This is a genomic window from Mycobacterium colombiense CECT 3035, assembly GCF_002105755.1.
Classification (GTDB): domain Bacteria; phylum Actinomycetota; class Actinomycetes; order Mycobacteriales; family Mycobacteriaceae; genus Mycobacterium; species Mycobacterium colombiense.
The window spans coordinates 2,636,347-2,694,017 of the sequence record NZ_CP020821.1; the positions used below are offsets into that span (position 1 = coordinate 2,636,347).

General features: G+C 66.4%; 50 protein-coding genes, 1 tRNA gene, 3 rRNA genes and 2 pseudogenes (2 of these 56 only partly in view). 15 read left to right on the forward strand and 41 right to left on the reverse strand.

Features of this window, described 5'->3' with window-relative positions; genetic code table 11:
• Together aosR and clpS are read right to left on the reverse strand one after the other, a co-directional pair.
• Positions 1 to 227 carry the 5' portion of an oxidative stress transcriptional regulator AosR gene (aosR, locus tag B9D87_RS12055; protein ID WP_007773923.1) on the reverse strand. It extends 361 nt beyond the left edge of the window, so the window shows 227 of its 588 coding nt (coding positions 1-227); the start codon lies at positions 225 to 227; its stop codon lies off the left edge, out of view.
• 24 nt (positions 228 to 251) lie between these two features.
• Entirely contained in the window at positions 252 to 557 is a 306-nt protein-coding gene (clpS, locus tag B9D87_RS12060) for an ATP-dependent Clp protease adapter ClpS (RefSeq protein ID WP_007773922.1), read from the reverse strand.
• Between the two features lie 66 nt (positions 558 to 623).
• Between clpS and B9D87_RS12065 the strand changes: the two genes are divergently transcribed.
• A complete protein-coding gene (locus B9D87_RS12065; protein WP_007773920.1) occupies positions 624 to 1,940 on the forward strand; it encodes a nicotinate phosphoribosyltransferase in 1,317 nt (438 codons plus the stop codon).
• Between the two features lie 72 nt (positions 1,941 to 2,012).
• Entirely contained in the window at positions 2,013 to 4,010 is a 1,998-nt protein-coding gene (locus tag B9D87_RS12070; RefSeq protein ID WP_007773919.1) for an ATP-dependent DNA helicase, read from the forward strand.
• A gap of 8 nt (positions 4,011 to 4,018) precedes the next feature.
• On the opposite strand, the gene glgP is transcribed toward B9D87_RS12070, so the two are convergent.
• Complete coding sequence (gene glgP, locus B9D87_RS12075; protein WP_007773917.1) at positions 4,019 to 6,664, reverse strand: alpha-glucan family phosphorylase; 2,646 nt, start codon at positions 6,662 to 6,664, stop codon at positions 4,019 to 4,021.
• 227 nt (positions 6,665 to 6,891) lie between these two features.
• Here glgP and B9D87_RS12080 point away from each other — a divergent pair, with 227 nt between their 5' ends.
• Positions 6,892 to 8,985, forward strand: coding sequence for an alpha-1,4-glucan--maltose-1-phosphate maltosyltransferase (locus tag B9D87_RS12080; protein ID WP_202950010.1), 2,094 nt, complete (start codon positions 6,892 to 6,894; stop codon positions 8,983 to 8,985).
• A 35-nt stretch (positions 8,986 to 9,020) separates the two neighbouring features.
• Positions 9,021 to 11,216: a 1,4-alpha-glucan branching protein GlgB gene (glgB, locus tag B9D87_RS12085; RefSeq protein WP_007773913.1), complete on the forward strand. Its 2,196-nt coding sequence runs from the start codon at positions 9,021 to 9,023 to the stop codon at positions 11,214 to 11,216.
• 7 nt (positions 11,217 to 11,223) lie between these two features.
• Here glgB and B9D87_RS12090 read toward each other — a convergent pair whose 3' ends face one another.
• Both B9D87_RS12090 and B9D87_RS12095 read right to left on the reverse strand, forming a co-directional pair.
• A complete protein-coding gene (locus tag B9D87_RS12090; RefSeq protein ID WP_007773911.1) occupies positions 11,224 to 12,138 on the reverse strand; it encodes a tetratricopeptide repeat protein in 915 nt (304 codons plus the stop codon).
• 180 nt (positions 12,139 to 12,318) lie between these two features.
• A complete protein-coding gene (locus tag B9D87_RS12095) occupies positions 12,319 to 13,500 on the reverse strand; it encodes an acetyl-CoA C-acetyltransferase (RefSeq protein WP_007773909.1) in 1,182 nt (393 codons plus the stop codon).
• Between the two features lie 78 nt (positions 13,501 to 13,578).
• Between B9D87_RS12095 and mce the strand changes: the two genes are divergently transcribed.
• The gene (gene mce / locus B9D87_RS12100; protein ID WP_007773907.1) at positions 13,579 to 14,046 is read left to right on the forward strand and encodes a methylmalonyl-CoA epimerase; all 468 of its coding nucleotides are present in this window, start codon (positions 13,579 to 13,581) and stop codon (positions 14,044 to 14,046) included.
• A 10-nt stretch (positions 14,047 to 14,056) separates the two neighbouring features.
• On the opposite strand, the gene B9D87_RS12105 is transcribed toward mce, so the two are convergent.
• Entirely contained in the window at positions 14,057 to 14,362 is a 306-nt protein-coding gene (locus tag B9D87_RS12105) for an Rv1322 family protein (protein ID WP_077092664.1), read from the reverse strand.
• Between the two features lie 23 nt (positions 14,363 to 14,385).
• Positions 14,386 to 15,057, reverse strand: a complete 672-nt coding sequence (gene nucS / locus B9D87_RS12110; RefSeq protein WP_007773905.1) for an endonuclease NucS — start codon at positions 15,055 to 15,057, stop codon at positions 14,386 to 14,388.
• 45 nt (positions 15,058 to 15,102) lie between these two features.
• Between nucS and B9D87_RS12115 the strand changes: the two genes are divergently transcribed.
• Positions 15,103 to 16,722, forward strand: a complete 1,620-nt coding sequence (locus B9D87_RS12115) for an adenylate/guanylate cyclase domain-containing protein (RefSeq protein ID WP_007773904.1) — start codon at positions 15,103 to 15,105, stop codon at positions 16,720 to 16,722.
• 16 nt (positions 16,723 to 16,738) lie between these two features.
• Positions 16,739 to 17,164 (forward strand): hypothetical protein, encoded by a 426-nt coding sequence (locus B9D87_RS26850; RefSeq protein ID WP_148664699.1) that lies wholly within the window; start codon positions 16,739 to 16,741, stop codon positions 17,162 to 17,164.
• A gap of 23 nt (positions 17,165 to 17,187) precedes the next feature.
• On the opposite strand, the gene B9D87_RS12125 is transcribed toward B9D87_RS26850, so the two are convergent.
• On the reverse strand, positions 17,188 to 18,423 hold the full coding sequence (locus B9D87_RS12125) for an MFS transporter (protein ID WP_007773903.1): 1,236 nt from the start codon (positions 18,421 to 18,423) through the stop codon (positions 17,188 to 17,190).
• Positions 18,424 to 18,511: 88 nt separating this feature from the next.
• On the opposite strand from B9D87_RS12125, the gene B9D87_RS12130 reads away from it, so the two are divergent.
• Entirely contained in the window at positions 18,512 to 19,381 is an 870-nt protein-coding gene (locus B9D87_RS12130; protein WP_007773902.1) for a LysR family transcriptional regulator, read from the forward strand.
• A 49-nt stretch (positions 19,382 to 19,430) separates the two neighbouring features.
• Here the strand turns inward: B9D87_RS12130 and B9D87_RS12135 are convergent, their stop codons facing one another.
• Complete coding sequence (locus B9D87_RS12135; RefSeq protein WP_007773901.1) at positions 19,431 to 20,504, reverse strand: GGDEF domain-containing protein; 1,074 nt, start codon at positions 20,502 to 20,504, stop codon at positions 19,431 to 19,433.
• A 223-nt stretch (positions 20,505 to 20,727) separates the two neighbouring features.
• Here B9D87_RS12135 and B9D87_RS12145 point away from each other — a divergent pair, with 223 nt between their 5' ends.
• Both B9D87_RS12145 and B9D87_RS12150 read left to right on the forward strand, forming a co-directional pair.
• Positions 20,728 to 22,215, forward strand: coding sequence for a DNA-3-methyladenine glycosylase 2 family protein (locus B9D87_RS12145; RefSeq protein WP_007773900.1), 1,488 nt, complete (start codon positions 20,728 to 20,730; stop codon positions 22,213 to 22,215).
• A 46-nt stretch (positions 22,216 to 22,261) separates the two neighbouring features.
• Positions 22,262 to 22,753, forward strand: a complete 492-nt coding sequence (locus tag B9D87_RS12150; protein WP_007773899.1) for a methylated-DNA--[protein]-cysteine S-methyltransferase — start codon at positions 22,262 to 22,264, stop codon at positions 22,751 to 22,753.
• Between the two features lie 46 nt (positions 22,754 to 22,799).
• Here B9D87_RS12150 and rrf read toward each other — a convergent pair.
• The 4 genes from rrf to murA form a co-directional block, all read right to left on the reverse strand.
• A 5S ribosomal RNA gene (rrf, locus tag B9D87_RS12155) occupies positions 22,800 to 22,912 on the reverse strand.
• An 80-nt stretch (positions 22,913 to 22,992) separates the two neighbouring features.
• Positions 22,993 to 26,102: ribosomal RNA gene (locus B9D87_RS12160) — 23S ribosomal RNA — on the reverse strand.
• Positions 26,103 to 26,384: 282 nt separating this feature from the next.
• Positions 26,385 to 27,915, reverse strand: a 16S ribosomal RNA gene (locus tag B9D87_RS12165).
• Together the 16S, 23S and 5S rRNA genes form the textbook arrangement of a ribosomal RNA operon.
• Before the next feature lie 369 nt (positions 27,916 to 28,284).
• Entirely contained in the window at positions 28,285 to 29,538 is a 1,254-nt protein-coding gene (gene murA / locus B9D87_RS12170; RefSeq protein WP_007773898.1) for a UDP-N-acetylglucosamine 1-carboxyvinyltransferase, read from the reverse strand.
• Positions 29,539 to 29,606: 68 nt separating this feature from the next.
• Between murA and B9D87_RS12175 the strand changes: the two genes are divergently transcribed.
• A complete protein-coding gene (locus B9D87_RS12175) occupies positions 29,607 to 30,188 on the forward strand; it encodes a cob(I)yrinic acid a,c-diamide adenosyltransferase (protein WP_007773897.1) in 582 nt (193 codons plus the stop codon).
• A 19-nt stretch (positions 30,189 to 30,207) separates the two neighbouring features.
• Here B9D87_RS12175 and B9D87_RS12180 read toward each other — a convergent pair whose 3' ends face one another.
• The 21 genes and pseudogenes from B9D87_RS12180 to argS all read right to left on the reverse strand — a co-directional run bounded on the left by B9D87_RS12180 (position 30,208) and on the right by argS (position 51,814).
• The gene (locus B9D87_RS12180) at positions 30,208 to 30,651 is read right to left on the reverse strand and encodes a DUF2550 domain-containing protein (RefSeq protein ID WP_040631187.1); all 444 of its coding nucleotides are present in this window, start codon (positions 30,649 to 30,651) and stop codon (positions 30,208 to 30,210) included.
• Positions 30,652 to 30,657: 6 nt separating this feature from the next.
• Positions 30,658 to 31,023, reverse strand: a complete 366-nt coding sequence (locus B9D87_RS12185; protein WP_007773895.1) for a F0F1 ATP synthase subunit epsilon — start codon at positions 31,021 to 31,023, stop codon at positions 30,658 to 30,660.
• 34 nt (positions 31,024 to 31,057) lie between these two features.
• Entirely contained in the window at positions 31,058 to 32,506 is a 1,449-nt protein-coding gene (atpD, locus tag B9D87_RS12190) for a F0F1 ATP synthase subunit beta (protein WP_007773894.1), read from the reverse strand.
• A gap of 18 nt (positions 32,507 to 32,524) precedes the next feature.
• On the reverse strand, positions 32,525 to 33,433 hold the full coding sequence (locus B9D87_RS12195) for a F0F1 ATP synthase subunit gamma (RefSeq protein WP_007773893.1): 909 nt from the start codon (positions 33,431 to 33,433) through the stop codon (positions 32,525 to 32,527).
• A gap of 6 nt (positions 33,434 to 33,439) precedes the next feature.
• Positions 33,440 to 35,119, reverse strand: coding sequence for a F0F1 ATP synthase subunit alpha (gene atpA / locus B9D87_RS12200; protein WP_007773892.1), 1,680 nt, complete (start codon positions 35,117 to 35,119; stop codon positions 33,440 to 33,442).
• 52 nt (positions 35,120 to 35,171) lie between these two features.
• Positions 35,172 to 36,512 (reverse strand): F0F1 ATP synthase subunit B/delta, encoded by a 1,341-nt coding sequence (locus B9D87_RS12205; RefSeq protein ID WP_007773891.1) that lies wholly within the window; start codon positions 36,510 to 36,512, stop codon positions 35,172 to 35,174.
• A gap of 6 nt (positions 36,513 to 36,518) precedes the next feature.
• Positions 36,519 to 37,049 (reverse strand): F0F1 ATP synthase subunit B, encoded by a 531-nt coding sequence (locus B9D87_RS12210; protein WP_007773890.1) that lies wholly within the window; start codon positions 37,047 to 37,049, stop codon positions 36,519 to 36,521.
• Between the two features lie 9 nt (positions 37,050 to 37,058).
• Positions 37,059 to 37,307, reverse strand: coding sequence for a F0F1 ATP synthase subunit C (locus B9D87_RS12215; RefSeq protein ID WP_024636915.1), 249 nt, complete (start codon positions 37,305 to 37,307; stop codon positions 37,059 to 37,061).
• Between the two features lie 84 nt (positions 37,308 to 37,391).
• A complete protein-coding gene (atpB, locus tag B9D87_RS12220) occupies positions 37,392 to 38,150 on the reverse strand; it encodes a F0F1 ATP synthase subunit A (RefSeq protein ID WP_007773884.1) in 759 nt (252 codons plus the stop codon).
• Entirely contained in the window at positions 38,143 to 38,637 is a 495-nt protein-coding gene (locus B9D87_RS12225; protein WP_007773881.1) for an ATP synthase subunit I, read from the reverse strand. Before B9D87_RS12225 ends, atpB begins: the two co-directional genes overlap by 8 nt.
• A 214-nt stretch (positions 38,638 to 38,851) precedes the next feature.
• Positions 38,852 to 40,061, reverse strand: a pseudogene (locus tag B9D87_RS12230) (glycosyltransferase family 4 protein); the annotation flags it as partial.
• A gap of 28 nt (positions 40,062 to 40,089) precedes the next feature.
• Positions 40,090 to 40,748, reverse strand: a pseudogene (locus tag B9D87_RS12235) (L-threonylcarbamoyladenylate synthase).
• On the reverse strand, positions 40,741 to 41,619 hold the full coding sequence (gene prmC / locus B9D87_RS12240; RefSeq protein WP_007773877.1) for a peptide chain release factor N(5)-glutamine methyltransferase: 879 nt from the start codon (positions 41,617 to 41,619) through the stop codon (positions 40,741 to 40,743). The pseudogene B9D87_RS12235 and the gene prmC overlap by 8 nt, the downstream one beginning before the upstream one ends.
• Positions 41,616 to 42,689: a peptide chain release factor 1 gene (prfA, locus tag B9D87_RS12245; protein ID WP_007773876.1), complete on the reverse strand. Its 1,074-nt coding sequence runs from the start codon at positions 42,687 to 42,689 to the stop codon at positions 41,616 to 41,618. Before prfA ends, prmC begins: the two co-directional genes overlap by 4 nt.
• A 99-nt stretch (positions 42,690 to 42,788) precedes the next feature.
• Positions 42,789 to 43,019, reverse strand: a complete 231-nt coding sequence (rpmE, locus tag B9D87_RS12250) for a 50S ribosomal protein L31 (RefSeq protein ID WP_007773875.1) — start codon at positions 43,017 to 43,019, stop codon at positions 42,789 to 42,791.
• A gap of 156 nt (positions 43,020 to 43,175) precedes the next feature.
• Positions 43,176 to 45,029, reverse strand: a complete 1,854-nt coding sequence (rho, locus tag B9D87_RS12255) for a transcription termination factor Rho (RefSeq protein WP_007773874.1) — start codon at positions 45,027 to 45,029, stop codon at positions 43,176 to 43,178.
• Positions 45,030 to 45,296: 267 nt separating this feature from the next.
• Positions 45,297 to 46,241 (reverse strand): homoserine kinase, encoded by a 945-nt coding sequence (gene thrB / locus B9D87_RS12265; RefSeq protein WP_415623594.1) that lies wholly within the window; start codon positions 46,239 to 46,241, stop codon positions 45,297 to 45,299.
• 100 nt (positions 46,242 to 46,341) lie between these two features.
• Positions 46,342 to 47,424: a threonine synthase gene (gene thrC / locus B9D87_RS12270; RefSeq protein WP_007773872.1), complete on the reverse strand. Its 1,083-nt coding sequence runs from the start codon at positions 47,422 to 47,424 to the stop codon at positions 46,342 to 46,344.
• Positions 47,421 to 48,743: a homoserine dehydrogenase gene (locus B9D87_RS12275; RefSeq protein ID WP_007773871.1), complete on the reverse strand. Its 1,323-nt coding sequence runs from the start codon at positions 48,741 to 48,743 to the stop codon at positions 47,421 to 47,423. Before B9D87_RS12275 ends, thrC begins: the two co-directional genes overlap by 4 nt.
• Before the next feature lie 3 nt (positions 48,744 to 48,746).
• Positions 48,747 to 50,105: a diaminopimelate decarboxylase gene (gene lysA, locus B9D87_RS12280; protein WP_174320955.1), complete on the reverse strand. Its 1,359-nt coding sequence runs from the start codon at positions 50,103 to 50,105 to the stop codon at positions 48,747 to 48,749.
• A 56-nt stretch (positions 50,106 to 50,161) separates the two neighbouring features.
• Positions 50,162 to 51,814, reverse strand: coding sequence for an arginine--tRNA ligase (argS, locus tag B9D87_RS12285; protein WP_007773869.1), 1,653 nt, complete (start codon positions 51,812 to 51,814; stop codon positions 50,162 to 50,164).
• 127 nt (positions 51,815 to 51,941) lie between these two features.
• Between argS and B9D87_RS12290 the strand changes: the two genes are divergently transcribed.
• Positions 51,942 to 52,017, forward strand: a tRNA-Arg gene (locus B9D87_RS12290).
• Positions 52,018 to 52,158: 141 nt separating this feature from the next.
• On the opposite strand, the gene B9D87_RS12295 is transcribed toward B9D87_RS12290, so the two are convergent.
• Together B9D87_RS12295 and B9D87_RS12300 are read right to left on the reverse strand one after the other, a co-directional pair.
• Positions 52,159 to 52,359: a YegP family protein gene (locus B9D87_RS12295; RefSeq protein WP_007773867.1), complete on the reverse strand. Its 201-nt coding sequence runs from the start codon at positions 52,357 to 52,359 to the stop codon at positions 52,159 to 52,161.
• A 78-nt stretch (positions 52,360 to 52,437) separates the two neighbouring features.
• The gene (locus B9D87_RS12300; protein ID WP_007773862.1) at positions 52,438 to 52,938 is read right to left on the reverse strand and encodes a nitroreductase family deazaflavin-dependent oxidoreductase; all 501 of its coding nucleotides are present in this window, start codon (positions 52,936 to 52,938) and stop codon (positions 52,438 to 52,440) included.
• Between the two features lie 86 nt (positions 52,939 to 53,024).
• Here B9D87_RS12300 and B9D87_RS12305 point away from each other — a divergent pair, with 86 nt between their 5' ends.
• Both B9D87_RS12305 and B9D87_RS12310 read left to right on the forward strand, forming a co-directional pair.
• Positions 53,025 to 53,717 carry a VldE C-terminal domain-containing protein gene (locus tag B9D87_RS12305; RefSeq protein ID WP_007773859.1) on the forward strand — a complete coding sequence of 231 codons (693 nt, stop codon included), beginning with the start codon at positions 53,025 to 53,027 and terminating at the stop codon, positions 53,715 to 53,717.
• Positions 53,718 to 53,997: 280 nt separating this feature from the next.
• Positions 53,998 to 54,285 (forward strand): DUF732 domain-containing protein, encoded by a 288-nt coding sequence (locus B9D87_RS12310; protein ID WP_040631183.1) that lies wholly within the window; start codon positions 53,998 to 54,000, stop codon positions 54,283 to 54,285.
• A 34-nt stretch (positions 54,286 to 54,319) separates the two neighbouring features.
• Here the strand turns inward: B9D87_RS12310 and B9D87_RS12315 are convergent, their stop codons facing one another.
• Both B9D87_RS12315 and B9D87_RS12320 read right to left on the reverse strand, forming a co-directional pair.
• Positions 54,320 to 54,829 carry an Rv2253 family sensor-like surface protein gene (locus B9D87_RS12315; protein WP_040631181.1) on the reverse strand — a complete coding sequence of 170 codons (510 nt, stop codon included), beginning with the start codon at positions 54,827 to 54,829 and terminating at the stop codon, positions 54,320 to 54,322.
• 72 nt (positions 54,830 to 54,901) lie between these two features.
• On the reverse strand, positions 54,902 to 55,387 hold the full coding sequence (locus tag B9D87_RS12320; protein ID WP_238553476.1) for an NUDIX domain-containing protein: 486 nt from the start codon (positions 55,385 to 55,387) through the stop codon (positions 54,902 to 54,904).
• Between the two features lie 118 nt (positions 55,388 to 55,505).
• Here B9D87_RS12320 and B9D87_RS12325 point away from each other — a divergent pair, with 118 nt between their 5' ends.
• Entirely contained in the window at positions 55,506 to 55,877 is a 372-nt protein-coding gene (locus tag B9D87_RS12325) for a nuclear transport factor 2 family protein (protein WP_007773853.1), read from the forward strand.
• Between the two features lie 26 nt (positions 55,878 to 55,903).
• Here B9D87_RS12325 and B9D87_RS12330 read toward each other — a convergent pair whose 3' ends face one another.
• From B9D87_RS12330 to B9D87_RS27030, 3 genes are all read right to left on the reverse strand, one after another.
• Positions 55,904 to 56,800: a sensor domain-containing protein gene (locus B9D87_RS12330; protein ID WP_007773851.1), complete on the reverse strand. Its 897-nt coding sequence runs from the start codon at positions 56,798 to 56,800 to the stop codon at positions 55,904 to 55,906.
• A gap of 95 nt (positions 56,801 to 56,895) precedes the next feature.
• Complete coding sequence (locus B9D87_RS12335; RefSeq protein WP_085382811.1) at positions 56,896 to 57,573, reverse strand: hypothetical protein; 678 nt, start codon at positions 57,571 to 57,573, stop codon at positions 56,896 to 56,898.
• A gap of 70 nt (positions 57,574 to 57,643) precedes the next feature.
• Positions 57,644 to 57,671: the final stretch of a hypothetical protein gene (locus B9D87_RS27030; RefSeq protein ID WP_157373231.1), read on the reverse strand. The gene runs 2,234 nt beyond the window's last position; 28 of the gene's 2,262 nt are visible here — the last part of the coding sequence; its start codon lies beyond the right edge, outside the window; the stop codon is at positions 57,644 to 57,646.

Here is a 57,671-nt window from a genome sequence, read left to right on the forward strand (position 1 = left end):
AAGTCGGGCAGCAGCCGACGCAATGTGGGATCTTTCGGCGGTTCGGCATTGCCGGTCTTGATCCCGGTGATCTCCTCGAGTTCGTCTGCGGGCGAGGAAGATTCACGCTCGTCGAGCAGGCCGATCATCGCGGTGGCCAGGTTCTTGAGCAGGGCCGCCTCATGCGAAGCCAGGGACGACCGAAAACGGGGACCACTCGCGGTCTCGACCCGCTTCCATTTGCGCACAGGGAATCGCCAGCGCCTCGAGCTTCAGCGGTCCTGCTGCATGGTCGCCCACAAACCGGCGGCGTGCAGCTTGGACACATCGACTTCCATCGACTCACGGCTGCCGGCGGACACCACGGCCTTTCCCTCGTTGTGCACCTGCAGCATCAGCTTGGTGGCGTGCGGCTCGCTGTAGCCGAACAACTTCTGGAACACATACGTCACGTAGGTCATCAGATTCACCGGGTCGTCCCAGACGATCGTGACCCACGGACTCGCCGTGGTCTCTGCCGGAGCGGACTCTCGTTGTCCTGTAGTGCCCGGCTTAGTGGGCGCTGACATAACAACCATGGCGTACACGATACCGAGGGTGGGACGACGTTTCCGAGCCCCGATCGCAGCCGATACCGTTATGGAATGAACGACCCGGTCGTTACTGGGCTGCTGACCGACAAGTACGAGTTGACGATGTTGGCGGCGGCGCTGCGGGACGGCAGCGCCGGCCGGCGGACAACATTCGAGCTCTTCGCCCGCCGCCTTCCCGAAGGCCGCCGCTACGGCGTGGTCGCCGGGACCGGCCGGCTGCTCGAAGCGCTCCCGCAATTCACGTTCGACGACCAGGCGTGCCAATCGCTGGGGCAATTCCTCGACCCGGACACCGTGCGCTACTTGCGCGAATTCCGGTTCGGCGGTGACATCGACGGCTACGCCGAAGGCGAGCTGTACTTCCCCGGATCGCCGGTGCTGTCGGTGAGCGGGACGTTCGCCGAATGCGTGGTGCTCGAGACGCTGGCGCTGTCCATTTTCAATCACGACACCGCGGTCGCGTCCGCCGCGGCGCGCATGGTCAGCGCGGCCCGCGGACGCCCGTTGATCGAGATGGGGTCGCGGCGCACGCACGAGCAGGCGGCCGTCGCCGCGGCCCGCGCCGCCTACCTCGCCGGCTTCGCCGCGTCGTCCAACCTGGAGGCGCAGCGCTGCTACGGCATACCCGCCGAGGGCACCTCCGCGCACGCGTTCACCATGCTGTTCGCCCGCGCCGACTCCTCCACCGAATCGACCGAACTGGCGGCTTTCCGGGCGCAGGTCGACGCGCTCGGCGCGGACACCACGCTGCTGGTGGACACCTATGACGTGACGACCGGTGTCGCCAATGCGGTGGCCGCCGCGGGCACCGGGCTCGGTGCGGTGCGCATCGACTCCGGCGAGCTGGGCGTGCTGGCGCGCCAGGTGCGCGAACAGCTCGACGGGCTGGGAGCCACCGAGACCCGCATCGTGGTCTCCGGCGACCTCGACGAGTTCTCCATCGCGGCGCTGGCCGCCGAGCCGGTGGACAGTTACGGCGTGGGCACCTCGCTGGTGACGGGCTCGGGCGCCCCGACTGCGAACATGGTGTACAAACTCGTCGAGGTGGACGGCCTGCCGGTGCAGAAGCGCAGCAGCCACAAGGAATCTCACGGCGGGCGCAAAGAGGCGCTACGGCTGTCGCGCGGCTCGGGCATCATCACCGAGGAGGTGGTGTATCCCGCAGGCCAACAGCCGGCCGTCTCCGATCCGGCCCGGGTGTTGACCGTCCCGCTGGTCCGCGCTGGAGAACTGGTGTCCAAACCGAACCTCGCCGCGGCGCGCGAGCTGGTAACTTCCGGGCTGCGCAGTCTGCCGTGGGAGGGACTGAACTTGTCGCACGGCGATCCCGCGGTCACGACGACGCAGATTCCCGCCGGCCGGCGCTAGCACCGCGCGCGAAATCACGCGGCCCGAGCGCCGCCCCGAACAGCGAAGAGGGTAGCCACGTCCGAGGTTTCCGTGTCCGAGCTGCTGGCCACCGCGGTGGCTGCGCTCGGCGGCAGCGAACGCGTCGGCCAGCAGGAGATGGCCGCCGCGGTGGCGCGGGCCTTCGCCACCGAGGAGCACCTGGTGGTGCAGGCGGGCACCGGCACCGGCAAGTCGCTCGCGTACCTGGTGCCCGCGATCGTGCACGCCCTCGACGACGACTCCCCCGTCGTCGTGTCCACGGCCACGATCGCCCTGCAGCGTCAGCTCGTCGATCGGGATCTGCCCCGGCTGGTCGATGCGCTGGTCGACGCGCTGCCGCGCCGCCCGCAGTTCGCGTTGCTCAAGGGCCGGCGAAACTATCTGTGCTTGAACAAGATTCACAACGGCGGCGCGGCCGACGGCGACGACGGCGACGACCGGCCGCAGGAGGAACTCTTCAACCCGATGGCGGTCAGCGCGTTGGGCCGCGACGTGCAGCGGCTCACCGAATGGGCGTCGAGCACCGAATCCGGCGATCGCGACGACCTGAAGCCCGGCGTTCCGGACCGATCCTGGTCGCAGGTCAGCGTTTCCGCGAGGGAATGCCTCGGGGTGGCGCGCTGCCCGTTCGGCACCGAGTGCTTCTCCGAACGGGCCAGGGCGCAGGCCGGCCGCGCCGACGTCGTGGTCACCAACCATGCGCTGCTGGCCATCGACGCGGTCGCCGAATCGGCGGTGTTGCCCGAGCATGCGCTGCTGGTCGTCGACGAGGCACACGAGCTGGTGGACCGGGTGACGTCGGTGGCCACCGCGGAGCTGACGTCGGCCTCCCTCGGGGTGGCCGCCCGGCGGATCGCCCGACTGGTCGACCCGGAATTGGTCCAGCGCCTGGAGGCGACGACGGCGAACTTCGCCTCGGTCATCCACGACGGCGCGCCGGGCCGCATCGACCGCCTGGACGACGAGCTGGCGACCTACCTGGCGGCGCTGCGCGACGTGGCGACCGCGGCGCGTTCGGCGATCGACACCACCAACGACCCCAAGGCGGCGTCGGCGCGCGCCGAAGCCGTTGCGGCACTGAGCGAGATCTCGGACACGGCGTCGCGCGTGCTGGAATCGTTCGGCCCGGCCATCCCCGACCGCACCGACGTGGTGTGGCTGGAACACGAGGAGATCAGAGGCTCGTCGCGTCCGGTGTTGCGGGTGGCGCCGCTGTCGGTCGCGGGGCTGCTGCGGTCCCGGGTGTTCTCGCGTTCGACGGTGGTGCTGACGTCGGCGACGCTGACCATCGGCGGTTCGTTCGACGCCATGGCCACGGCGTGGGGACTGACCGCCGAGGATGACGACGACGCGCGCTGGCGCGGCCTGGACGTCGGTTCGCCGTTCCAGCACGCCAAAGCCGGAATCCTGTACGTGGCCGCGCATTTACCCCCACCCGGACGCGACGGCACCGGTTCGGCCGAGCAGCTGAGCGAGATCGCCGGACTCATCGCCGCCGCCGACGGGCGCACCCTGGGCCTGTTCTCGTCGATGCGGGCGGCACGGGCGGCCGCCGAGGCGATGCGCGAACGCCTCTCGACGCCGGTGTTGTGCCAGGGCGACGACAGCACGTCGGCGCTCGTCGAGCAGTTCAGCGCCGACCCGCAGACGTCCCTGTTCGGCACGCTGTCGCTGTGGCAGGGCGTCGACGTGCCCGGGCCGTCGCTGTCGTTGGTGCTGATCGACCGCATCCCGTTCCCCCGCCCCGACGACCCCCTGCTGGGTGCGCGTCAGCGCGCGGTCGCCGCGCGCGGCGGCAACGGCTTCATGGCCGTCGCGGCCAACCACGCGGCGCTGCTGCTTGCGCAGGGATCGGGGCGGCTGTTGCGCCGCGTCACCGATCGCGGAGTGGTCGCGGTGCTCGACTCGCGCATGGTCACCGCCGGCTACGGCGGCTACCTGCGGGCCTCGTTGCCGCCGTTCTGGCAGACCACCAACGGCGAGCAGGTGCGCCAGGCGCTGCAGCGGTTGCGCACCGCCCCGGCCGCCGAAGAGGGCCTGTCGGCCTGACGGTCCGGTTATCGCGCCAGCGTGACCAGGCCGAGCTCGTTGCTGGCCGCCAGCATCGGGTTGTGCGGCAGCACGCGCACGGTGTAGCCGACCGATCCCGCCAGCGGCAGCGGCGTCGTCGTCGAGAAGACCTGGTTGCCGCCCTCGGCGGTGCCGGTGTAGGACATCTCGACGGTGATCGGCTCCAGCAGTGCGTCGCTGGCGTCCACGCGACCCACCACCGCCTGCACGGTCACCTCGTCGGGCGCCAGGCCGGCCAGCTGCACGGTGGCGGTCAGGGTCAGCTTGGAGCCGAGCACGGGGCTGTCCGGCAGGCCGGTGCTGTCCACGTCGGTGATGACGATCTTGGGCCAGGCCTCCTGGGCGCGCCGGCGGTAGGCGGCCAGTTCACGGGCGGCGCCGAACTCGCCGCCGCCCGCCGCGTCGTCGGCCGGGGCGATCGTCTTGCGCAGCGACTGCGCGGCGGGGGTGTAGTACTGCTCGACGTAGTCGCGCACCATGCGCGACGCCAACACTTTTGGACCGAGCGTCTGCACCGTGTGGCGCACCATCTCGATCCAGCGCGGCGGCACGCCGTGTTCGTCGCGTTCGTAGAACTTCGGCGCCACGGCGTCTTCCAGCAGGGTGTAGAGCCCGCCGGACTCCAGGTCGTCGCGCCGGTCCTCGTCGGTCACGCCGTCGGCAGACGGTATCTCCCAACCGTTTTCGCCGTCGTACCACTCGTCCCACCAGCCGTCGCGGATGGACAGGTTCAGCCCGCCGTTGAGTGCGCTCTTCATTCCCGAAGTGCCGCAAGCCTCCAACGGCCGCAGCGGATTGTTCAGCCACACGTCGCAGCCCCAATACAGCAGCCGCGCCATGGACATGTCGTAGTCGGGCAGAAACGCGATGCGGTGGCGCACCTCGGGCCGGTCGGCGAAGCGCACCACCTGCTGGATCAGCGCCTTGCCGCCGTCGTCGGCCGGGTGCGATTTCCCGGCGACGATCAGCTGAATGGGCCGTTCCGAGTCGAGCAGCAGCTGCTCCAGCCGATGCGGATCGCGCAGCATCAGCGTCAGCCGCTTGTAGGTCGGCACCCGCCGGGCGAAGCCGACGGTCAGCACCTCGGGGTCGAAGGCCGTTGCGATCCAACCTAATTCGGCTTCCGAGGCGCCCCGTTCCAGCCAGGAGCGGCGCAGCCGCCGCCGGACGTCGTCGACCAACAGGGACCGCAGCTGCGAGCGGATCCACCACAGGTGGCCCGCGTCAACTTGCTTGAGGCGCAGCCAAACCCCCGGATCGCTGAACGAATCCGACCCGGCCAGCTCACGGCCCAGCTGCAGCCACTGCGGGGCCGCCCACGTGCGCGCGTGCACACCGTTGGTGATCGAGCCGATCGGCACCTCGCTCGCGTCGAAGCCGGGCCACAACTCGTTGAACATCGACCGGCTCACCCGGCCGTGCAGCGACGACACACCGTTGGCGCGCTGGGCGAGCCGAAGACCCATGTGCGCCATGTTGAACTTGGTGGGGTCGTCCTCGGCGCCCAGCGCCAGGATGCGGGCCGTCGGCACCCCCGGCAGCAACACGGGAGTCGCGTCGGACGTCGCGGCCTTCTCGGCGACTTCCGCCTCATCGCCGGCGTGGTCGTCGAAGTACAGCTTCACCATCTCGATGGGGAACCGGTCGATGCCGGCGGGCACCGGGGTGTGGGTGGTGAACACCGTGCTGGAGCGCACGACGGTCAGCGCGGTGTCGAAGTCCAGTCCCGGACCGGTCATCAGCTCGCGGATACGTTCGGCTCCGAGGAAACCCGCGTGGCCCTCGTTCATGTGGAACACCTCGGGTGCGGGCAGACCATGGATATCGGTGAAGGCACGGATCGCCCGCACTCCGCCGATGCCGGCCAGGATCTCCTGCCTCATCCGGTGTTCCTGGTCGCCCCCGTAGAGGCGGTCGGTGACGCTACGCAGATCGTGCTCGTTCTCCGGCACGTCGGAATCCAACAGCAGCAGCGGAACCCGGCCCACCTGCGCGACCCAGATGCGGGCGTGCAGTTGCGCGGAGTCGGGCAGCATCAGCTCGACCAGGGCGGGCTCACCGGTCGCATCGGTCAGCAGCCGCAACGGCAGACCCTGCGGGTCCAGCGAGGGATAGGTCTCGTTCTGCCAGCCGTCGGCGGTCAGCGACTGACGGAAGTAGCCGGACCGGTAGTAGAGCCCCACCGCGATCAGCGGCACGCCCAGATCGGACGCGGACTTCAGGTGGTCGCCGGCAAGGATTCCCAAGCCGCCGGAGTAGTTGGGCAGCACTTCGGCGATGCCGAACTCCATCGAGAAGTAGGCGACCGCGGCCGGCATTTCGGCGCCTTGCTCCTGCCGCTGCTGGTACCACAACGGGCGGCTCAGGTAATCGTTCAGATCGGCGGCCAGGGCGTCGAGCCGGCCCAGGAACGCCTCTTCCATCGCCAGCTCGTCGAGACGCGCCGGGTTCACCGCGCCCAGCAACGCCACCGGATCGCAGGCGCACCGGTCCCAGAGTTCGGGGTCGATGGTCGCGAAAAGCTCCTGGGTGGGCTTGTCCCACGACCAGCGCAGGTTCGTCGACAGGTGGTCCAGCGCGGTCAGGCGCTCCGGAAGGTGAGCACGGACGGTAAACCGGCGGAGGGCTTTCACGCGTTAATACCTTACTGAGGTTCCCCGTCCGCGCACTGCGGCGGGAAGGGCCGCTTTTCCCCGGCGGTGTGTGACCGGAGACTAGGGTGGGTATCGGGTAGTTATCGGGGTCGCAACGATGCCTCCCCGCACAGAAAGTTTCCCCACGACAGGAAGTTTCCCGACGAGCGGCATTCCGCGCGGAGCACACCGCGGGATCGGCCGCCCACAATCGGAACGGAGTGGTGGTGCCCGGTCGTGTCGAGATCGATAACGTCCAGCCGGTCGTTTCCTGTGGCGCGTATCCCGCGAAAGCCGTGGTCGGCGAAGTTGTGCCGGTCAGCGCGGCCGTATGGCGGGAAGGCCACGAAGCGGTCGCGGCGACCTTGGTCGTGCGCTACCTCGGGCCCGGCTACCCGCAGGTAACCGAGACGCGCCGCGTCAAGGCGGTTCAGGCCCCGGAGAAGCCGGTCACCGAACGTGACGGCAGGCCCGACCAGCAACGGATCAAACCGCTGCTGCTGCCGATGACGATGGGCCTGGAGCCCTACGTTTTCCACGGTCAGTTCACCCCCGATCAGGTCGGGCTGTGGACGTTCCGGGTCGACGGGTGGGGCGACCCCATTCATTCGTGGCGGCACGGGGTGATCGCCAAGCTGGACGCCGGTCAGGGCGAGACCGAACTGTCCAACGATCTGCTGGTCGGTGCGGGCCTGTTCGAGCGCGCGGCGACGGGCGTGCCACGCGCACTGCGCGAACCGCTGCTGGCCGCGGCCGCCGCGCTGCGCAAGCCCGGCGACCCGGTGACCCGGACCGCGCGGGCGCTGGGGCCCGAGATCGAGGAAATCCTGGCCGACTACCCGTTGCGCGACCTGGTCACCCGCGGCGAGCAGTACGGCGTCTGGGTGGACCGGCCGCTGGCCCGGTTCGGATCCTGGTACGAGATGTTTCCCCGGTCGACCGGCGGGTGGGACGCCGAAGGCAACCCCGTGCACGGCACCTTCGCCACGGCGGCCGCCCAGCTTCCGCGCATCGCGGCAATGGGATTCGACGTCGTCTACCTGCCGCCGATCCACCCGATCGGCAAGGTACATCGCAAGGGCCGCAACAACTCTCCCACCGCTGCGCCCGGAGATGTGGGATCGCCCTGGGCGATCGGCAGCGACGAGGGCGGCCACGACGCCGTGCACCCGGACCTGGGCACCATCGACGACTTCGACGACTTCGTCGCCGCGACGCGCGAGCTGGGCATGGAGGTGGCGCTTGACCTGGCGCTGCAGTGCGCGCCGGATCACCCCTGGGCGCGCGATCACCGCAACTGGTTCACCGAATTGCCCGACGGCACCATCGCTTACGCGGAAAACCCGCCGAAGAAGTACCAGGACATCTATCCGATCAATTTCGACAACGACCCGGCCGGCCTCTACGACGAGGTGTTGCGGGTGGTCCGGCACTGGATGGACCACGGCGTCAAGTTCTTTCGCGTCGACAACCCGCACACGAAGCCGCCGGATTTCTGGGCCTGGCTGATCGCCACGGTCAAGGCCATCGATCCCGACGTGCTGTTCCTGTCCGAGGCGTTCACACCGCCGGCCCGGCAGTACGGCCTGGCGAAGCTGGGCTTCACCCAGTCCTACAGCTACTTCACCTGGCGCACCGCCAAGTGGGAGCTGACCGAATTCGGCAACGACATCGCCAACCTCGCCGACTTCCGCCGGCCCAACCTGTTCGTCAACACCCCCGACATCCTGCACGCGATCCTGCAGCACAACGGGCCCGGCATGTTCGCCATCCGCGCGGTGCTGGCGGCGACCATGGGGCCGGCGTGGGGCGTGTACTCGGGCTACGAACTGTTCGAGCACCGCGCGGTGCGGGAGGGCAGCGAGGAGTACCTGGACTCGGAGAAATACGAATTGCGGCCCCGCGACTTCGCGGGTGCCCTCGCCGAAGGCCGGTCGCTCGAGCCATTCATCACGCAGCTCAACGCAATTCGCCGGCTACATCCCGCGCTGGAGCAGCTGCGCACGATCCATTTTCACAGCGTGGACAACGATGCGTTGCTCGCCTATTCCAAGTTCGATCCGACCACCGGCGACTGCGTGTTGGTGGTCGTGACGCTCAACGCGTACGGCACCGAGGAGGCGACGCTGTTTTTAGACATGGCCGCTTTGGGTATGGAGCCATACGAGCGCTTTTGGGTGCGCGACGAAATCACCGGCCAGGAATTCCAGTGGGGGCAGGCTAATTACGTCCGGCTCGACCCCGGGGAGGCGGTCGCGCACATCATCAACATGCCACTCATACCGCACGACGCACGAATGACACTGCTACGCAGGCATTGAGACAGGACAAGAAACGGACCGGAGGTGAAAGGGACATGAGCCAAGCCGACCAACTCGCTCGGACACACTTGGCGCCCGATCCGGCCGACCTGTCGCGCCTGATCGCTGGCACCCACCACAACCCGCACAGCATTCTGGGCGCACACGAATACGGCGATCACACCGTCATACGGGCGTACCGCCCGCACGCGGTCGAGGTCGTCGCGCTGGTCGGCGACGACCGGTTCCCGATGCAGCACATCGAATCCGGCCTGTTCGCCGTGGTGTTGCCGTTCGTCAACTTGATCGACTATCGGCTGCAGATCACCTACGAGGGTGCCGAGCCGTACGTCGTCGCCGACGCATACCGCTTCCTGCCGACGCTGGGCGAGGTCGACCTGCACCTGTTCGGGGAGGGACGCCACGAGCGGCTCTGGGAAGTCCTTGGCGCACATCCGCGCTCGTTCACCACGGCCGACGGCGTCGTCACCGGGGTGTCGTTCGCGGTGTGGGCGCCCAACGCCAAGGGCATCAACCTGATCGGTGAGTTCAACGGCTGGACCGGAGGGGAAGCCCCGATGCGGGTGCTGGGCTCATCGGGCGTGTGGGAGCTGTTCTGGCCCGGGTTCCCCCTCGACGGGCTGTACAAGTTCCGCGTGCACGGCGCCGACGGTGTGGTGACCGAGCGGGCCGACCCGATGGCGTTCGCCACCGAGGTGCCGCCGCACACCGCCTCTCGGGTCACGCGCAGCGAGTACACCTGGGAAGACGCCGACTGGATGACCGAACGCGCGCAGCGCAATCCGGTATTCGAGCCGATGAGCACCTACGAGGTTCACCTGGGTTCCTGGCGTCCCGGGCTCAACTACCGCCAGTTGGCGCGCGAACTGACGGATTACGTGGTGGAACACGGCTTCACCCACGTCGAGTTGCTGCCGGTCGCCGAGCACCCGTTCGCCGGGTCGTGGGGCTACCAGGTGACGTCGTACTACGCGCCGACGTCCCGGTTCGGCACACCGGACGAGTTCCGCGCCCTGGTCGACGCCTTGCACCAGGCCGGCATCGGCGTGCTGGTGGACTGGGTGCCCGCGCACTTCCCCAAGGACGCCTGGGCGCTGGGCCGATTCGACGGCACACCGCTCTACGAGCACTCCGACCCGAAGCGCGGCGAGCAACTCGATTGGGGCACTTACGTATTCGACTTCGGTCGCCGAGAGGTCCGTAACTTCCTGGTGGCCAACGCGCTGTTCTGGCTCGAGGAGTTCCACATCGACGGCCTGCGAGTGGACGCGGTCGCCTCGATGCTCTACCTGGATTACTCGCGCCCAGAGGGCGGCTGGACCCCCAACATCTACGGCGGCCGCGAGAACCTGGAGGCCGTGCAATTCCTGCAGGAGATGAACGCGACGGTGCACAAGACCGCCCCGGGCATCGTCACCATCGCCGAGGAGTCCACCTCGTGGCCCGGGGTCACGCGGCCGACCACCCTTGGCGGCCTGGGCTTTTCGATGAAGTGGAACATGGGCTGGATGCACGACACGCTCGACTACATCAGCCGCGATCCGATCTACCGCAGCTTCCACCACCACGAGATGACCTTCTCGATGCTCTACGCGTTCAGCGAGAACTATGTCCTGCCGATCAGCCACGACGAGGTGGTGCACGGCAAGGGCACGCTGTGGGGCCGGATGCCGGGCAACAACCACGTCAAGGCGGCCGGGCTGCGCAGCCTGCTGGCCTACCAGTGGGCGCACCCGGGCAAGCAATTGCTGTTCATGGGACAGGAATTCGGCCAGCGCGCCGAGTGGTCCGAGGAGCGCGGCCTGGACTGGTGGCAGCTCGACGAACAGGGGTTCTCCAACGGGGTGCTGCGCCTGGTCCGCGACATCAACGACATCTATCGCAGCCACCCGGCGTTGTGGAGCCAGGACACCGTGCCCGACGGCTACTCCTGGATCGACGCCAACGACTCGGGCAACAACGTGTTGAGCTTCCTGCGCTACGGCAAGGACGGCTCGGTGATGGCGTGCGTGTTCAACTTCGCCGGCGCCGAGCACGGCGGATACCGGCTGGGCCTGCCGTCGGCCGGCCGCTGGCGCGAGGTGCTCAACACCGACGCGGCCGCCTACAATGGTTCGGGGATCGGCAACATGGGCGGCGTGGACGCCACCGAGGATCCGTGGCACGGCCGGCCCGCCTCGGCGCTGCTGGTGCTGCCGCCCACGTCGGCGTTGTGGCTCGAGCCCGAGTAACGCCGGGTCAGTACAGCGCGTTGGCGAGGTTGCGCCGTCCGGCGGCAACCTCGGGATCGGTCGGGTCGAAGAGCTCGAACAGCTCGACCAGCCGGGTGCGCACCAGGGTGCGGTCGTCCCCGGATGTGCTGCGCACCAAGGCGATCAGGCGATCGAAGGCGGGACCGACATCCTGATTGAGGATCTGTACGTCGGCCGCCGCCAGGGCGGCCTGGATGTCACCGGGCGCGGCGTCGGCGACGGCGACGGCATCCGGGCGTTGCGCGGTTGCGCGCGTGAGGAAGTCGATTTGGCGAATCGCACCCTTGGCTTCGGCGCTGGCCGGGTTGGCGTCCAGGATCGACTGGTACGACGCCTTGGCCGCCTCGAAGTCGCCGTCCTCCAGCTGTTGGCGCGCCGCGGCCAGCTCGGGGTCGACCTCCTCGGCCTCGCCGGATCCCGTTGCGCCCTTGAGCTTTCCGGCGGTCGCCGAGAGGATCTGATCCAACCAGCCACGCAACTGCTCGGCCGGCTGCATTCCCTGGAAACTCGATATCGGCTGACCCGCGGCCAGCGCCACCACGGTCGGGACCGCGTCGACACCGAAGATCTGCGCGACCCTGGGCGCGACGTCGACGTTGACCGTCGTCAACGACCACTTGCCGTTGTCCTGGGCGGCCAGGCCGGCGAAGGTGTCGAGCAGCTGCACGCACGCGTCGCTGCGCGGTGACCACAGCAGCACGACGACGGGCACTTCCTCGGACCGCAGCAGCACCTCGGCCTCGAAGTTGGCCTCGGTGACGGCAATGATTCCGGCGTCACCCCCGGCCGCCGACGGCGCGGACGCTCCGGGAGGGCCCGCGGGCTGGGGCCGCTGCTTGAGAGCCGAGAGGTCGACCGCACCAGCCAGGGCGGGGCCAATAGAAGGTCGCGGACGTGTCACGCCGTCAAGTTTGTCATGCGGATGGGCTACCCATCCACCCGGTCGAGACGGCGCTCAGGCGGCGCCGCCACGGGGTGGAAAAGCCCGCCGAAAGGGGCCGTGAACGGCAAATATGACGAAGATCACAATTCGACATCGGCGCGTCGCGCCAGCAACGTCGGACGGAAGCCCGAACTCCCGCTAACCCGCGCGCAGGATCAGGGCGTCGCCCTGGCCGCCGGCCCCGCACAGCGCCGCCACCGCGTATCCGGAGCCGCGTCGCGACAACTCCAGGGCGGCGTGCAGCGTGATCCGCGCCCCCGACATCCCGATGGGGTGGCCGACGGCGATCGCGCCGCCGTTGACGTTGACCAGGTCTGGGTTCACGCCCAGCTCCCGGGTCGAGGCCAGCGCCACCGCGGAAAACGCCTCGTTGATCTCGATGACGTCGAGCTGGTCGACGGAGATGCCCTCCCGGCCGAGCGCCTTCTTGATCGCGTTCGCCGGCTGCGACTGCAGGGTGGAGTCCGGTCCGGCCACCACGCCGTGGGCGCCGATCTCGGCCAGCCAGGTCAGCCCCATTTCCTGGGCCTTGGCCTTGCTCATCACCACGACGGCGGCCGCGCCGTCGGAGATCTGGGAGGCCGAACCGGCGGTGATGGTGCCGTCGCGGCGGAACGCCGGCTTGAGGCCGGCCAGCGACTCGGCGGTGGTGTTGGCCCGGATGCCCTCGTCCTCGGTGAACTGCAGCGGATCACCCTTGCGCTGCGGGATGTTGACGGGCACGACCTCGTCGGTGAAGACGCCGTCCTTCCAGGCCGCGGCAGCCTTCTGGTGGGACCGCGCAGCGAACTCGTCCTGCTCGGCCCGGGTGAATTTGTCGACGTCGTTGCGCTGCTCGGTGAGCGCGCCCATCGGCTGGTCGGTGAACACGTCGTGCAGGCCGTCGTAGGCCATGTGGTCCAGCACCGTCACGTCGCCGTACTTGTAGCCCGAGCGGCTGTCCATCAGCAGGTGCGGCGCCTTGGTCATGGACTCCTGGCCGCCGGCCACCACCACATCGAATTCGCCCGCGCGAATGAGCTGGTCAGCCAGCGCGATGGAGTCGATGCCGGACAGGCACATCTTGTTGATCGTCAGCGCCGGAACGTCCCATCCGATGCCGGCCGCGACGGCCGCCTGGCGCGCCGGCATCTGGCCGGCCCCGGCGGTCAGGACCTGGCCCATGATCACGTAGTCGACCGCGGCCGCCGGGACTTCGGCCTTTTCCAGGGCGGCCTTGATCGCGATGGCCCCCAGATCGCTGGCGGAAAAATCCTTCAGCGAACCCATCAGCTTGCCGATGGGGGTCCGTGCTCCAGCAACGATCACCGACGTCGTCATGACTATCTCCTAACCCTGCGCCGACGGCCGGTTCGGCCTCCCGGGGAAGCGCAATCTTTGCCGCCAGGTTACCGTTATGTGATGACGACCGATCAAGTTGACGCCCGTCAGATCCTGGCCACCTCACTGGTGACGGCGATCGATCACGTCGGCATCGCAGTCGCCGACCTGGACGCCGCCATCGCCTGGTACCACGACACCCTCGGCATGATCCTGGTGCACGAGGAAGTCAACGAGGAGCAGGGAATCCGCGAAGCCATGCTGGCCGTGCGCGGCGCCCCGGCGGGCACGGCGCAGATCCAGTTGATGGCCCCGATCGACGAGTCCTCGACGATCGCGAAGTTCCTCGACAAGCGCGGTCCGGGCATCCAGCAGATGGCCGTTCGGGTGAGTGACCTCGACGCGTTGGTCGAGCAACTCCGCGAGCAGGGCGTGCGCCTGATCTACGACGCACCCCGTCGCGGCACGGCAAACTCGCGGATCAACTTCATCCACCCCAAAGACGGCGGCGGAGTTCTGATCGAACTCGTCGAACCGGCCGCCTGAGCCTCGGTATTCACGACCACCTCCTGGTGGGACCGCGGGTAGCGCGGTGCGCCCAGCACGGCGTGTGCCAATGCCGGCGATCCTCGACCTGACCGGGGCCTCCCCCGGGCGTCGAATCGATCGGCCACACCACCAGATGTGCTGAGCCGGAGCGTATTTCGTGATCGCAACCGGGGCACCGATACGTCTTGACCGCGCGGGCCGCCGGGACGGCACGGACTTCATACTCGTGACCGTCGGGCCCGAGCTCCACCCGGCGTAGTGGCGGCGGCGCCAACGGCCGCTGCCGGCGTGGCGGGGTACGGCGCCGAGCCATGCGATCAGTGTAGTGGCGGACCGTCAGAACAGCCGGTATTCGTCGCTGTCCATACCCCGCATCTTGTCATAATCCAATGTCAGACAACGGATCCCGCGATCGATCGCCAGTGTGCGGGCCTGCGGTTTGATCTGCTGAGCGGCGAACACGCCTTTTACCGGCGCGAGCACGGTGTCGCGGTTGAGCAGCTCCAGGTACCGGGTGAGCTGCTCGACGCCGTCGATCTCACCGCGCCGCTTGATCTCCACCGCCACCGACCCACCTCGTTCGTCGCGGCAGAGCAGATCGACGGGCCCGATGGCGGTCATGTACTCGCGGCGAACCAGCGTGTATCCCTCACCCAGCAGTTGCACGTGCTCGGCGAGCAGCGCCTGCAGGTGCGCCTCGACGCCGTCCTTGACCAGCCCGGGATCGACACCGAGCTCGTGGCTGGAGTCGTGTTCGATCTCCTCGACGGTGATGCGCAGCTGTTCGCCGGCTTTGTTCTCGACCACCCACACCGGGGACCCGTCGCCGGGCTCCTCGGTCAACCAGCAGGGCGGGCTCATCCAGTTCAGCGGCTTGTAGGCGCGGTCGTCGGCGTGCACACTGACCGATCCATCCGCCTTGAACAGCAGCAACCTGCGGGCGGACGGCAGATGCGCGGTGAGCCTGCCGACGTAGTCAACGGTGCATTGAGCGATCACTAGACGCACCCGACTCACCTTAGAGCGTGGCCGACAACATAGGCTGACGCCACCATGTCGCCCAACCAGTCCGTGGCGCAGCGAATAGGCCGGGTGCTCGAGCGGGTGACCCGCCAGAGTGGCCGTCTACCAGAGACGCCCGCGTACGGGTCGCTGCTGCTGGGACGGGTCTCCGAAAGCCAGGGCCGGCGCCGGATTCGGATCCAGATCATCATGACGGTTCTGGTGCTGGGAGCGAACCTGCTCGGAATCGGCGCGGGTCTGATCCTGGTCATCGTCGCCATCCCGGTACCGAGCATCTTCGACGACGCGCCGGCGTGGCTCACCTTCGGGGTCGCACCGGCCTACATCGTCCTGGCGCTCACGGTGGGCACCGTCTGGATCACCCGCCGGACCGTCCTGGCGTTGCGCTGGGCGATCGAGGAGCGCACGCCGACGCCCGAGGATGAACGCAATACGTTCATCGCCCCGTGGCGGATCGCGCTGGTCGACCTCGTCTTGTGGGGCACCGGCGCGTTGCTGTATACGGTGCTCTACGGCCTGGTCAATACGATGTTCATCCCCCGCTTCCTGGTCGGGGTGAGCTTCTGCGGCGTGCTGGTGGCCACCGGCAGTTACCTGCTCGCCGAGTTGTCTTTGCGTCCGGTGGCGGCTCAGGCGCTCGAGGCCGGGCCGCCGCCGCGGCGGCTGGCGGCGGGAATCATGGGCCGGACCATGATGGTGTGGTTCCTCGGTTCGGGGGTGCCCATCATCGGCATCGCACTCCTGACGCTGTTCGAGATCTGGCTGCGCAATCTGACCCAGACCCAGTTCGCGGTCGGCGTGCTGATCGTGTCGTCGGCCGCGCTGATTTTCGGCTGCATGCTGATGTGGATCCTGGCCTGGCTGACCGCGACGCCGGTGCGGGTGGTGCGGGCGGCGCTGCAGCGGGTCGAGGAGGGCGACCTGCGCGGCGACCTGGTGGTGTTCGACGGCACCGAACTCGGCGAGCTGCAACGGGGTTTCAACGCGATGGTCGACGGCCTGCGCGAGCGCGAACGGGTGCGCGACCTTTTCGGTCGCCACGTCGGCCGCGAGGTGGCGCTGGCCGCCGAACGCGAGATGCCGAAGCTGGGCGGCGAGGAACGCCATGTGGCGGTCGTCTTTATCGACATCGTCGGCTCCACGCAATTGGTGACCAACAGACCCCCGGCCGAAGTCGTCAGTGTGCTCAACCAGTTCTTCGCCATCGTCGTCGAGGAAGTGGATCGACATCACGGACTGGTCAACAAGTTCGAAGGCGACGCGTCCCTGGCGATCTTCGGCGCGCCGAACCGACTTGATTCTCCCGAGGACGAGGCGCTGGCCGCCGCCCGCTGCATCACCGGCCGACTGGCCAACGAGATGTCCGAACTCTCGGCCGGCATCGGCGTGGCGGCGGGTCAAGCCGTCGCCGGAAACGTCGGTGCCAGGGAACGTTTCGAGTACACCGTGATCGGCGAACCGGTCAACGAGGCGGCCCGGCTGTGCGAGCTGGCCAAGTCGCATTCCAGCCGGCTGCTCGCGACGGCCGACGCCGTCGAGCGTGCGAGCGAAAACGAGCGGGAGCGTTGGTCTTTGGGCGACACCGTGACCCTGCGCGGCCATGAGCGTCCCACTCGCCTGGCGTCGCCGGTCGACCAGCTGACGCGATGATTGATAACGATTCGAAATGGGTACAGCGACAAAGAAGTTGACCCCTGAAGAGATTGGCTTTGACATGACCGGTAGTGGAACTGCCCGCCGTGTTTCGATCGCCGCGGGAATCGCCGCGGCGATTGCCTTGAGTTCGTTGTCCGCGGGATGCTCGAGCAACAACAACAACAAGAGCCCCAGCACCTCGACCGTCACCACCACCGTCACGACGCCGGCGAGCGTCACGACCACAGCGCCGACGGCACCGGGTACCGGTGGCCCGGGCGGCGGTGGACCCGGCGTCGGGCCGGGTGGCGCCACCACCGCCGGGCCTGGCGGTTCGGGTGCAGGCGCCGGACCGGGTGGGGCCAGCGCGGGCGTGCCGGGCGCCGGGGCTTCCGCGGGACCGGGCGGCGCGGGTGCGTGCGCCGGCGGCGTGTGTGTCGGCACGCCTCCCGGCTGATTCGGGGCCGCGCAGCCGGCGGGTTACCGAGCGGTGGCCATCGACCTCGCGAGGCCGTCGGCGCGGGATCCGTTCTCCCGCACCAATAGCGCGACCAGAAGCGTGCCGGCTATGAGCAGGCCGCCGACAAACCACGCCGTGGCCGGCCAGCCGCCGACCGCGTAGACGAGGCCGCCCAGCGCGCCGGCCACCGACCCGCCCAGGTAGTAACTGAACAGGTACAGCGCGGAGGCCTCGGCGCGGTCTCGGTGCGCGACCGCGCCGACCCAGCCGCTGGCAACGGTGTGCGCGGCGAAGAACCCACCGGTGAACACGCCCACACCGATGACGATTACGACCAGTGCATGCGGGACGGTGAGCAGCAGGCCGGTCACGGTGATCGGCAACGCGGCGCCCAGCACGAACCGGCGCCCCCTGCGGTCCGCGAGCCGCCCCGCCACGACCGATGTCCAGGTGCCGACGAGGTACAGGACGAATAGCAGTCCGGCCACCGAGGATGCCAATCCGAAGGGCTGCGCGGTCAGTCGGTAGCCGAGGTAGTTGTAGACCGTGACGAATCCGCCCATCAGCACCGAGCCCAGCGCAAAGAGCTTCAGTAACACGGGGTTTCGTGCATGGGCGGTAAGGTTGCCGATCGCGGCCCGCGCACTCGCCGCCTTCGGGGTGAAGAATTGTGACCTCGGTACCAGCAGGGCGAACACCGCCGTGCCGGCCAGTGTCGTCGCGGAGGACGCCAACAGCGCCACCCGCCAATTGCTGACGTCGACGACCAGCGACGGCACGATCCGCCCGACCAGCCCTCCCACCGTGGTGCCGGCGACGTAGCGGCCCATTGCCGAGCCGAGCGACGAGGCGTGCACCTCCTCGGCGAGGAAGGCCATCGCGACCGCGGGTATCCCGGCGAGCGCGACCCCATGCAGCGCGCGTCCCGCGAGCAGCACGCCGAGCGTGGGGCTCCACGGCAGCAGCATCCCGATGACGCTGGACGCTATCCCCGAGGCGAGCATCACGGTGGTGCGCCCGTACCGCTCGGAAAGGACGCTCGCGGGAATGATCGACAGCGCCAACATCCCTGTCGTCAGCGAGACCGTCAACGCCGCGGTGGCCGGCGTGATGCGATAGCTCGCCGACAACGCCGGCAACAGGGCCTGCGTGCAGTACATCGCGGCGAAACTGGCCAGGCCGGCGCCGTACAGCGCGGCGGTGATCCGCCGGTATCCCTTGGTTCCGGCTTGATGCGCGACGACGGCCTGAGGCATAGCAATGATGCTTCGTGCCGCGGCGCCGAAAAGGAAATGAATTATTTCTCGATTTATGATGCACTTAACACATAAGCAGAGGTGACGGATGGCGGACGGCGACTACGAGTGGTTCATCACACTCGCTGAGCTGCAGCACGTCACATCGGCGGCCGAGCAGCTTCACGTCGCACAGCCGACGTTGACCCGGATGCTGGCGCGCCTCGAACAGCGGGTGGGAGTGTCGCTGTTCGATCGGCACGGCAGGAGGCTTGCCCTCAACACCTACGGCCGGATCTTCTACGAGCACGCCCGGCGGGCCCAGCTGGAGCTCGACGCGGCCAGGCGTGCGATCGATGACCTGACGAATCCGGCCGTCAGCGAGATCCGATTGGCATTCCTGAGTTCGTTCGGGTCGACCGTGGTGCCGCGCTTGATCGCGACGTTCGGAAAGTCGTCGCCGCGAGTGACCTTCACGCTCGAGGAGGGGGCCGCCGAATCGATCGGCGATCGCGTGCAGTCCGGCGCCGTCGACATCGGGGTGGTGTCTCCGCGGCCGCGCAAGCGAACTCTGGCCTGGCGCAGCCTGTTTCGTCAGCGCCTCGGCGTAGCCGTCCCAGCAGACCACCGGCTTTCGGGCGCTGCGGCGATCTCCATGACCGATCTCGCCGACGAACCGTTCGTGAGCATGCACCCGGGATTCGGCATGCGCCGACTGCTCGACGAGCTCTGCGCCGCCGCGCAATTCCGGCCCCGGATCGGTTTGGAAGCACCGAATCTCACGACGGTCGCGGGCCTGGTGGCCGCCGGGCTGGGCGTCAGCCTGGTGCCCATCGACGGCAGCGAGTACGCGCCGGGCGTGCGTGTGCTGCGGCTGGCCGACGCCGACGCCTACCGCGATGTCGGGCTGATCTGGGATTCCGGTCGACCGCTGTCCCGCTCGGCGCGGGACTTCGTCGCGGCCGCCGCGGCCGTGTAGCACCACGAGGTGCGGCCCGCGACGCGAGGTCGTGACCGCGGCTATCGGCTCAGACGGCGATCTGGTGATGGCGGGTCTGGTTGCCCCCACACCGCTTCGCTTCGTACATCGCGGTGTCGGCGTGGGCGACTAGCTGGTGAAACGCGTGCTCGGCATATTCCGAGACCACGTTGCCCAGCGCCAGGGTGGCGATTCCGACGCTGGCGGTCACCGCCGCGTTGACCGCGGCCACGGCGTCGCAGAGCTGCCGGCCCCAGGACGGCAGCTGTTCGGTCGTCACGATGTCGGCGACCAGGAACTCTTCCCCGCCCACCCGGCCGACGATGGAGGTCTCGCCGCACGCGGCGGTCAGGGTGCCGGCCACCGCGATGAGCGCCTCGTCGCCGGCGGCGTGCCCCCGGGTGTCGTTGAGCTCTTTGAAGCGGTCCAGGTCAAGCATGGCGACCGCCAGGTGCATGTGATGGGCGCCGGCGAGCATCCGGCCGACGATCGCGCGATCGCACGCCCTGCGGTTAAGCAGCCCGGTCAGCGGGTCGCGGTTGGCGCGCAGCAGGTCGAGCCACAGGGCCCGTACCACGACCTGGATGGCCAGCGGAACGACGACATTGAGTTCCAGCACCAGGAAGTAACCGGTGAACGCCAGCAACGCCTGCCCGGTAGCGGCCAGGCGCACCGCCTGCCAGGCCGCGATCGCGCTGGCCATGAAGAAGTTCAGCACCATCAGCCTGGCCGTATGGAAGAACGCGATGTAACCGCCCGTCACCGCCATCGCCGAGCACGACATCAGGCCGATGAGCGGCTGGGGCTGCCACAGGCAACCGGCGCCGATGGATACGGCGCCGGTCATGATGTAGAACACGGACTGGCGCCGGGTGGGCCACCCGCTCAACCACAGCGCCGCCATGCACAACCCGAGGACGGCGGCGACGACCGAAACCGTCAGCGCCACACGCGGGTACAGCGGGGTGGGCCCATACACCACGTTGACTGGCACCAGCACCAGGGAAGCCGCCACCACGGCCAGAACCCTGCGGGTGCTGGTGCTCAGCCCGTGGGCCTGCAAATAGCCTGTCAGCCAATCGAAATGGTCGTCTTGGCCCCACCAAGTCGCCAACCACGTCATCCGCTCGCCTTTCCCCGAACTCGCTCACCCCGTCGAGTCACACCACCAGAGTCAGTGAGCCGGATCACAGTAAATACCATCGGGGACGGCAAAATCTCGAATCGACCAGAAAAGGGCACGCGATGGCGAGCCTCCCCGGGGGCCGTTCGCCGCCTCAGGCCCATCCCACGACGATGTCGCTTTTCCGCCAGTTTTGTCGGTGGGCGGGTGTAAGTCTGGAACCGTGCACGACGACTTCGAACGCTGTTACCGCGCCGTCCAGTCCAAGGATGCGCGGTTCGACGGCTGGTTCGTCACGGCGGTGCTGACCACCCGCATCTACTGCCGGCCCAGCTGCCCGGTGCGGCCACCGTTCGCCCGCAACGTGCGGTTTTACCCGACGGCGGCCGCCGCTCAGCGTGCCGGCTTCAGGGCCTGCAAGCGGTGCCGCCCCGACGCGTCCCCGGGGTCTCCGGAATGGAACGTGCGCGGCGACGTCGTGGCGCGGACGATGCGCCTGATCGCCGACGGGACCGTCGACCGGGAAGGTGTGGGTGGTCTGGCCGCCCGCCTCGGTTACACGACCCGGCAGCTGGAGCGGCTGTTACAGGCCGAGGTGGGTGCCGGCCCGCTCGCACTGGCCCGCGCGCAACGGGCACAGACCGCCCGGGTGTTGATCGAGACCACGGACCTGCCCTTCGGCGACGTCGCATTCGCCGCCGGCTTTTCCAGCATCCGCCAGTTCAACGACACCGTTCGCGCGGTCTTCGAGAACACACCGAGCGCGCTGCGGCAGCGCGCCGCGACACGTTCCGCATCAACCCCGAATTCGCCTGGCACCGTGTGCCTTCGGCTCCCGGTGCGCACGCCGTTCGGCTACGCCGGCGTGTTCGGTCACCTGGCGGCGGGCACCGTGCCCGGTTGCGAGGAGATCCGCGACGGCGCGTACCGGCGCACTCTGCGCCTCCCGTTCGGCAATGCGATCGTCAGCCTGACCCCCGCCGTCGATCACGTCCGGTGCGTGCTCGTCCTGGACGACTTCCGCGACCTGACAACGGCTATCGCGCGCTGCCGGAGGCTGCTGGACCTCGATGCCGATCCGGAAGCGGTGGACGAAGCGCTGAGCCGGGACGCGGAGTTCTGCGCCGTCGTGGCCAAGGCACCGGGGCAGCGGATTCCCCGCACCGTCGACGAGGCCGAACTCGCGGTGCGCGCGGTGCTCGGCCAGCAGGTGTCGACGAAGGCGGCGAGCACCCACGCCGGCCGCCTGGTCGCCGCCTATGGCCGGCCGATCAACGACCCCGGGGGGACGTTGACGCACACCTTCCCGTCCGTCGAGCAGCTCGCGGACATCGACCCGGTCCATCTGGCGGTGCCCAGGTCCCGGCAGCGGACGCTGAGCGCTCTGGTCGGCGCCCTCGCCGACGGCAGTGTCGTGCTGAGCGCCGGCTGCGACTGGGGAAGCGCCCGAACGCAATTACTCGCGTTGCCCGGCGTGGGCCCCTGGACCGCGGAGGTGATCGCGATGCGCGGCCTCGGCGATCCCGACGCGTTCCCCGCCAGCGATCTGGGCCTGCGCCTGGCCGCCGAGCAGCTGGGCCTGCCGTCCGACGAGCGCTCCCTCATCGCGCGCAGTGCGCAGTGGCGACCCTGGCGTTCCTATGCCACCCAATACCTTTGGACCACGCTCGAGCATCCGGTAAACCAATGGCCGCCACAGGAGGTCGCATGATCCGCGCCGGCGACGATTGCCAGCGAAGCGAAAAGGGGTGGCGCACATGATCGAGTACCGCACCATCGACAGCCCGATCGGGCTGCTGACCCTGGCCGGTCACGGCTCGGTGCTGACGAATCTGCGAATGGTCGACCAGACCTACGAACCGAGCCGCAGCGATTGGTCGCCGAACCCGCGGGCCTTCGGCGAGGCCGTCGAACAACTCGGCGCATATTTCGCCGGCGAGCTGACCGATTTCGATGTCGAGCTCGACCTGCGCGGCACCGCGTTTCAGCGCCGAGTGTGGCGGGCACTGCTGACCATTCCGTATGGCGAAACCCGCTCGTACGGTGAAATCGCCGAGCAGATCGCGGCACCGGGCGCCGCCCGCGCCGTGGGGTTGGCCAACGGCCACAATCCGATCGCCATCGTCGTTCCCTGCCATCGCGTCATCGGGGCCAACGGAAGCCTCACCGGGTTCGGCGGCGGGCTCGGCCGAAAGCGCACATTGCTCGAATTGGAAAAACAACGGGAGAATTTGACGCTATTCGATTAATTGCGAATGCAAAAACACCCCCGTTGCCGGGGGTGTTTTTGTGTATGTTCGGCGGTGTCCTACTTTTCCACCCGTATGGGCAGTATCATCGGCGCTGACAGGCTTAGCTTCCGGGTTCGGAATGGGACCGGGCGTTTCCCTGTCGCTGTGGCCGCCGTAACTCTATTTAAATTTGTTTGGTGGGGGGTGTGGCGTTCGCAGCATTACTGCCGTGAACTGGACTGTGGTTGCGAGTGTGTGTTGGTAAGTTTTCGGCCGGTTAGTGCCAGTTCCCTGCACCCATTACTGGGCTTCCAGGTCTGGCCTATCGAACCCGTAGTCTGCGGGGGGCCTTATCCCTCTAAAAGGGTGAGAAACCTGATCTTGGAGAAGGTTTCCCGCTTAGATGCTTTCAGCGGTTATCCTGTCCGAACGTGGCTATCCAGCCGTGCCCCTGGTGGGACAACTGGTATACCAGAGGTTCGTCCGTCCCGGTCCTCTCGTACTAGGGACAGGTTTCCTCAAGTTTCTGACGCGCGCGGCGGATAGAGACCGAACTGTCTCACGACGTTCTAAACCCAGCTCGCGTGCCGCTTTAATGGGCGAACAGCCCAACCCTTGGGACCTGCTCCAGCCCCAGGATGCGACGAGCCGACATCGAGGTGCCAAACCATCCCGTCGATATGGACTCTTGGGGAAGATCAGCCTGTTATCCCCGGGGTACCTTTTATCCGTTGAGCGACACCCCTTCCACTCAGAGGTGCCGGATCACTAGTCCCGACTTTCGTCCCTGCTTGACTTGTAAGTCTCGCAGTCAAGCTCCCTTGTGCACTTACACTCAACACCTGATTGCCGTCCAGGTTGAGGGAACCTTTGGGCGCCTCCGTTACATTTTAGGAGGCAACCGCCCCAGTTAAACTACCCGCCAGGCACTGTCCGTGAACCCGATAAGGGTTCGACGTTAGGTGTCCAATACGATCAGAGTGGTATTTCAACAACGACTCCATACAAACTGGCGTCTGTACTTCAAAGTCTCCCACCTATCCTACACAAACCGTACCGAACACCAATACCAAGTTGTAGTGAAGGTCCCGGGGTCTTTTCGTCCTGCCGCGCGTAACGAGCATCTTTACTCGTAGTGCAATTTCGCCGAGTCTATGGTTGAGACAGTTGGGAAGTCGTTACGCCATTCGTGCAGGTCGGAACTTACCCGACAAGGAATTTCGCTACCTTAGGATGGTTATAGTTACCACCGCCGTTTACTGGGGCTTAAATTCTCCGCTTCACCTTACGGTTAACGGGTCCTCTTAACCTTCCAGCACCGGGCAGGCGTCAGTCCGTATACATCGTCTTGCGACTTCGCACGGACCTGTGTTTTTAGTAAACAGTCGCTACCCACTGGTTTCTGCGGCCGAATCCCGCTCCCACCGCAAGGGTGTTCACGGTATTCCGGCCCCCCTTCTCCCGAAGTTACGGGGGCATTTTGCCGAGTTCCTTAACCATAGTTATCTCGTACGCCTTGGTATTCTCTACCTGACCACCTGTGTTGGTTTGGGGTACGGGCCGTGTATGTGCTCGCTAGAGGCTTTTCTTGGCAGCAGAGGATCACCGAATTCGCCTCAATCGGCTATGCATCACCTCTCGGGATTAATGAGCGACGGATTTGCCTATCGCTCTCCCTACGGGCTTGCCCCAGTATTACCACTGACTGGTACGGCTACCTTCCTGCGTCACCCCATCGCTTGACTACTACCAGCGAAGGTCCCACGCAGCCCCGAAACTCCATGCCCCCGAAGGGGAATGGTCGATCCGGTTTTGGGTGGTTAGTACCGCTGATTCATCAGGGACGCCTATACACGGGTACGGGAATATCAACCCGTTGTCCATCGACTACGCCTGTCGGCCTCGCCTTAGGTCCCGACTCACCCTGGGCGGACTGGCCTGGCCCAGGAACCCTTGGTCTTACGGCGGGCAAGGTTCTCACTTGCCTTATCGCTACTCATGCCTGCATTCTCACTCCCCCATCCTCCACCACCGGTTACCCGGAGGCTTCGCTGAATGAGGGACGCTCCCCTACCCACATCCACGTAAACGTGAATGTGCCGCGGCTTCGGCGGTGTGCTTGAGCCCCGCTACATTATCGGCGCATAATCACTTGACCAGTGAGCTATTACGCACTCTTTCAAGGGTGGCTGCTTCTAAGCCAACCTCCTGGTTGTCTCTGCGACTACACATCCTTTTCCACTTAGCACACGCTTAGGGGCCTTAGCCGGCGATCTGGGCTGTTTCCCTTTCGACGTACGGAGCTTATCCCCCGCCGTCTCACTGCCACGCTTTACACCACGGCATTCGGAGTTTGGCTGACGTCAGTAACCTAGTAGGGCCCATCGGCCATCCAGTAGCTCTACCTCCGTGGTGAACCACGCAACGCTGCACCTAAATGCATTTCGGGGAGAACCAGCTATCACGGAGTTTGATTGGCCTTTCACCCCTACCCACAGCTCATCCCCTCAGTCTTCAACCTAAGTGGGTTCGGGCCTCCACGCGGTCTTACCCGCGCTTCACCCTGGCCATGGGTAGATCACTCCGCTTCGGGTCCAGAACACGCCACTACACCCCAAAGGGGATGCGCCCTATTCAGACTCGCTTTCGCTGCGGCTACCCCGCACGGGTTAACCTCGCGACGTGTCCCTGACTCGCAGGCTCATTCTTCAAAAGGCACGCCATCACCCCACGAAGAGGCTTTGACGGATTGTAGGCACACGGTTTCAGGTACTATTTCACTCCCCTCCCGGGGTACTTTTCACCATTCCCTCACGGTACTAATCCGCTATCGGTCATCGAGAAGTATTTAGGCTTACCGGGTGGTCCCGGCAGATTCACAGCAGATTCCACGGGCCCGCTGCTACTCGGGAGTTGATACAAGGTAGGTGACGGGTTTTCGCGTACCGGGCTCTCACCGTCTACGGCAGGCCATCCCAGGCCACTTCTGCTAACCACGACACTTTCTGACTACCCCTCAGCCAGGTAGAGCTGAGACATATCAATCCCACAACACCGCGCACACAACCCCTACCCGGTTATACATGCGCGCGGTTTAGCCTGTTCCGCGTTCGCTCGCCACTACTGACGGAATCACAATTGTTTTCTTCTCCTACGGGTACTGAGATGTTTCACTTCCCCGCGTTACCTCCCGCACCCTATATATTCAGATACGGGTAACACGACATCACTCGTGCTGGGTTTCCCCATTCGGAAATCCTCGGATCAATGCTCGGTTGACAGCTCCCCGAGGCATATCGCAGCCTCCCACGTCCTTCATCGGCTCTCGATGCCAAGGCATCCACCATGCGCCCTTAAACACTTACTTACACACAAAAACCAAAGAAGAAATTACACATTTCGATGAACACGCCGGCCATGAAGACCACGCGTTCATCTAGATGCTCGCAACCACTATCCAATACTCAAACACCACACCCCACCACCAAGATGGAGGGACTCCACACGGTTCGACCGAGTGTTGTCTCAGGGCCCAATAGTGTGTCTGGCAATCATTTGCTGTTGTGCACCCGGCTTTCGTCCACTACAGACGAGAACCCCTCACGGCTCGCACTTCACCAATTGAAGTGCTTTTCGTGGTGCTCCTTAGAAAGGAGGTGATCCAGCCGCACCTTCCGGTACGGCTACCTTGTTACGACTTCGTCCCAATCGCCGATCCCACCTTCGACAGCTCCCTCCAAAAGGTTAGGCCACTGGCTTCGGGTGTTACCGACTTTCATGACGTGACGGGCGGTGTGTACAAGGCCCGGGAACGTATTCACCGCAGCGTTGCTGATCTGCGATTACTAGCGACTCCGACTTCATGGGGTCGAGTTGCAGACCCCAATCCGAACTGAGACCGGCTTTAAAAGGATTCGCTTAACCTTACGGCATCGCAGCCCTTTGTACCGGCCATTGTAGCATGTGTGAAGCCCTGGACATAAGGGGCATGATGACTTGACGTCATCCCCACCTTCCTCCGAGTTGACCCCGGCAGTCTCTCACGAGTCCCCGGCATTACCCGCTGGCAACATGAGACAAGGGTTGCGCTCGTTGCGGGACTTAACCCAACATCTCACGACACGAGCTGACGACAGCCATGCACCACCTGCACACAGGCCACAAGGGAACGCCTATCTCTAGACGCGTCCTGTGCATGTCAAACCCAGGTAAGGTTCTTCGCGTTGCATCGAATTAATCCACATGCTCCGCCGCTTGTGCGGGCCCCCGTCAATTCCTTTGAGTTTTAGCCTTGCGGCCGTACTCCCCAGGCGGGGTACTTAATGCGTTAGCTACGGCACGGATCCCAAGGAAGGAAACCCACACCTAGTACCCACCGTTTACGGCGTGGACTACCAGGGTATCTAATCCTGTTCGCTCCCCACGCTTTCGCTCCTCAGCGTCAGTTACTGCCCAGAGACCCGCCTTCGCCACCGGTGTTCCTCCTGATATCTGCGCATTCCACCGCTACACCAGGAATTCCAGTCTCCCCTGCAGTACTCTAGTCTGCCCGTATCGCCCGCACGCTCACAGTTAAGCCGTGAGATTTCACGAACAACGCGACAAACCACCTACGAGCTCTTTACGCCCAGTAATTCCGGACAACGCTCGCACCCTACGTATTACCGCGGCTGCTGGCACGTAGTTGGCCGGTGCTTCTTCTCCACCTACCGTCAATCCGAGAAAACCCGGACCTTCGTCGATGGTGAAAGAGGTTTACAACCCGAAGGCCGTCATCCCCCACGCGGCGTCGCTGCATCAGGCTTGCGCCCATTGTGCAATATTCCCCACTGCTGCCTCCCGTAGGAGTCTGGGCCGTATCTCAGTCCCAGTGTGGCCGGACACCCTCTCAGGCCGGCTACCCGTCGTCGCCTTGGTAGGCCATCACCCCACCAACAAGCTGATAGGCCGCGGGCCCATCCCACACCGCAAAAGCTTTCCACCAAAAGACATGCGTCTAAAGGTCCTATCCGGTATTAGACCCAGTTTCCCAGGCTTATCCCGAAGTGCAGGGCAGATTGCCCACGTGTTACTCACCCGTTCGCCACTCGAGTACCTCCGAAGAGGCCTTTCCGTTCGACTTGCATGTGTTAAGCACGCCGCCAGCGTTCGTCCTGAGCCAGGATCAAACTCTCCAAACAAAAACTCCTCGCAGAACGAGGTGAATTCAAATCAGAGATAATCTGACCTAACAAAAAGACACCAAAAACTGGCATCAAAATACGGCCATACCGACACACGGGGAGTGTTTAAGTATGGCCAAAAAACAACAACAAATAAAAAGACCAAACACACTATTGAGTTCTCAAACAACACTTGTTTCGCCCGTTTTGGGGCAACCCTGCCAGCTTAATACAGATCCGGCAGGTAAGTCAACTCCCAATTTTGATCTGCTAGAGACCGTGTCGGGAGCAGCCGTGCCAGGCTAGTACCAATCCAGCGAGGGAGTCAAGGCCCCGCTCTCGTCCACCTTCGCGTTGGTGACCGCGCTTGTGGGGCACTGACTTTGGTTACTGTACCCGCTCGATCTCCGCTCCCAAAATCGCCAGGTTTTCGACGAACAACGGGTAGCCGCGATCGATGTGGAAGACGTCGTGGACCTCGGTGTCTCCGTCGGCGACAAGCCCCGCCAGCACCAGGCCGGCACCGGCCCGAATGTCCGAACACCACACCGGTGCACTCGACAATTGCGGCAGCCCCCGAACGACGGCGTGATGCCCGTCGGTTCGGGCGTCGGCCCCGAGCCGGATCATTTCTTCGACGAAGCGGAAGCGCGCCTCGAATACGTTCTCGGTGATCATCGAGGTGCCGTCGGCGATCGAGGCCAGCGCGATCGCCATCGGCTGCAGGTCCGTCGGGAATCCGGGGAACGGCAGGGTCGCCACGTTGACCGCCTTCGGGCGCTCGTATTGCGCCACCCGGAAGCTGTCGTCGGTTTGGGTGACGGTGGCGCCGGCGTCGTGCAGCTTGTGCAACACCACCTGCAGGTGCGCCGGATCGATGCCCGTCACCGTGATGTCTCCGCGGGTTATCGCGGCGGCGATCCCCCAGGTGGCGGCGACGATGCGATCACCGATGACGCGGTGCTCGGTCGGGTGCAACTTAGGGACGCCCGTGATGGTCATCGTCGGCGAACCCGCGCCCTCGATCTGCGCGCCCATCTGGTTCAGCATCGTGCACAGATCCACGACGTCGGGTTCGCGGGCGGCGTTGTGGATGGTGGTCACGCCCTCGGCGACGACGGCGGCCATCAGGATGTTCTCGGTGGCTCCCACCGAGGGGAACTCCAGCTGAATCTCCGCCCCGCGCAACGTATCGGCCTGTGCCACCACGCATCCGTGCTCGATGTTGCACTGCGCGCCGAGTTGGCGCAGGCCGGCCTGATGCATGTCCAGCGGACGCGATCCGATCGCGTCGCCCCCCGGCAGCGCGACGCGGGCGCGCTTGCACCGGCCGACCAGCGGTCCCAGCACACACACCGACGCGCGGAACTGTCGCACCGCGGCGAAGTCGGCGTCGTACTTGGGCTCATCCGGAGAGGTGATCCGCGCGACGTCGCCGTCCAGTTCGACCGTTGCGCCCAGGCCGCGCAGCACCTCCGCCATCAGCGGCACGTCCAGGATGTCGGGGCAGTTGGTGATCGTGCTGGTGCCTTCGGCCAGCAGCGTCGCGGCCATCAGCTTGAGCACGCTGTTCTTCGCGCCCCCTACAGCGACTTCGCCTGACAAGCGGTTGCCGCCGGTCACCACGAATCGCTCAGCCACCCGCGTCAGTCTAGTGAAGCGGTATCTGCTTGTCAGTCGGCCGACCCACCGCCGAGTACGGTTTGCTCATGGCTGTACACCTGACGCGCATCTACACCCGAACCGGCGATGACGGCACCACGGGATTGAGTGACTTCTCGCGGGTCTCCAAGAACGACCCGCGGCTGGTGGCGTACGCCGATTGTGACGAAGCCAACTCGGCGATCGGCGTCGCCGTCGCCGTGGGTCAGCCGGACGAGAAGCTCACGGGTGTGTTGCGGCAGATCCAGAACGACTTGTTCGACGCCGGCGCGGATCTGTCGACGCCGGTGGTCGACAACCCCGAGTATCCGCCGCTGCGGGTCACCCAGCCCTACATCGATCGGCTCGAAAAATGGTGTGACACATATAACGAGCCGCTGCCGAAGCTGAATTCGTTTGTGCTGCCCGGTGGTTCGCCATTGTCGGCGTTGCTGCACGTCGCCCGCACCGTGGTACGTCGAGCCGAGCGGTCGGCGTGGGCGGCCATCGACTCCGCGCCCGGGCAGGTCAACGTCCTGCCGGCGAAGTACCTGAACCGCCTGTCGGATCTGCTGTTCATCCTGTCGCGCGTGGCCAACCCCGACGGGGACGTGTTGTGGAAACCCGGCGGCGAGAACGCCGGCACGTAGTGAGCGCGGCGGGCCCGCCCTACAGGCTGCGCCGGCGTGACCGCGGTGACGGACGCGACTCCAGCCAGGACAGGAACGCGGTCAACGCGCCCTTGTCGAAGGCGATCTCGTATCCGGACCTACGATCCTGGGTCGTGTCGCGTAGCTCGATGACGACGATCTCGTCGGTCATGATGTCGAACTCGTCGCCGCGCGGCGCGCGCCGGGACACGATCTCCACGCCCCGCCGGCTCAGCCGCCGATCGGGCCACAGTCGCAGACTGGAAAGCCGGTAGAACGCGGCTTCACCACCGCGGTAACGAATTACGCCGTGCCGCCAGCCGTGCCCACCGACCGCGGGAATGTCTCGCATGATCCCCGCGGTGCCGCCCTGGCGCAGCTTCCAGAGCCGATAGCTCAGCCCGACGACGGCGCTGGCCAGCACGACGACGAGCACGACCATGCCGACCATGGGCGCGCTCATCGGCGGTTAGTCGATCGCGCCGACGGCGCGCAATCTCGCGCGCCCTCTGGCGGCGATACGCGGATCGTCAGACTCAGCGGCCTCTCTGGCGGCGCTCTCGTCGATCTCCGACTCGAACTCTGCGGATTCGGCCAGGATCGTCACCGATTCCTCAGTGACAGAAAGGAATCCACCGTCGACCGCGATACGCAGATCGTCTTCGCCCTCTCGTTCGACGCGCACCATTGCGTCGTCGACCAACTGACCCACCAGCGGGATGTGCCGCGGCATGATGCCGATCTCGCCGACGGTGGTGCGGGTGAACAGAAACGTTGCTTCACCCGACCAGATCTTGCGGTCGACGGCGACTATCTCAACGTTCAATTCAGCCATGCCAAGAGCCTTTCAGAGCCTTTTCGCTCACGCCTCAGGATTCCAGTTTGGCGCCAAAGCCTTCGGCCTTCTTCGCCAGGTCGTCGAGGCCACCGATCAGGAAGAACGCCTGCTCCGGGATGTGGTCGAAATCGCCCTTGGTCAGGCGGTCGAACGCCTCGATGGTCTCCTTCAGCGGCACCGTCGAGCCCGGCTGACCGGTGAACTGCTCGGCCGCCATCATGTTCTGCGACAGGAATCGCTCGATCCGTCGCGCACGCTGGACGAGCTGCTTGTCCTCTTCGGACAGCTCGTCGATACCCAGGATCGCGATGATGTCCTGCAGGTCCTTGTAGCGCTGCAGGATTCGGATGACTTCCTGCGCCACCCGGTAGTGCTCGTCACCCACGACGCTCGGGTCGAGGATGGTCGAGCTCGACGCCAGCGGGTCCACCGCGGGGAAGATGCCCTTGGAGAACACCGAACGCGACAGCTCGGTGGTGGCGTCGAGGTGGGCGAACGTCGTCGCCGGCGCCGGGTCGGTGTAGTCGTCGGCGGGCACGTAGACGGCCTGCATGGACGTAATCGACTTGCCTCGCGTCGAAGTGATGCGCTCCTGCAGCTCGCCCATCTCGTCAGCCAGGGTGGGCTGGTAGCCCACGGCCGACGGCATACGACCGAGCAGGGTCGACACCTCGGATCCGGCCTGGGTGAACCGGAAGATGTTGTCGATGAACAGCAGCACGTCCTGCCCGGCCTCGTCGCGGAACCACTCGGCCATGGTCAGTGCGGACAGAGCCACCCGCATACGGGTGCCGGGCGGCTCGTCCATCTGACCGAAGACCAGCGCGGTGTCCTTGAGCACGTCGGCTTCCTTGAGCTCGACCCACAGGTCGTTGCCCTCGCGGGTGCGCTCACCGACGCCGGCGAAAACCGAAGTGCCACCGAAGTTTCGGGCAATACGGTTGATCATCTCCTGGATCAGCACCGTCTTGCCGACGCCGGCACCGCCGAACAGCGCGATCTTGCCACCACGCACGTACGGGGTGAGCAGGTCGACGACCTTCAGACCCGTCTCGAGCATCTCGGTGCGGGGCTCGAGCTCCTCGAACGGCGGCGGCTTGCGGTGAATCGACCAGTGCTCGAAGTCTTCTCCGTAGCCGGGCTTGTCCAGGCAGTCGCCCAGCGCGTTGAAGACGTGGCCCTTGACCTCCTGGCCGACCGGCACCGAGATCGACTTGCCGCTGTCCGTCACCTCGACGCCGCGCACCAGACCGTCGGTGGGCTGCAGCGAGATGGTGCGCACCAGGTTGTCGCCGAGGTGCTGGGCGACCTCGAGCGTCAGGGTCTTCTTGAGCTCCTCGAACGTGATGTCGGCGTTGAGCGCGTTGAACAGATCCGGCACGGAACCGCGCGGGAACTCGACGTCGACCACCGGGCCGGTGATTCGCACCACGCGGCCGCTGGTCTCGGAGCGTGTGGTCTTTTCGTCAGTAGCAGTCATTTTCTTCTTCCTCGTGTGCTACTTAGCGTCGGCGAGCGCGTTTGCGCCACCGACGATTTCGCTGATCTCTTGGGTGATCTGGGCCTGCCGCTCGCGGTTCGCCATCAGCGTGAGCTCTTTGATCAGGTCATCCGCGTTGTCCGTCGCGGACTTCATCGCCCGCTGCCGCGACGCGAGCTCCGATGCCGCCGATTCGAGTAGCGCCGCGTAAACCCGGGTCGTCACATACCGCGGCAGCAGTGCCTCGAAAAGCGTTGTCGCGTCCGGCTCGAACGAGTACAAGGTGTGCAGTTCGTCGGTCTCCTCGACGTATTCCACGACCAGCGGAGCGATGCGGTGGGCAACCGCGGCCTGCGACATCATCGACTTGAACTCCGAGTAGACGATGTGCAGCTCGTCGACGCCCTGCCCGTCCTGTGACTCGTCGTCCCCCGTGCCGGCCATGAAGGCCTCGACCAAAGTGGACGCGATCTCCGCGGCGTTCTCATATGAGGGTTGCTCGGAGAATCCGGTCCACGATTCCGTGATATCCCAGTTGCGGAACTTGAAGTAGTTCAGCGCCTTTCGGCCCACCGTGTAGACAACCGGCGTCTTGCCCTCCTGCCGCAGCAGGGAGAACAGCTCCTCGGAGCGACGGAAGATGCTCGAGTTGTACGCGCCGCACAGGCCACGGTCCGAGGACACCACCAGGATGCCGGCCCGCTTCGGCTCGTCGCGCTCCACCAGCAGCGGGTGATCCAGCGCGGCTTCCGAGGAGAGCGTGGTGAGCATCGAGGTGATCTGGAATGCGTAGGGCCGTGCGGATTCCAACCGGGCCTGCGCCTTACCGATGCGCGAGGTCGCGATCATCTCCTGGGCCTTGGTGATCTTCTTGATCGACCCTGCCGAACGGATCCGGCCGCGTAGTTCGCGAAGTGTTGCAGCCATTCGTCGCTACTTCTTGTCCTTGCCGGAGGCCTTGGAATCCTGCTTGTCCTTCGGCTTCTCCTTCTTGACCTGCACCGACTCCTTCGCGAGGTCTTCCTCGTCCAGGGCCTCGACGTGTTCGTCGGGCACGACCGATCCCCCGCCGGTGGCCGCGAAGCCCTTCTTGAAGTTGTTGATGATCTCGGTGAGCTGGTTCTCGCCCTCTTCCGAAAGCTTTCCGCTGTCGCGGACGCCGGCCAGGAACTTCTCTTCCGAGGCCCGCATGTGGTCCAGCAGCTCGGTCTCGAAGCGCCGGACGTCCTCGACGGGCACCGAGTCCAGGTGACCGCCGGTGCCCAGGAAGATCGAAACCACCTGCTCCTCAACCGGCATGGGCTGGTACTGCGGCTGCTTGAGCAGCTCGACCAGGCGTTCACCGCGCTCCAGCTGCGCCTTGGACGTCGCGTCCAGGTCCGAGGCGAACGCGGCGAACGACTCCAGCTCGCGGTACTGCGACAAGTCCAACCGCAGCGAGCCCGCGACCTCCTTCATCGCCTTGATCTGCGCGGCACCACCCACGCGGGATACCGACACACCGACGTTGATGGCGGGCCGCACACCCTGGTTGAACAGGTCGGACTCCAGGAAGCACTGCCCGTCGGTGATGGAGATGACGTTGGTCGGGATATAGGCGGAGATGTCGTTGGCCTTGGTCTCGATGATCGGCAGCCCGGTCAGTGACCCACCACCGAGTTCGTCGGACAGCTTCGCGCAGCGCTCCAGCAGCCGCGAGTGCAGGTAGAACACGTCGCCGGGGTAGGCCTCGCGACCCGGCGGGCGACGCAGCAGCAATGAGATCGCCCGGTACGCCTCGGCCTGCTTGCTCAGGTCGTCGAAGACGATCAGCACGTGCTTGCCGTCGTACATCCAGTGCTGGGCGATCGCCGAACCGGTGTACGGCGCAAGCCATTTGAACCCGGCCGAGTCGGATGCCGGCGCCGCGACGATGGTGGTGTAGTCCATCGCGCCGCCCTCTTCCAGCGCGCGCCGGACGGAGGCGATCGTGGTGCCCTTCTGGCCGATGGCCACGTACACGCAGCGCACCTGCTTGCGCTCGTCACCGCTCTCCCAGTTCTCCCGCTGGTTGAGGATGGTGTCGACGCAGACGGCGGTCTTGCCGGTCTTGCGGTCGCCGATGATCAGCTGTCGCTGGCCGCGACCGATCGGGGTCATCGCGTCGATGGCCTTGATACCGGTCTGCAGCGGCTCGCTCACGCTCTGGCGCTGCACCACCGACGGCGCCTGGATTTCCAGCGCGCGGCGGATGTCGGTGTCGATGTCGCCGCGGCCGTCGATCGGCTGGCCGAGCGGGTTGACGACGCGGCCCAGGAAGGCGTCGCCGACGGGGACGGACAAGACTTCGCCGGTGCGCTTGACCTGCTGTCCCTCTTCGATCTTTTCGAAGTCACCCAGGATCACCGCGCCGACGCTGTGCTCGTCGAGGTTCAGGGCAACGCCGAGGACGCCGCCGGGGAACTCGAGCAGCTCCTGGGTCATGACCGAGGGCAAGCCTTCGACGTGCGCGATGCCGTCCCCGGCGTCGACGACGGTACCGACCTCTTCCCTAGCGGTGTCGGACGTAAAAGAGCCTACGTACTCCTCGATGGCGCTCTGGATGTCATCAGCGGAGATTGTCAACTCGGCCATGGCTTTTCGTCTTCCTACTTGATCTTGGTTCGCGTGGGGTTGTGATGAATTGTCAGTCAGGCAATTGAGCCTGGGCAGCGGCAAGTCGAGAAGCGAGCGTCCCGTCGATCACTTCGTCGGCCACGGAGATGAGCAGGCCGCCCAGTAGTTCGGCATCGATCTGCAGCTGCACCGCCACGGTGTGACCGTAGATGCGGCCGAGCACCTCGACGAGACGAGACCGCTGGTCGTCGCTGAGTTCGGCCGCCGCACTGACCTGGGCGACGATCTCGCCGCGACGAGCCACGGCGACTTGTGTCAAGAACTGAACGGCCTCCTCGGCCGGCTGGCCTCGCAGCAGTTCGACCGTCTGGCTCAGCAGCGCAGTCACAATGGGGTTGACCCTGCCGCTTGCGCTGTCAAGCACCTTGCGCAACAACGCGACTCGCCCTTCCACCGGAACGGAGTAGTCGCCCAAGAGGATGGAAAGTCGCGGCTGCGCGTCGAGGATGCGGGAGAACCTGAACAGCTGTTCTTCGACCTCGTCGACTTTGTCCTCACGTTCGGCGACTTCGAGCAACGCCTGCCGCGACACGTGCTCGATACCGTCGATGAGGTCGGAGTTGGCCGACCATCGCTCCGATACCGCCGAGCGCAGCACGTCGAGCGTGGCGTCGCCGACCTTGCCGGAGAGCAGCCGCTCGATCAGCTTCACCCTAGGGGTCGCGTCCTCGGCGGGCACGGTGAGATACCGCGTGACGACGATCTCGCGGTCCAGCATCTGGGCAACCTCTACCAGCTCACTGGAGAGACTTGAAAGCGCTTTGCTGTCAAGGTCATTGGCTATGACGCTGAACTTGTCCGACAGGTTGGCCAGCGCGACGCGACTCGACGAGCGCATCTTGGTCATCAACGGGTACTGGACGTCGGCCGCCGCCGGCGCCATCTCGTCGAGCTCGTCGAGGAACCTGTCGACGGTGGCCGACTGCTGTTTGGCGTCGGCGACGTAGTTGCGCACCAACTCGCCCGCCTGACGCACCGCTTCGTGGCCGAGTTCCAACCGGAGCTGTCGGCTCAGCTGGGTGCGCAAGAGATCGACCTGGCGGCTGCCCTGCAGGCTGATGCGTTCGGACTCGACATCCGCCTGGGCCCGCAACTGCTCGACGATGCGGCCCGCGTCGGTCTGGGCCTCCGCGACGACGCGTTCGCCCTCCGTCTTTGCGTCTTCCACGGCCTTGCTGTGCGCCGTGGTGGACTCGGTCAGCCGATCACTCGCCGTTGCCGCATCTTTCAGCTGCTGGCGCACGGCGTCCTGCCGCGCGGCCATCAGCCGACGCACTGGCGGCACGACGTAACGCACCACCAGGAACACGATGGCCGCAAAGCCCACCAACTGGCCGATGAAAGTCGACATACGTAATTACCGTCCGGATGTCTTGGTTGCGGATGAGGTCGCGGCGGCGGGGGCGACGTCGACGCCGAGGATTCGACTGGCCAACGTCGCCGACATGGACGCCACGTTGGCACGCAGATCCAGTTCCACGGCGTCCCTCTCCCGCTTCAATTGCTCGGATGCCATTTGCAACGTCGACATCACCTGCTGTTCGGCACGGGCGCGCGCGTCTTCGACCACCTTACGACCTTCGGCGCGGGCGTTGTCGCGCAACGACGACGCCTGAACCCGCGCTTCGGTCAGCGCTTCTTCGTAGTCGGCCTTGGCCGCGTCGAACTGCTCGGCCGCCTTCTTGTTGTCGGCAGCCGTCTTGGCGACCATGGCGTCGCGCTCGCGCAACACCCTCATCACCGGCGGCACAACGAATGTGCCGATGACGGCCAGCACGATCAGGAAGATGGCCAGCACGAAGAAGAAGGTGCCGTTCGGAACGAGGAAGTTGTTGCCCTCGGCCACCGCCTGGCTGGATGCCAGAACGCTCAGACTCGCGTCACCCATCGCAGCGGACTAGGTGCCGACGGGCGTGGCGAAGACGAACAGCGCCATGAAGGCCAGGTTGATGAAGTAGGCCGCCTCAACCAGACCGACGGTGATGAAGAACGGCGTAAACAACCGGCCTTGCGCCTCGGGCTGCCGGGCGATGCCGGAAACCAGCGCGTTACCGGCGATACCGTCACCGATACCGGCACCGATCGCGCCGCCGCCCATGATGAGTCCACCGCCGATGAGTGCAGCGGCAGCGACTTGGGGGTCCAGAGCCATTCTTATCCTCCTTGATATCTGGTAGGGGTCTACCAGGTCTCTGTAATGGTGCGTGGGTCAAAACAATTCGTGATCGCCTCAGTCATGGTGATCCTCGATCTCCATGGCCTGACTGAAGTACAAGATGGTCAGAATCGAGAAGATGAAGGCCTGGATCGCCCCGACGAACAGGTCGAAGGCCTTCCAGATCGCGTTCGGCGCCCACATGATGTACGGCGGGAACAGCGCGATCAGTGCCACGAGGATGCCGCCGGCGAAGATGTTGCCGAAGAGTCGCAGAGACAACGAGATCGGCTTGGCGAGCTCTTCGACCAGGTTGATCGGCGCCAGGAAAGCCACGTGGCCTTTGAGGACGGCCAGCGGGTGTCCGACGACGCCGCGGCGCCAGATTCCCGCCACGTGGTAGCAGACGAACACGAAGAGGGCCAGCGCCAGAACGTAATTGATGTCCGCGGCCGCCGACTTCAGCAGCTCGGTGGTGTGCCCCGACTTGTCGGTGTACTGCAGCGGCAGCACCGACAACCAGTTGGAGATCAGGATGAACACGAAGATGGTGACGGCCAGCGGCAACACGAACGGCGCGATCCGCATGCCGACCGCACTCTCGATCTGGTCGCGCATCTGAACCGTGATCGCTTCCCAGAACAGCTGAACGCCGCTGGGCACCCCGGTGGAGGTGATCTTGGCGCGCAGGAAGAAGGCCAGTGCCAGCACGATCACCGCAGCGATCCCGGTCGCCAGGATCGTGTCGGTGTTGACGGTCATACCCAGCCACTTGGCGTGGGTGTGCTCGCCGACCTCGATCGCGGCCTCGGCCAGGAACGTCGTCTCAGGCATCGGTGGGGTTCCTTCCTTCCGTTCCTTCCGATCCTGCGACCGCGCCGCCTTCGGCGGCGTCCGAAGACTCCGCCCAGTCACCGGCGCGCAGCTTCTTCCACACCGGAAGCGCTGTCGAGGCGACGAGTAGGACCTGGAAAATCGCCAAGCCGAACAAGACTCCGAGGCCGGCGGGCCGAAATACGTAGGCGATGATCAGCCCGAGGATGGTCATGAGGGCCAGCCGGGACGCCGAGTTGACCGCCATCGACCGTTTCAGCGGGTGGTCCTTGGCGGTGATCGATTCAACCGAGCGACGCACCAGCACCGCGTTGAGCAAACCCAGGAGAAGCCCGACGCCGAAGAAGACTCCGACCATCGGGTGTCCGGACAGTCCGGCGGCGAGCACCGCCACCGCCGTGATGGCAACGCTGATCACGAAGAGCCGAACCGGACGGAAAGCAACAGAGGGAAACACCAACGGCGCGTCCTGCGCTGGTGTCGTCACTGCAGCACCTCAATCCCAGGTTGATAAACGGGAACCCCCCGACCGACTGATCGGTGGCCCGCCGAGCGTATCGCACGTCACAGTTGAATCACCCAAGGGGTATCTCCCTAGGCCGGTCTTGAACCAGCCCGATCGGATTAGCCTCCGATGGGCCCGTCGCCTGCACGGCTTTTTGGGGTTCTACCAGCACCGTACCACATCGTGGAGCCCACTACTACTCCTCGTCGTAGTACTCGTCCCGACGCCGCAACAGCGGGATCGCCGTCGCGATACCGGCCACCACGATCGCACCCAGCATCACCGCGGCCGTATCACGGGGACGGAAAAAGATCGTGCTGGCGGCGCCGAACGCAACGATCCCCACCCACAGATAGATCAGCAACACCACCCGCCGGTGCGAGTGACCGATCTGCAGCAACCGGTGATGCAGGTGCATCTTGTCGGGGCTGAACGCACTGCGGCCCGCGCGGGTGCGGCGCACGATCGCCAGCAGCAAATCGAGCATCGGCACGAAGATGACCGCGGCCACCAACAGGAAGGGCGACAACAGGACAAACACGTCCCGGGCTCCGTAGGCATTCTGCGAGACCGGGCCCGCCGCCGTCGTCGACGCGGCCGAGAGCATCAGACCGATCAGCATCGAACCGGAGTCGCCCATGAAGATCTTGGCGCGATGGAAGTTGTGCGGCAGAAAGCCCAGACAGGCCCCGGCCAGCACCACCGAGATCACCGCCGGCGGATAGAACAGGACGTCACCGCCGTGGTCACGTAGCAGCCCGACCGAGAACATGCAGATGGCGAGCGCGGTGATCAGCCCGAGCCCGGCCGCCAGGCCGTCGAGCCCGTCGACGAAGTTCATCGCGTTGACGACCGACACGGTCAGCGCGAGGGTCAGCAGGATCGACGACGCCTGGTCGAGCACGATGGTGCCGACGCCGCCGATGGGAATGTAGAGGACGCTCCACGCCACGCCCATCGTGACCAGCACGCTGGCCGCGGTGATCTGACCGGCGAACTTGGTCAGCGCGTCGAGGCCCCAGCGGTCGTCGATGAGGCCGATGCCCATGATGACGGCGCCGGCCACCAGGACCGCGGGCATACCGGTCGAGTAGACGAACCCACGCGTGAGCGCCGGAAGTTGGGACGCCAGAAACACGGCCGTGATGACGCCGAGAAACATCGCCAACCCACCCATCCGGGGGGTCGGCGTCACGTGGACGTCGCGTTCGCGCGGATACGCGACCGCGCCCAGCCGGGTGGCCAGCACCCGCACCGGTCCGGTCGCGAAGTACGTGATGATCGCCGCGGTCAACCCCACCAGCGCCAACTCACGAAGCGGAACGCCGGCGCCGCGGTCGCCCAGCGCGAGCAAACCACCGGCAAGGTTGGTCACGTCGCTGGACATCACCGAGACCGTACTGGACAAACCTGGCACCTCGACAACCGCTCCAGTCAGGCCGGGGCGGTCAGGCTTTCCGGATCGACGGCGAGCACTTCGGCGATCCGCTCCGCGCTGACCGGGCCCGGTCGCAGAATGCGCGGCGCGGCCCCAGTCAGGTCGACGATGGTCGAGGCGGCCCCCTGCTCGGCCGGCCCGCCTCCAGATAGACGTCCACCAGATCGCCGAGCTGGCTGCGCGCCTCGCCGGCATCCACGGCCGCCGGATGGCCGGAGACGTTGGCACTGGACACCGCCAGGGGCCCGACCTCACGCAACAGTTCGATGGCCACCGGATGCAGCGGCATGCGCAGCATCACGGTGCCGCGGGCGTCACCGAGATCCCACTGCAACGACGGCGCCTGGCTGACCACGAGGCTCAACGCGCCCGGCCAGAAGGCGCGGATCAGGTCGCGGGCCCCGTCCGGCATGGTGTAGACGAGCCCCTCGATGGTGTGCCAGGAGCCGACCAGCACCCCCACCGGCATGTCGCGCCCCCGGCCCTTGGCCGACAGCAAGGCGGAGACCGCGGCGCTGTTGAACGCGTCGGCGCCGATGCCGTACACGGTGTCGGTGGGCATCACGACCAGCCGGCCGCCCTTGAGCGCGCCGGCCGCCGCGGCGATTCCGAGTGAGCGCTGACCGGGATCCGCACAGTCGAAGACCTCACTCATGAGCGCCGCACTCCCCCGTGCTCGCTTTCCTGCGGGCCGTCACGAAGCGCGGCCGGCCGGTCAGGTCCGCGCGGGCCTGGACGTCGTCGAACGCTCCCGTGCGCTCGAACAATTTCGCCGTCTGCGCCGAGGTGGTGTCGTCGTGCTCGACGCCGATCAGCCCGTCCGGGCGCAGCCAGCGAGCGGCGAGGCTCACCAGGGGCGCGATCACCGCCAAGCCGTCCGGGCCGCCGAAGACCGCCCGATGCGGATCATGTTGCGTGACTTCGGGATCCAGCACCGCACCGTCGGGAACATATGGCGGATTGGCCACGACCATGTCGACCCGTCCGTCCAGTTCGCCGAGTAGCCCCGGCCGGCACGCCAGCTCCGTGACATCGGCGCGCAGCAGCTCGATCGCGGTGCCCCGCGCGTTGCGGCGCGCATACTCGAGCGCGGCGTCGGAGTTGTCGATCGCGATGATCCGCGCGGCCGGCAGGTGATGGGCCAGCGCCACGGCCAAAGCCCCCGAACCGGTGCACACGTCGACGATTAGGGGCCGGGGTGCAAGTTGTTGCGCGACAGCCCATTCCAGTAGGGCCTCGGTCTCGGGACGGGGTATGAAGACCCCCGGCCCGACGCTCAGCGTCACGGGACCGAACGCCGCGGTCCCCACCAGATGTTGCAACGGCACGCGTTGCGAACGCGCGGCCACTACGTCGCGGTAGCGTCCGAGAAACTCCTCGCCGGGCGAGTCAAGCAGGGTCAGGCGCCCGCGGTCGGTTCCCGCCACATGGGCGGCCAGCTGTTCGGCATCCCAACGCGCGGAATCGATTCCCGCTTTGGCGAGCGTGGCCGCAGCATCGTCGATCGCGCGCCGCACGACGTTCATGCCTGTTGCAGCCGGGACTGCTTGTCAGCGGCGGCCAGGGCGTCGAACAGGGCATCGAGATCGCCGTCGAGGACCTGGTCGAGGTTGTGCGCCTTGAAGTTGATCCGATGGTCCGCGATCCGGTTCTCCGGGAAGTTGTAGGTGCGGATGCGTTCGCTGCGGTCCACGGTGCGAATCTGGCTGGCCCGGTCCGCCGAGGCGTCCGCCAGGGCCTGCTCCTCCGCCAGGGCCTGCAGACGGGCGGCCAGCACCTGCAGCGCGCGGGCCTTGTTCTGCAACTGCGAGCGTTCGTTCTGGCAGGTGACGACGATGCCGGTGGGCAGGTGCGTGATGCGCACCGCGGAGTCGGTGGTGTTGACGCCCTGGCCGCCCTTCCCCGACGAACGATAGACGTCGATGCGCAGGTCCGACTCGTCGATCTGCACCTCACCGACTTCTTCGGGTTCGGGATACACGAGCACGCCGGCGGCCGAAGTATGAACGCGGCCTTGCGATTCCGTTACCGGGACGCGTTGCACCCGGTGCACTCCGCCCTCGAATTTCATCCGCGACCAGACCCCGTCGGCGGTGTCGCCCTTGCTGGCGATGGCCAGCGTCGCATCCTTGTATCCGCCGAGGTCCGAAGTGGTTTCGTCCAGCACCGTGACGGTCCAGCCGTGCCGCTCGGCGTAGCGGATGTACATCCGCGCCAAGTCGGCGGCGAACAACGCCGATTCTTCGCCGCCCTCACCGGATTTCACTTCGAGCACGATGTCGTCGGCGTCGTGTGGGTCGCGCGGCGCCAGCATGTCGGTGAGTTGGGTGTCCAACTCGGCCACCTGGGTTTCCAGATCGGTCACCTCGGCGGCGAAGGACGCGTCGTCGGCGGCCAGCTCTCGCGCCGTTTCCAGATCGTCGCGCGCGGCCACCAGCTTGCGATAGGTACCTACGATCGGGGCCAGCCGGGCGAACCGCCGACCGGCCTTGCGGGCCTCGTCGGGGTTGCTGTGCAATTCCGGATCCGCCAGCCGGCGCTCGAGGTCGGCGTGCTCGGCCAGCAATACATCGATGGTCTGTACCGGCTTGGTCATCGTCACACCTCCTGCCCCGCTTCGCCTGTCAGTACGCCAAACGCAAACCGACGCCCGGCCTGTGCGACGGTGCGCACAGTTCGGGCGTCGGTAACCGAGCTATTTGTCGGCAGCAGCGCCGGCGTTGCGCTTGCCGTACCGCTTCTCGAAGCGGGCCACGCGGCCACCGCTGTCGAGAATCTTCTGCTTGCCGGTGTAGAACGGGTGGCACTGCGAGCAGACCTCGACGACGATGTGTCCGCCGTCCTTGGTGCTGCGCGTCTGGAAGGTGTTGCCACACCCGCAGAGCACCGTGGTCTCCCCGTAGGCGGGGTGAATGTCAGCTTTCATGATGTCCTCTTCGATCGTTTGCCGCCCGCCCCCGTCCAAAATCGGACGGCCGGGCGTGAACTCCGAACCTCAGGCGATTGTCGGATAATCGAGCCCCGATTATGCCAGGTCAACCACCATCATCCCAAACAGCGAGCTGCGCCCGCGCATTCCCGGCTAGTCGTTGTCCATCGCCCCGGGTGTCGTCTTGGACACCTGGACCAGGAACTCGTAGTTGTTCTTCGTCTTGCGCAGCTGCGACATCAGCAGGTCGATGGCCTGATGCGAGTCCAGCCCCGACAGCACGCGGCGCAGCTTGTGCACGATGCCGAACTCGTCCGGCGAGAGCAGCAGCTCGTCCTTGCGGGTACCCGACGGGTTCACGTCGACCGCGGGGAAGACGCGCCGCTCGGAGATCTTGCGATCCAGCTTGAGCTCGGCGTTACCGGTGCCCTTGAATTCCTCGAAGATCACCGTGTCACCGGTGGACCCCGTCTCGACCATCGCGGTGGCGATGATGGTCAGCGACCCGCCTTCCTCGATGTTGCGGGCGGCCCCGAGGAACCGCTTGGGCGGGTACAGCGCGGTGGAGTCGACACCACCGGACAGGATCCGGCCCGACGCGGGCGACGCGTTGTTGTAGGCGCGCCCGAGGCGGGTGATCGAGTCCAGCAGCACGACGACGTCCTTGCCCTGCTCAACCAGCCGCTTGGCCCGCTCGATCGCCAGTTCGGCGACCGAGGTGTGGTCTGACGGCGGCCGGTCGAAGGTCGAGGCGATGACCTCACCCTTGACCGAGCGGGTCATGTCGGTGACCTCCTCGGGGCGCTCGTCGACGAGCACGACCATGAGATGGCATTCCGGATTGTTCCTGGTGATCGCGTTGGCGATGTCTTGCAGGATGGTCGTCTTACCGGCCTTGGGCGGCGACACGATCAGCGCGCGCTGGCCCTTACCGATCGGCATGATCAGGTCGATGACCCGGGTGGTCAGCCGGTCACTGGTGGTTTCCAGGCGAAGGCGCTGGTTGGGGTACAGCGGCGTCAGCTTGGAGAAATCGGGGCGCTTCTTGGCGTCCTCGACCGAGCCGCCGTTGACGCTGTCCAGGCGCACCAAGGGGTTGAACTTCTGCCGCTGGTTGGGCTGTTCGCCTTCCTTGGGCACCCGAACCGCGCCGGTGACCGCGTCACCGCGGCGCAGGCCGTTCTTGCGCACCATGTTCATCGACACGTAGACGTCGTGCGGGCCGGCCAGGTAGCCGGAGGTGCGCACGAAGGCATAATTGTCGAGGACGTCAAGAATGCCGGCTACAGGCTGAACGACGTCGTCCTCGCGCAGCTCGGTATCGCCACCCTCACCGGAGCGCTCGCCCCGGCGGCGGCGGTCGCGGAAGCGGCGTCCCCGCCGGCCCTGACGGCCCTCGCCGTCGTCGTCCTGCTGGTTCGAGCCGCCGCGGTTCTGCTGGCCACCGGAGTTCTGCTCCTGGTCGCCGCCGCCGTCTTGGCCGCGGTCGTCATTCTGGTTGTCTTGCTTGGCCTTCTCGCGGCGGTCGGACTCACCGGGAGCGGCGCCCTCACGGCTGCCCGAGCTCTCGCGGTCGGCCTCGTCGTTGCCGCGTGCGGAGGATCCCGCTTCGCGGGAAGCGCCGCGTCGCTCGCGGCGGGGCGCCTCGGTCGTACCGTTCTGGTCGCCCTTGGCCGCCGGCGCGTCGGCGCTGTTGGTATCGGTCTTGTCGTCGTCTTTGTTGTCCGGCTTGCCGCTGTCCTCAGCGGGCTTGGTGCCATTGGCGGGAGCGCCGTTGGCCTGCCCCCGGACCTCCTTGATCGCGGCGATCAGTTCGTTCTTACGCATACCCGACGTCCCTTTGACGCCAACTTGATTGGCCAGCGCGCGCAGCTCGGGCAGCACCATCGTGGACAGTGATCCAGCCGAGACGTTGGGTTTCGCGTCTGGAGTGTCTGTGGTCACGGCGTTCGAGAGTTGATTGGCGTCAGTGTTTTCGCCAGCCGTGAACAGGTCCGTATCAGTCACGGATTTCCTTTCTTTCCCCCGCTGATCAGGTCATACGGGGGGTTCGTTGCATTCAGGCAAATTGCCGAGTGCGCCCAATCATCGACATTGCAACGGTGATCGCCTGGATCGGCGGAGTAAACGGCGAACCTCGTCCACAAGAAGAATTGGTGTGTCCTAGCGGCAAGGCAGTATGGATGCAGATGCAGATGCTGCGATTGCTGGACGCGTCCGAGGATAGCCCCCATCCTTGCCGGAAGCAAGCAAACCCTCCGGCCAGGCTGTGGATCAACCGGCGACGGTGACTCCGGGATTCCAGCGAACTGGTTCGCCAGCCGCCATCTCGGTGATGGCAAATCCGTTGGCCTCGCCGTATTCCGCCACTTCCCCGGGCAGTTCCGCCGCTGTGGTTAGCGCGATCAGTGAGGGTCCGGCCCCGGAAAGCGTTGCTGCCAGGTTATGACGTCGCAGCAGGCGCAAATATTCCGCCGAGGCCGGCATGGCCGGCGCGCGCTGCGGCTGGTGGAGCACATCTTCGGTGGCGGCCATCAGTAGGTCGGGGCGTTCGGTGAGCGCCACTACCAGCAACGCGGCGCGGCTGACGTTGAAGCGCGCGTCCTCGTGGCTGACCTGCGCGGGCAGCAGCACGCGGGTCTCGGCGGTCAGCGAGCGTTCCTCGGGAATCGCGGAGTACAGGTGGATGTCGGGGTGTAGCCGCAGCGGCACCGCCGCGTACTGCGGACGGTCGCCGGTGCGGCCGACCCATGAGACGACCGCGCCGCCCAACACGGCGGCCGCGGCGTTGTCGGGATGACCCTCGAACTCCGAGGACAGCTGGATCAGTTGGGCTGGGCTGAGTGGCTGCCAATCCGTTTGTGCGACAAGGCCGTTTGCGGCCGCCAGGCCGCCGACCACCGCCGCCGCCGAGGAGCCGAGGCCCCGCGAATGCGGGATGGCGTTGCGGCAGCGCACCACCAGGCCCGGGGCGCGAACCCCCACGGCCCGCAACCCGCACTCCAGCGCGCGCACCACCAGGTGCTCGGGACCCACCGGCAGCTGGCCGGCGCCTTCACCCTCGACCAGCACGACCAGGCCGGAATCGGTTGTCTCGACGATGATTTCGTCGTACAGACTCAGCGCCAGACCGATGCTGTCGAAGCCGGGGCCAAGATTGGCGCTGGACGCCGATACCACGGCGCTGGCCACCAGCCCCGCGGGCAGCATCGGGGTCATCAACAGCCCTTCGCGCTTGCGATCGCCGCGCTTGCGATCGCCACTAGCCCAGTCCCGTGGCGACCCGCTGCGCCCGGCTTCGCCGCGCTTGCGATCGCCACTAGCCCAGTCCCAGCTTTTCCACCACGAGGACAGGGTCGACCGGCAACGGGGTCACGGTCGGCATGTCTCGCAGTGCGGTGTCGGGGTCCTTGAGGCCGTTGCCGGTTACCGTGCACACGACCGTCGACCCGCGGGCCACCCAGCCGTCGTCGACGGCCTTGAGCAGCCCCGCGATGCTGGCCGCCGAGGCGGGTTCGACGAAGACGCCTTCGGACTCGGCGACCAGGTGGTAGGCGGCCAGGATCTCGTCGTCGGTCGCGGCCAGGAAGCGGCCGTTCGACTGCTGCTGCGCGTCAACCGCCGCCGTCCACGATGCCGGCGCGCCGATGCGGATCGCGGTCGCGATGGTCTCCGGGTTCTTGACCGGCGCGCCATGCACCAGGGGCGCAGCACCGGCCGCCTGGGTGCCAAGCATGCGGGGCAACTTCTCGATCAGCCCCTCGTGGTGATACTCGGTGTATCCCTTCCAGTACGCGGTGATGTTTCCCGCGTTGCCGACCGGCAGGGCGTGCACGTCGGGAGCGGTCCCCAGCGCGTCGACGATCTCGAACGCCGCCGTCTTCTGGCCCTCGATGCGCACCGGGTTGACCGAGTTGACCAGCGCGATGGTCGGGAAGTCGGCGGCCATCTTGCGGGCCAGCTCCAGGCAGTCGTCGAAGTTGCCGTCGATCTGGATGATCTTGGCGCCGTGCATGACCGCCTGCGCCAGCTTGCCCATTGCGATCTTGCCCTGCGGGATCAGCACGGCACAGGTGATGCCGGCGCGCGCCGCGTAGGCCGCCGCCGACGCCGAGGTGTTGCCGGTCGACGCGCACAACACCGCCTGCTGGCCGCGAGCGAGCGCATCGGTGACGGCCATCGTCATGCCCCGGTCTTTGAACGACCCGGTGGGGTTGAGGCCCTCGACCTTGAGATGAACGCTGCAGCCGGTCTTTTCCGAGATCCGGCCCGCCGCGATCAGGGGGGTGCCGCCCTCGAGGAGGGTGACCGGCGTCCAGTCGTCGCCCACCGGCAAACGGTCCCGGTACGCCTCGATGAGACCGGGCCACGGCTTGTGGACGGCGGTGCGCGGGGCGCTCATAGGGTGGTCCCTTCCAGTCGCAGCACGCTGGTGACGCTCTGCACGACATCCAAATCGGCCAGCGCGTCCACGGTTTCGGATAGTGCGGCGTCCGTCGCGCTGTGGGTCACGACGACGATGCGGGCCCCGACCCGTCGGCCGCCTTCGTCCGCGACGCCTTCCTGGCGGACCTCCGCGATGCTGACCTCGCGCTTGGCGAACTCGGCCGCCACCGAGGACAGCACCCCCGGCTTGTCGGCGACGTTCATGCTGACGTAGTAACGGGTGGAGATGAAACCCATTGGCGCAATGGGTAGTTGGGCATACTTCGATTCCTTCGGGCCGCGGCTGCCCAGCACCCGGTTGCGCGCGGCCATCACCATGTCACCGGCCACCGCGGAGGCGGTCGGGGCGCCGCCGGCGCCCTGACCGTAGAACATCAGCCGGCCGGACGCCTTGGCCTCCACCACCACCGCGTTGAAGGCGCCGTTGACCGTGGCCAGCGGGTGTGACAGCGGCACGAGTGCCGGATAGACGCGCGCCGAAACTCGTTCCTGGCCATCGGCGGTGATGCGCTCGCAGATGGACAGCAGCTTGATGGTGCAGCCCAGGGCCCGGGCCGATTCGAAGTCGGCCGGGGTCACTTTGGTGATGCCCTCGCGGTAGACGTCGTCGGCGGTCACCCGGGTGTGAAAGGCGATGGACGCCAGGATCGCTGCCTTGGCCGCGGCGTCGTAGCCCTCGACATCGGCGGTGGGGTCGGCCTCGGCATAACCCAGCGCGCCGGCTTCGGCCAGCGCGGTGTCGTAGTCGGCCCCGGTACTGTCCATCGCGGACAGGATGTAGTTGGTGGTGCCGTTGACGATCCCGGCAACCCGCAACACCGTGTCGCCCGCCAGCGACTGGGTCAGCGGGCGGATCACCGGAATGGCGCCCGCGACGGCCGCCTCGAAATACAGGTCGACATGGGCACTTTCGGCGGCCTGCGCCAGCTCGCCGGTGGAGGTGGCCAACAGTGCCTTGTTCGCCGTGACGACGGATTTGCCGTGCTCGAGGGCGCACAGGATGGCCTTGCGGGAGGGTTCCACCGGCCCCATCAGCTCCACGACGATGTCGACGTCGTCGCGGGCGGCGAGCGCCTCGATGTCGTCGGTGAGCAACTCGACGGGGACACCGCGATCCGCCGCGACGCGGCGCACTCCGACGCCGCGCAACACCACGGGTGCGCCGACACGAGCGGCGAGGTCGTCAGCGCTGTCCTCGATGATTCGCACAACTTCGCTGCCGACGTTGCCCAACCCGAGTACCGCTACACCGACCGGCTTTTCGTCACGGGGCACAGTTCACCTCACTTCCAGACTCAATAGATCGTCGACCGTCTCCCGGCGCAGGACCAGACGAGCGCGTCCGTCGCGCACCGCGACGACGGCGGGGCGACAGATCATGTTGTAACGGCTTGACAAGGAATAACAGTAGGCTCCGGTGGCGGCGATCCCGATCAGGTCGCCCGGCCGCAGGTCTCCCGGCACCCAGGTGTCGCGCACCACGATATCGCCGCTCTCGCAATGCTTTCCGACGACACGGGCCAGCTCGGCGGGCGCATCGCTGAGCCGCGAAACCAGCCGGGCGTCGTACTGGGCGTCATAGAGGGCGGTGCGGATGTTGTCGCTCATGCCGCCGTCGACGCTGACGTAGCGCCGGTGCGCGGTGGCGCTCACGTCGACGTCCTTGACGGTGCCCACCTCGTAGAGCGTGATGGTGCCGGGCCCGGCGATGGCCCGCCCCGGCTCGACCACCAGCCGCGGGGTCGGCAGCCCGACGGCCGCCGATTCGTTGCGCACGATCTCGCTCAGCTTGGCGGCCAGTTCGCCCATCGGCGGCGGATCGTCGGCGGCGAGATACGAGATGCCCAGTCCGCCACCCAGATCCACGGTGGAGATCTGCGCGGTCTTCTCGACGCCGAACTGTTCGACGGCCTGGTGCAGCAGCCCGATGACCCGGCGCGCGGCGATCTCGAAACCGGCGACATCGAAGATCTGCGAACCGATGTGACTGTGCAGGCCCACCAGTCGCAGGTGCCGGGTCTCGAACACCTTCCCGACCGCGTCCAGCGCCGCGCCGCTGGCCAACGACAACCCGAACTTCTGGTCCTCGTGCGCGGTGGAGATGAACTCGTGGGTGTGCGCCTCGACACCGACGGTGAGGCGGACGAAGACATCCTGGACGATGCCCGCCTCGCCCGCGATGGCGTCGAGGCGCTCGATCTCGACCAGCGAGTCCAACACGACATGGCCGACACCGGCTTTGACCGCGGCGGTCAGTTCGGCGACCGATTTGTTGTTGCCGTGGAAGGTAATCCGCTCGGGCGGGAAGTTCGCGTGCAGCGCGACGGCCAACTCGCCGCCGGTGCACACGTCGAGGGACAGGCCTTCTTCGTCGATCCAGCGCGCAATCTCGCTGCACAGGAACGCCTTCGCGGCATAGTGCACGTTCTTGCCGCCGCCGAAGGCCGACGCGATCTCACGGCAGCGGGACCGGAAGTCGTCCTCGTCGATGACGAACAGGGGCGTCCCATACTCCTGGGCCAGGTCGGTCACCGCGACGCCCGCGATGCTGGCGACCCCGGCTTCATCGCGAGCGACGTTGCGCGGCCACACATTCGGGGCCAGCAGCAGCAATTCCTCGGGGGATTGCGGCCGCAGCGGGCTTTCGGCGTGACGGGTCTCTTCGGCGTGCCGAGGACCGGCGGGGTGAACGTTCACATTCGCTCCGGAGCAGTCACGCCCAGTATCGCCAGGCCGTTGGCGATCACCTGGCGGGTCGCCTGGCACAGCGCCAGGCGCGCGGTGTGCAGGTCGGTCGGTTGCTCGTCGCCCTGCGGCAACACCCGGCACGCGTCGTAGAACCGGTGGTAGTCGCCGGCGAGGTCTTCCAGGTACCGGCAGACCCGGTGGGGTTCACGCAGCGTCGCCGCCGTGTCCAGCACCCGCGGGAATTCGCCGAGGGTGCGCAGCAGCGTCCCCTCCTTGTCGTGGCTTAGCAGCTCGAGGTGCCCAGTGTCGGGGATCAGGCCCAACTCGGCGGCGTTGCGGGCCAGCGCCGAGAGCCGGGCGTGCGCGTATTGCACGTAGTAGACCGGGTTTTCGTTCGAGGCGGAGGACCACAGCGCGAGATCGATGTCGATGGGGGTGTCCACCGAGGAGCGGATCAGGCTGTAACGGGCGGCGTCCACGCCGATGGCCTCGACGAGGTCGTCCAGCGTGATCACCGTTCCGGCCCGCTTGCTCATCCGGACCGGCTGGCCGTCGCGAACCAGGTTGACCATCTGCCCGATGAGCACCTCGACGGTGGCCGGGTCGTCGCCGAACGCCGCCGCCACGGCCTTGAGCCGCGCGATGTAGCCGTGGTGGTCGGCCCCCAACATGTAGATGGCCAGGTCGAAGCCGCGCTGCCGCTTGTCCAGGTAGTACGCGATGTCACCGGCGATGTAGGCCGGCTTGCCGTCGCTCTTGATGACGACGCGGTCCTTATCGTCGCCAAAAGCGCTGGTGCGCAACCACGTTGCGCCGTCCTTCTCGTAGATGTTGCCCGTCTCGCGCAGCCTGCCGATGGCTTCCTCGACCAGGCCCTTGGTGTGCATCGAGTCTTCGTGGGTGTAGACGTCGAAATCGGTGCCGAACTCGTGCAAAGACTCCTTGATGTGGGTGAACATCAGGTCGACGCCGATTGCGCGGAAGGTCTCGAGCATGTCGGCCTCGGGCAGGCTCAGCGCGTCGGGGGCCTTCTGCAACACCTGAGCGGCGATGTCGTTGATGTAGGCGCCGGCGTAGCCGTCCTCCGGGGTGGGCTCGCCCTTGGCCGCGGCGACCAGTGAGCTGGCGAACCGATCGATCTGGGCGCCGTGGTCGTTGAAGTAGTATTCGCGCACCACAGTGGCGCCCTGGGTGGACAGCAGCCGCCCGAGCGCGTCGCCGACGGCGGCCCAGCGGGTGCCGCCGATGTGGATCGGTCCGGTCGGGTTGGCCGATACGAATTCCAGGTTGATGTTGCAGCCCGCCAGGGCGTCGGAGTGTCCGAAGCGGTCGCCGGCGTTGATAACGTTGTTGACGACCACGGCTTGCGCCGACGCCTCGAGGCGCAGGTTGATGAAGCCGGGCCCCGCCACCTCCGCGGACGCGATGCCGTCGGCCTGAGCGAGCGCCTCGGCGAGCCATCCGGCCAGCTCACGCGGGTTGGCGCCGACCTTCTTGCCCAGCTGCAGCGCCAGGTTGCTGGCGTAATCGCCGTGCTCGGGATTGCGCGGGCGCTCCACGATGACCGTCTGCGGCAGCGCGGCAGCATCCAGCCCGCGCTCGGCCAACACCGCGGCAGCGGTGGTCTTGAGCAGCTCAGCCAGGTCAGCGGGGGTCACGAGCGTCCATCCTATTGGCTGGGGTGCCCGCGCCCCGAATCCATTGCGGTGACGGGGCGGCCGCCGCGATGCGTTAGTCTGTCCGTGCTTGTTCGAAAGCCCCACGGCGCAACAGGTAAGTCGGTGCGCCCCCGTAGCTCAGGGGATAGAGCGTCTGCCTCCGGAGCAGAAGGCCGCAGGTTCGAATCCTGCCGGGGGCACCAGCATTCACGCAGTTCAGAGACATTTTCCTGGCGATCGTCGGCCACCGCGACGATGACATGCCGACTGCTCGCAGCAGGCCGTAGACGGCTGCCGCAGGCACGCCGTATTCGTGCTTGCGAGAGTGAACGGGCGATTGCGCGCTAGTTGTGCGCGTGCGCCGGTTCGGTCAGGTCGACGACCTTCGCGGCGGGAGCACTCGTCTTGACCGACTCAATGCCCTTGTAGGCACTTTCCTTCATCTCATAGCCCTGGCTTTGGGCGACGATCTCGCCGTTGGCCGCCTTGAGGTGGAACCGAAACTTGCCGGCTTTGTCCTTGCTGATCTCGAACTTGGCTGCCATTGCAGTTCTCCTTGTTCGCTTCTCCGAACAGCAAGAACGCTACGCCGCGCGAGGGCGCCCGAGAAGGGACTGCTCACCTCAGGTGCGTGCCAGCACGAACGCCTCGATGTGTCGATCTTTCGCCCGCACTTCGTACTTCCGCCAGCCGGGATACAGGGCGACGCCTTTGGCCCAGAGCTCGTCGCGCTCGTCTGGCGTTGCGAGCCGCGCGGTGGCATTCCAGGTGTCGCGGCCGATGGTGACCGTCGCTTCCGGGTTGGCCTTGAGGTTGTGGTACCAGGCCGGATGCTTGGTGCCGCCGAAATTGGACGCGATCAGGCCCAGGCCGTCCGGGTGCGGAATGCCGTACACGGCGACGGTGCGGCGTGCGCCGGATTTGGCGCCGGTGGTGGTGAGCATGACGGCGGGAATCCCGGTCACCAGCCCGGCGAAGCTGCTCCTGCCGCCCGTGGCCTTGGTGATCAGGCGGTCGAGGTGATGGGCGGTCGGCCGAAGAAGCGCCACACCGACGGTCGTGGACCCGAAGCGCCGCATCGCCCGGTGAAAAGCATTCGCATCGTCGAACGACTGCTCGGGCATGGTGTCATTCTGGTCCGCTCGCCCGCGCCGGACAAGCAATTGAAAAACCCGCCCCACGGGTCACAAACAGCATTAAGCTGCTGGTCGTGCGCGTGAAGGGGTTCGCCAAGGGCGGCGGACGATGGCTGGCGATCGCGGCGTCGCTCGTCGTCTCCGCGGCCATGATCCACGCGCAGGGCACCAAGACACGGTGCTGCGTCGAGACGCCCGCGGCGGCTCCCAGCACCAGCGCCAGCGCGACCGCCGCGCCGCCGCCCGCCAGCGCGCCGCGCACGGCCACTCCGGCCGAGATCGAGTCGTTGACGAGGTTGGCACCGCCCGCCCCGTCCGCCGGCCAGCAATTCCAGCTCGCACTGCCGCACAGCGTGGGATCCGAGGAGCGGTTGCAGGTCAAGACCATCTGGGCGGCCCGCGTCATCACCGTGCTCTTCCCCCAGATCAAGACCATCTACGGGTACCGCGAGGACCCGCTGCCGTGGCATCCCAACGGGCTGGCGATCGACGTGATGATCCCGAACTACCACTCCCCCGAAGGCATCGAGCTCGGCAACCAGATCGCCGGCTACGCCTTGGCGAACGCGAAGCGATGGGGCATCAATCACGTCATCTGGCGGCAGAAGATCTACCCGGGCGTCGGTGGCGGCAACTGGATGGCGGACCTGGGCTCAGAGACCGCCGACCATTACGACCATGTGCACATCGCCACCGGCGGGGGTGGCTACCCGACCGGGCACGAAACCTATTACATCGCCTCGATGACCGCCGCACCGCCGGACTGATCCGTAAGTCATTACCCGGCAACAGGATTGGGCACCGCCCCCAGACGCATCACGGGCGAGGCCGGCGGGTCGGCGCGTCCGATCGGCCCACGCCACCGCCTTCCGGTGTGGTTGCCACGGTAATTGCCGTTGATTGCTGACGCAGGACATAGTTGCCCACTGACGGTTTGCCAGCTTTTGCTGTTCGCCGCGCAATCCCGCACCGCGCGCCGCATAATGAGCCCGTTGTCCCCATCACCGAGAGAAGGAGCCGAGCGTGAAGGCTGTTTGCGGGTTGCGCATGTTATGTATTCCGGCCGTGGTTGCTGCCGCGTTAACGGTAGGTAGCGGGGTAGCCGCCGCCGACGACGACGGCTACCTGGGTCAACTGAAGAAGATCGGCGTGGTGTGGCAGCCGGGCGGCGAAGGCACGCTGATCTCGCTGGGCCACGCCATCTGCTCGGATCGCGCCGCGGGCAAGACTCCGGACGAGTTGGCCACCGATGTTCACTCCGGATTGAGCAGTTCGTTCAACTACGGGGACGCGACGGCGATCGTCAGCGCGGCGGAATCGAACTACTGCCCCTAACCACTCCTGAGGCGTCGTCGTGACGGCGTCTGCGTCATGCCGGCCCGGCGGCGAACGCCGCCACCGGCATTTCGACGCTCCCCTTGCACGGACCGCTGCTGATGTCGGTGTGCCAGGTCCCACGCAGCGAACCGTCGGGCTGCGGTGCGTAGAAGGCCCACGACCTCGCCGGGGCCCAGACCTTCGAAACGCCCTCGCCCATATAGCAATCCCATTGGAAGTCGAAGCGCTCCACCCACCTGGCGCCGTCCCAGGTGTAGTGCGAAGGCTGGGGCAGCGTCGGGTTCTTCGGCGTGGGGCCGTTGGTGGCGGTGGCCACGCACGTGCCCGACGAGCATGCGGTGGTGAACATGTAGTCCGCGCTGAAGGTCGGTTCGGCTTGGGTGGCGGCGACGCTGGTGCCGGTCTTGCTGACCGCATACCTCACCAGTGAGTATTTGCCGTTCCACGACGGTGCCAGTGCATGCGCACCGATGCCGGGCGTACCGACGATCGACGCGGCGACGGCAGCGAGCACCGCACCTACCCGAAACCTCGGCCGCATTGCGTCCATCCTGGCCGTTCGATGACGCAGCGTGGTCTCGGCGCGGACACAATCACGGTGCCGTCACACGGTTCATTGCGCCCGCAGTAGGAACAGCCCATAGGCGGCGATCGACTGCGCGTCGGCGATCACTCCCCCGGAAATCATCCGCTCGACCTCCGCACGGGAAAACCAGGCACTCCGCATGTCCTGTTCCTCGTGCTCGCGGTCGGCTTCTCCCTCGGCGATACCGGTGGCCAGAAACACCCAGCCCCGCTGACTGGTCATTCCCGGAGCGACGTCGAGCTGGCCGAGGGCCTCGAACGACGTTGCGCGCAACCCGGTTTCCTCACGCAACTCGCGCTCGGCCAGCTCGGCCGGTTCGGCGTCAACCAGGTCGGGGGCGGTGCCTTGCGGAAACTCCCAGCGTCGCTCGCCGAGCGGATAGCGATACTGCTCGACCAACCGGAACCGTCGCCCGTCATACGGCATCACCAGCGCATAGGCCGGCTTGTCGACGACGCTGTAGATGCCCTCGCTGCCGTCTGGGCGGCGGATGTCATCCTCGCGCAGCACCATCCACGGGTTTCGGTAGACCTCGCGGGTCGCGAGGCGTTCGATGAAAGTCACGACGCCAGTATTGCCCTCAATACCGCAACTCGGGCGGTGGCGACGACGAGGGGTAGCGTCCGAGGCTATGCCGTCCCCTGAAGCCATCACCGAGACCGTCAATCGCTACCTCGCGCTTGTCGCGACCGGCACCGCCGACGACATCGTCACCCTCTACGCCGCCGACGCCACGATCGAGGATCCGATTGGATCCGACATTCGCCGCGGCCATGACGCCATCCGCGCGTTCTATGCGGGTTTTCAAGACGCCCAGAAGGACACCGAACTCGCCGAAATACGGATCGGCGGCAGCGAAGCCGCCTTCTACTGGCACCTGACGCTCGACGCCGGCGACAGCCGCACCCGAATCTCGCCGATCTCGACGATGTCGTTCGACGGGGACGCCAAGATCACGTCGATGAGGGCGTTCTGGTCGCCCGCCGACGTCCGCGTCCTGTAGATCCGCCAATCCTGTTGGCAGCGTGGTCAGCTCGGGATACGGCCCAGGATGCCCTGGACCAGGGTGGTGGCGTCGTCGCCGAGATCACGTCCGATGACGTCGACGTCGACCACGACGTTGGCCTTGGCCGCCAGGGCCCGTAACGCGCTGGTGTGCTGGCCGCCGACGTCGGTAGTCCGACCGTTGTCCTGCACGGTCCCCAGGGTGCTTTTCACCGAGGTCACCGGACCGGTTTGCACCGGTGTCCCGACGCTGTAGATGCCGGAGATGCCGCCGTGCGAGTAGGTCAGTTGCTTTCCGGCGCAGCCGTTGATCTGATTGACCGCGCCGGTGGCGAAAGCCTTTGCGGCCGCGGCATTGTCGAATGCCGCCACGAATTCCGAAACCCCATGCGGGAAGCCATTGGTGTGCTGGCCCAAGTCGACGCCGTAGATGGCGCGGTAACCGCTGTCGCGGTACGACGCCGTGAGGCCGTTGAACACGGCTTGGGTGCACTCCGGGGGGTCGAAGCTGTCGCCGGGCTGCAACTCGTGCGTCTGCGTCCAGGTCTTGTTGACGTACATGCCCGGCGCCTTGATGAGGCCGGCGACGTCTTCGCCGGTGAGCACCAGCGACTGTAGGCCTTCGGCCGTCACCGCCGGTTCAGGCGGGGCGGGCGTGGTGGCGCTCGGCTTCATCGCACCCGTGGCGGTGGTGTGCGCCGTCGACTGGCCGGCGTGGTTGTCGCCGAGCGTCACCCACAGGACCAACGCCACCACGGCGATGACGGTGAAGGCGTACGACAGCGTCAGTCCGACCATCGCACGATTGCGGCCCCGTTCGCCGCGCCGGCGGATGTCCCTAAGTGCGAAGTGGCCCAACACCGCTCCGACCGGGGCCAGCAGAAAGGCGAACACGACCGACAGCGTCGCCAGCGTGTTCACTTCATGGGCCTGCGGGGGCGGTTGAGCCGGCGGTTGGGGCGGCGGGGCGCCCGGGTCAAAGGGGTTGGGCCAACTGGGACCTGGCCAGCTAGCCGTCATGAGAACGGGTCGTAGTCGGGGTCATTCGCGGGCGTCCTCGGAGGTGGTGCGGAACCGGCCGGCGGCGGTGGCGGCGGGGGTTGGTGTGAGGCCGGCGGCGCGGGAAAGGCGGCCGGTTGCGGAAACGCCGATACGGGAACGGGTTTAGGCTCGCTCCGCCTGAAGTATGCGCTGGATTCCGGCAGGCCGAGCAACACGGCGGAGGATACCGAAATGATCATGCCCGCAACGGCGCCCACATGCAGCAGCTGGCCGAACCACGGCACGGACTCCCCTGGGTCGATGACGAAAACCGCTACGCCCGTGCATAATCCGGGGCCGCAGACCCCCCAGGTCGCGATCCGGGCCCAGCCGCGTCCGCGATCGGTGAGCACGGCCAGCGACACCACCAGTGCCGCGACGACGATCAATCCGGCGGCCGTGGCGACCAGCAGCGGGCCCGATGTGCTACCGCGCGAACGGAAATCCGAAATGGCCACCAGCACGGCGATAGCCGCCGCCAACAACAGCGCGGCGATGCCGGCGAACACATAGCTACCGAAAAACACGGTGACGGGCGATAACCCGGCGACGCTCTTGCCGGGCGGCACCGGCGGCCGGGCCGGCGGGGCGCTGTGGGTGGTCGCGGCGCGGGTCGTGCCGGCGCGTCGGGCGAAGGCGGCGGCGCCGCCCACGAGGGCGCCGGCGAAACCGGTTGGGGGCTGAAGGGATCGAAGAAGGGATCCTGGGAATGGTCGGACATCCTCAGCGCCTCCCCGGCACGCCGGCCGTA

Coding starts and splice junctions, on each gene's coding strand:
- B9D87_RS12300 (WP_007773862.1), bottom strand. CDS start 52,938: ATGCCCGAGCAGTCGTTCGACGATGCGAATGCTTTTCACCGGGCGATG.
- B9D87_RS12320 (WP_238553476.1), bottom strand. CDS start 55,387: ATGGTGCTGCGCGAGGATGACATCCGCCGCCCAGACGGCAGCGAGGGC.
- B9D87_RS12195 (WP_007773893.1), bottom strand. CDS start 33,433: ATGGCTGCAACACTTCGCGAACTACGCGGCCGGATCCGTTCGGCAGGG.
- B9D87_RS12180 (WP_040631187.1), bottom strand. CDS start 30,651: ATGAGCGCGCCCATGGTCGGCATGGTCGTGCTCGTCGTCGTGCTGGCC.
- B9D87_RS26850 (WP_148664699.1), top strand. CDS start 16,739: ATGGGTACAGCGACAAAGAAGTTGACCCCTGAAGAGATTGGCTTTGAC.
- B9D87_RS12095 (WP_007773909.1), bottom strand. CDS start 13,500: ATGACGACGTCGGTGATCGTTGCTGGAGCACGGACCCCCATCGGCAAG.
- B9D87_RS12130 (WP_007773902.1), top strand. CDS start 18,512: ATGGCGGACGGCGACTACGAGTGGTTCATCACACTCGCTGAGCTGCAG.
- B9D87_RS12310 (WP_040631183.1), top strand. CDS start 53,998: ATGTTATGTATTCCGGCCGTGGTTGCTGCCGCGTTAACGGTAGGTAGC.
- B9D87_RS12175 (WP_007773897.1), top strand. CDS start 29,607: ATGGCTGTACACCTGACGCGCATCTACACCCGAACCGGCGATGACGGC.
- prmC (WP_007773877.1), bottom strand. CDS start 41,619: ATGAACGTCGTGCGGCGCGCGATCGACGATGCTGCGGCCACGCTCGCC.
- B9D87_RS12325 (WP_007773853.1), top strand. CDS start 55,506: ATGCCGTCCCCTGAAGCCATCACCGAGACCGTCAATCGCTACCTCGCG.
- B9D87_RS12295 (WP_007773867.1), bottom strand. CDS start 52,359: ATGGCAGCCAAGTTCGAGATCAGCAAGGACAAAGCCGGCAAGTTTCGG.
- prfA (WP_007773876.1), bottom strand. CDS start 42,689: ATGACCAAGCCGGTACAGACCATCGATGTATTGCTGGCCGAGCACGCC.
- B9D87_RS12315 (WP_040631181.1), bottom strand. CDS start 54,829: ATGCGGCCGAGGTTTCGGGTAGGTGCGGTGCTCGCTGCCGTCGCCGCG.
- atpA (WP_007773892.1), bottom strand. CDS start 35,119: ATGGCCGAGTTGACAATCTCCGCTGATGACATCCAGAGCGCCATCGAG.
- B9D87_RS12185 (WP_007773895.1), bottom strand. CDS start 31,023: ATGGCTGAATTGAACGTTGAGATAGTCGCCGTCGACCGCAAGATCTGG.
- atpB (WP_007773884.1), bottom strand. CDS start 38,150: ATGCCTGAGACGACGTTCCTGGCCGAGGCCGCGATCGAGGTCGGCGAG.
- atpD (WP_007773894.1), bottom strand. CDS start 32,506: ATGACTGCTACTGACGAAAAGACCACACGCTCCGAGACCAGCGGCCGC.
- rpmE (WP_007773875.1), bottom strand. CDS start 43,019: ATGAAAGCTGACATTCACCCCGCCTACGGGGAGACCACGGTGCTCTGC.
- B9D87_RS12210 (WP_007773890.1), bottom strand. CDS start 37,049: ATGGGTGACGCGAGTCTGAGCGTTCTGGCATCCAGCCAGGCGGTGGCC.
- B9D87_RS12065 (WP_007773920.1), top strand. CDS start 624: ATGAACGACCCGGTCGTTACTGGGCTGCTGACCGACAAGTACGAGTTG.
- thrB (WP_415623594.1), bottom strand. CDS start 46,241: ATGACCCCGATGCTGCCCGCGGGGCTGGTGGCCAGCGCCGTGGTATCG.
- B9D87_RS12135 (WP_007773901.1), bottom strand. CDS start 20,504: ATGACGTGGTTGGCGACTTGGTGGGGCCAAGACGACCATTTCGATTGG.
- B9D87_RS12125 (WP_007773903.1), bottom strand. CDS start 18,423: ATGCCTCAGGCCGTCGTCGCGCATCAAGCCGGAACCAAGGGATACCGG.
- B9D87_RS12105 (WP_077092664.1), bottom strand. CDS start 14,362: ATGGCTCGGCGCCGTACCCCGCCACGCCGGCAGCGGCCGTTGGCGCCG.
- B9D87_RS12205 (WP_007773891.1), bottom strand. CDS start 36,512: ATGTCGACTTTCATCGGCCAGTTGGTGGGCTTTGCGGCCATCGTGTTC.
- B9D87_RS12150 (WP_007773899.1), top strand. CDS start 22,262: ATGATCGAGTACCGCACCATCGACAGCCCGATCGGGCTGCTGACCCTG.
- glgB (WP_007773913.1), top strand. CDS start 9,021: ATGAGCCAAGCCGACCAACTCGCTCGGACACACTTGGCGCCCGATCCG.
- clpS (WP_007773922.1), bottom strand. CDS start 557: ATGGTTGTTATGTCAGCGCCCACTAAGCCGGGCACTACAGGACAACGA.
- B9D87_RS12115 (WP_007773904.1), top strand. CDS start 15,103: ATGTCGCCCAACCAGTCCGTGGCGCAGCGAATAGGCCGGGTGCTCGAG.
- thrC (WP_007773872.1), bottom strand. CDS start 47,424: ATGAGCGCCCCGCGCACCGCCGTCCACAAGCCGTGGCCCGGTCTCATC.